Raw genomic sequence first — 48115 nt, forward strand, 5'->3', positions numbered from 1 at the left:
CTACGAGCTACGAGCTACGAGCTACGAGCTACGAGCTACGAGCTACGAGCTTCGAGCTTCGAACGAACAGCGCCAGCGACAATGTCGCTGGCGCTGTTCGTTTCACGGTGATGCTTTTTCGGCTCGCGGCTCGCGGCTCGCGGCTCGCGGCTCGCGGCTCGCGGCTCAGTGGCGGAAGTGACGCATCCCGGTAAAGACCATCGCAATGCCCGCCTCGTTGGCCGCGGCGATCACTTCCTCATCGCGCATCGAGCCGCCGGGCTGAATGACGGCGGTGATACCCGCCGCGGCGGCGTTGTCCAGGCCGTCGCGAAAGGGGAAGAAGGCGTCCGAGGCCATCACCGAGCCGATCACTTCCAGACCGGCCTGCTCGGCCTTGATCGCGGCGATACGCGCGGAATTGATTCGGCTCATCTGACCCGCGCCGACGCCGACTGTCTGACGATTCTTGGCATAGACAATGGCGTTGGACTTGACGAACTTGGCGACTTTCCAGGCGAAGACGAGATCGTGCAGCTCCTGCTCGCTCGGCGCGCGCTGGGTGACGACCTTGAGGTCCTCGGCGTCGATCATGCCGGTATCGCGGCTCTGTACCAGCAGGCCGCCGTTGACGCGCTTGTAGTCCCAGCCGTCCGCGGTCTTCACGGGTAATTCGCCGCACTCCAGCAGGCGTACGTTGGTCTTGCTGGCGACTGCTTCGCGTGCTTCGGCAGAGATGCGCGGGGCGATGATCACCTCGACGAACTGACGGGCGACGATCGCGCTGGCGGTTTCGCCATCCAGCTCGCGGTTGAAGGCGATGATACCGCCGAAGGCGGATTCGCTATCGGTCGCGAAGGCCAGGTCATAGGCTTGACGGATGCCGCCCTCGGCCTCCGGCACTACCGCGACGCCACACGGGTTGGCATGCTTGACGATGACGCACGCCGGCTTGGTGAAGGACTTGACGCACTCCAGCGCCGCATCGGTATCGGCCACGTTGTTGAACGACAATGCCTTGCCCTGCAACTGCTCGGCCGTCGCAATGCTCGCTTCCGGCTTGCCGGGTTCGGCCGTGCCTGATTCAACGTAGAACGCGGCTTTCTGGTGCGGGTTCTCGCCGTAGCGCATGCCCTGTTTCTTGGTGAACTGCAGCGACAGGGTACGGGGGAAGTGGGGTTCGCCGTTGCCGACACGCTGGCCGAAGTAGTTGGCGATGGCCGCGTCGTACGCGGCGGTATGTTCGAACGCCTTGATCGCCAGGTCGAAGCGGGTCTTGTGACTGACGCCCCCGTCGTGACTGTCCATATCCATCAGGATGCGCGAGTAGTCGTCGGCGCTGACCACGATCGTGGTGTGCTCATGATTCTTGGCGCACGAACGCACCATCGTCGGGCCGCCGATGTCGATGTTCTCGACTGCGTCCTCGAGGGTGCAGTCGGGCCTGGCCACCGTCTGTTCGAAGGGATAGAGATTGACCACCACCATGTCGATCGGGTCGATACCGTGCTCCGCCATGACCGCATCGTCCTGACCGCGACGCCCCAGGATGCCGCCATGAATCTTGGGATGCAGCGTCTTGACGCGCCCATCCATGATCTCCGGGAAACCGGTGTGAGCGGAAACTTCGGTCACGGCGATATCGTTTTCCTGGAGCAGACGATAGGTGCCACCGGTCGATAGCAGGTCGACGCCGCGCGATACCAGTTCGCGGGCGAAATCGACCACGCCGTTCTTGTCGGACACGCTGAGCAGGGCGCGGCGCACGGCCCGAGGGGCGCTAGAAGCAGGGTTTTGAGACATGCCAGTCCACTCTTTTTTACGGCGAGACAATTTACGTTCAGGCGGGCTTCGCCAACGCGAAGCCAAGGAGGTTTCAGGCCAGTTCGTATCGTTAGATCAGATCGTACTGTTTGAGCTTCTTGCGAAGCGTGCCGCGATTCAGTCCCAGCAGCTCGGCGGCGCGGGTCTGATTGCCGTCGACGTTGCGCATCACGACGTCGAGAAGCGGCGCTTCGACTTCCGCCAGCACCATGGTGTAGAGATTCGAGACCGACTCTCCCTCCAGATGGGAGAAGTAACGCTCCATGACCCGCTCGACGCACTCTCTGAGCGTGGTATGAGACAGCGCATCGGGCATTTGAAGTGGCTCGACCTCGGTGGGCGATTCTCCCTCGAGGGCTAAAGGCTGCCGGCTATTCATGCTGCGTGGATTCCGTTATCGATCGCGACGGCGTCACCGCGAAAGAGTTCATGGAGAAACTCGAACTGTTGACTGGCCTGCTCCAGGCGATTGAAGCGGGCCCGGCGTTCGCGACCGGGGTCGTGCGACGCCAGATACCAGCCGATATGCTTGCGTGCGACTCGAACACCCAGATACTCGCCGTAATGCTCGTGCAGAGCGCGCAGGTGCCAGCCCATGGTATCGACGAACTCTTCGGTCGTGGGCGGGGCATGCTCACGCCCGGTTGCGAGGTAGTGTTCGATCTCGCGGAACAGCCAGGGATTGCCCTGGGCGCCGCGTCCGATCATTACCGCATCGGCGCCCGTGTAGGCGAGAACGTCGGCGGCGCGCTGAGGCGTCGTGACATCGCCGTTGGCGAAGACCGGGATCGACACCTGCTGCTTGATCGCGGCGATGGTGTCGTACTCCGCCTCGCCGGTGTAGCGCTGCTCGCGGGTTCGGCCATGAACCGCCAACGCCGCGATCCCGGCGTTCTCGGCAAGCTTCGCTACCCGCTCGGCGTTGCGGCTGTCGGCGCACCAGCCGGTCCGAATCTTCAAGGTGACCGGGATCTCGACGGCCGCGACCACGGCCTCCAGAATGTCCGCCACCAGGCGCTCGTCCCGCAGCAGCGCCGATCCTGCCGCCTTGTTGCAGACCTTTTTGGCCGGGCAGCCCATGTTGATGTCGATGATCTCGGCGCCGGACTCGGCGTTGAGTCTCGCTGCCTCGGCGAGCATCTCTGGATCGCCGCCGGCGATCTGCACCGATCGTGGCCCCGGTTCGCCACGGTGGATCATGCGCTGACGAGACTTGCGGGTGTGCCACAGGCGACTGTCGGCGGTGACCATCTCCGAGACCACCAGACCTGCGCCCAGCTCGCGACACAGCTGGCGAAAGGGGCGGTCGGTCACCCCGGCCATGGGGGCCAGAATCACGCGATTGGGTAGCGTGTGCCGGCCGATGCGGGGTAACGGGCGATCGGTCTGCGATGACACGGAATCACGCATCGTTACAGGGCTCAGGCGAAACGGGGAAGCCATGATACCGATCACGCCGACTTTGTTGAAGCGCTGTTTGCCGACGCACGACCTAAGCCGTAGCGGAGCGATCCAGTGCATGAAACACGTTCAGGTGCAGGCCATATGTCATGAATGCCGGCACGAAACGGTGTCAGCGTGATCGGATCCAGGATCACGCCGATCCGCGGCTCCAAACGATTACCGTTGCTGGCCGGGCCGACGACCGGTCAGCAGCATCCAACCCTCTTTTTCCTTGGGTTCGTCCATGATCAGGCCCTGGGCCCGGTAAGCCTCCAGCACCGATTCGGTCTGGGCCTCGAGAATGCCGGAGAGTGCCAGCAACCCATCGGGGCGTACCCGCGCGGCGATCGTGGCGGCCATCTCGATCAGCGGCCCGGCGAGGATATTGGCGACGACCACTTCGAACTGGCCCTGGCCGATTCTCTCCGGATAATCGAGGACCAGGCTCGACTCGTCGATCTGATTGCGCTCGGCGTTGTCGCGGCTGGCCTGCAACGCCTGGGGGTCGATATCGACACCCACGGCGATCTCGGCGCCGAGCTTGAGCGCGGCGATGGCGAGGATGCCGGAGCCGCAGCCGTAATCCAGAATCTGGCGCTGGGCGAGATCCTGGGCGTCGAGCCAGCCCAGGCAGAGTGCGGTGGTGGGGTGGGTGCCGGTACCGAACGCCAGACCGGGGTCGAGCAGCAGATTGACGGCATCGGGATCGGGGGCTTCGTGCCAGCTGGGAACGATCCACAGCCGTTCGCCCATTCGCAGCGGTTCGAAACCATCCATCCACTCGCGCTCCCAGTCGCGATCGGCGAGCAGTTCGTACTCGATCTGCGGCGCCGGTTCGTCGGGAGACTGCTCGGCCCAGGCGCGCTGAACGCGCTCGATCATCGCCTCGACGCCGGCGAGGTCATCGTAGAGCCCGGTCAGCACGGTCTCGCGCCATAGCGGCGTGGTGCCGCGATCAGGCTCGAAGACCGGCTCGTCGTGGGCGTCCTGCAGAGTGATGGCGCTGGCGCCCTCGGCCAACAGCAGCTCTTCCAGCCATTCGGCCTGTTCGGGCGGGATGGATGCCTTGAGTTGTAGCCAGGCCATTGGGGCTCTCTCGTGTCAGTGGGTAAAAGGAATACAACGCGACGGGGCGGTCTATTACAGCACTGAATGCGCAGAATAGACCGCCCCGTCTCGACCGGCTCGATATCCGGGAATCAGCTCAAACCGAGCTTCTTCTCCAGGTAGTGGATATTGACGCCACCGCGCTGGAAGGCGCTGTCACGGACCAGATCCTTTTGCAGATCGATATTGGTCTTGATGCCTTCGACCAGCAGCTCGTCGAGCGCATTGCGCATCCGCACCAGGGCGATTTCGCGGTCCGCGCCCCAGGTGATCAGCTTGCCGATCAAGGAGTCGTAGTGCGGGGGAACGCTGTAACCGGTGTAGATGTGCGAGTCCATGCGCACGCCGAGCCCGCCCGGCGCATGATAGAGGTCGATCTTGCCGGGTGAGGGCATGAACGTGCGAGCGTCTTCGGCGTTGATACGGCACTCGAAGGCGTGGCCGCGGAGCACGACATCTTCCTGGCGAATCGACAGCGGCTGACCGCAGGCGATGCGCAGCTGCTCCTTGACGATGTCGACACCGGTGACCATTTCGGTCACGGGATGCTCGACCTGCACGCGCGTGTTCATCTCGATGAAGAAGAACTCGCCGTCCTCGTACAGGAACTCGAAGGTGCCGGCGCCACGATAGTTGATTTCGATGCAGGCGTCGGTGCAGGACTTGAGCACCTTGGCGCGCGCCTCGGGATCGATATGCGGTGCCGGCGCTTCCTCGAGCACCTTCTGATGGCGGCGCTGCAGCGAGCAGTCACGATCGTAGAGATGAATCGCGTTGCCCTGACCGTCGGCCAGCACCTGGATCTCCACATGGCGCGGGTTCTCGAGGAACTTCTCCATGTAGACGGTGCCGTCGCCGAAGGCCGCTGCGGCCTCGGAGCGCGTGATGCTGGCCGCCTTGGCGACTTCGTCATCATTGCGGACGACGCGCATCCCACGACCACCGCCGCCGGAGGCAGCCTTGATGATCACCGGGTAGCCGATACGCCCGGCGATACGCCGAATCTCGGCATCATCTTCCGGCAGCGGGCCATCGGAGCCGGGCACCGTGGGTACGCCGGCTGCCTTCATGGCGTTGATTGCACTGACCTTGTCGCCCATCAGGCGGATGGTTTCCGCTCGCGGCCCGACGAAGGTGAAGCCGGAACGTTCGACCTGCTCGGCGAAATTGGCGTTCTCGGAAAGAAAGCCGTAACCGGGATGAATGGCGCTGGAATCCGTCACTTCCGCCGCGCTGATCAGGGCGGGAATGTTCAGATAGGATTTGGCCGAAGCCGCAGGGCCGATACATACGGCCTCGTCGGCCAGGCGCACGTGCATCAGTTCCCGGTCGGCCTTGGAATGAACCGCCACGGTCTTGATCCCGAGCTCCTTGCAGGCGCGCAGAATGCGAAGTGCGATCTCGCCACGGTTGGCGATGAGTACCTTGTCCAACATGATGGTTTCGCTCGTGTGGTCTTAGTTGATGATGATCATCGGCTGGTCGAACTCGACCGGCTCGCCATCCTCGACCAGAATCGCTTCGATCACGCCATCCTTGTCGGCTTCGATCTGGTTCATCATCTTCATCGCTTCGACGATACACACGGTATCGCCTTTCTTGATGCTCTGACCGACCTCGACGAATGCCTTGGAACCCGGCGCCGGCGAACGATAGAAGGTGCCGACCATCGGCGAAGTCACCGCATGACCGGCAGGCTGCACGGGGCCCGGCTCGGCGGGATCGGGGGCTTGAGTCTGCTGCGGCGCGCCGTAGTTCGGGCCGGCCTGCGCCATGGATTGCGGCATCATCATCGGCTGCTGGGCGGCACCGAATCCAGCCGGGTGACGGCTGATGCGGACGGACTCTTCACCTTCCTGAATCTCGATCTCGCTGATGTTCGACTCTTCCAGCAGTTCGATGAGCTTCTTGACCTTGCGTATATCCATGGCGATGTCTCGGCTTGATTGAATGTGAATAAAGGCACCACTCTCGACATGCGAACTCTGAACGGGCCAGCGCAATGCGATGAGTATCAGTGCTGTAACTATCAGTGCTGTGACTATCAGTTCTGCGAGTGACAGGACCGGGTTGACAATGCTGCACGCCCGTCGGCGAAAGGACGTGGATCAGCGTGAATCCAACTGCTTGAACGCGGCATCCAGCGCCAGCACATAGCTGTCGGCGCCGAACCCCGCGATAACGCCACGGGCGACGTCGGTGAAATAAGAGTGCGCACGAAATGGCTCGCGAGCATGCACATTGGACAGGTGCAGTTCGATGAACGGGATATTGACCCCGGTCAGCGCATCGCGCAGCGCCACGCTGGTATGCGTGAAGGCGGCCGGGTTGAGCAGGATGAAATCGACGTTCTCCTGCCGTGCCCGATGCACGCGTTCGACCAGTTCGTGCTCCGCGTTGGACTGCAGCCATTCCAGCTGATGGCCGGCGTCGAGGGCGCGCTCGGTCAGCCGAATCCGGATGTCCTCGAGGGTGGTCGTGCCATACACCTCCGGCTCGCGGGTACCGAGCAGATTCAGGTTGGGACCGTTGAGAACCAGCAGTCTAGCCATGACCGTCCTTACGCTGTTAACCCGTTCTTGGAACGCCGAGATCGCGTCACTTTGCTGCAAGATAGCGTCTTCGGCCCACCGTTTTCATGATGTCGAAGTTTGCCGAAAAATATTGAGGGTGTCCACCCTGACTATCGAACGTTGTTCGTTAACGCGACCTGTAGATCGCCACCCTATGAATCGCGAGATGACCGACCCGGCGCTGACACAGTCGCTTTGGCTTCGCTTAGCTGCGCCACTGCGTCGAGATGCTGGATGAGTGCGCGGGCGTCCACTTCGCCTTGAACTCGGGCACGTGGCAACTCCTTTCCGTGAGCGAAAAACAGCAATCCCGGCGGGCCGAACAGGTCGTAATGCTCGAGCAGCCGGCGGCTGGCAGGTGCGTCCCGAGTCACGTCGGCTCGAATCAGCGTGAACCCTGCCAGACGCTGGGCGACGGCTGGCCGAGGAAAGACATCGCGTTCCATGACCTTGCACGAGATGCACCAGTCGGCGCTGACGTCGACCATGGTGGGGCGCCCGGCTCGGTCCGCCGCCGCCAGGGCGGCCTCGAGCTGGTCAAGGTTGCTGACGGTCTCGAAGCGCGGCGCCGCGTCCGGCGACGATGTGGATACGGCGGCCGGCAATGGCCTCAAGGGGTCGCTGCCGCCCTGAGCCGCGCCCCATACCATCGCCACGCCCCACACCAGCAGCACCCACCCCGCCGTCTGACGTATCAGCGACCCGCCGCGGAATCTGCCCGCGGGCGCGGCATCGGGCGCCGAAAAGGATCGTGGCGCGGCATCGGGCGCTGAACTGGACCCTAGCGCGGCATCGGGCGCCGAAAAGAATCGTGGCGCTGGGCGAGGTCGCAGCGGACCCAGCGCCAGCGCGCAGCCCAATGTCAGCATGCCCCACAGCAACAATGCGACCGGCCCCGGCACGATGCGTTCGACCAGCCAGATCGCCACGCCCAGCAGCATCACCCCGAACAGCGCCTTGACGCCAGTCATCCAGCCGCCGGCGCGCGGCAGCCACTGGGCGCCGAACGTACCCGCCGCGACCAGTGGCGCACCCATGCCCAGCCCGAGCGCAAGCAGCGCCATGGCGCCACCCAGGGCGTCTCCGGTCGTCGAGATGAAAACCAGTGCGCCGGCCAGCGGCGCTGATACGCAGGGCGAGACCACCAGCACCGACAGCGCTCCCGCCGAGGCCAAGCCCAGCGGGCCACTGCGCTGTAGTCGGGATTGCCAGGCATCGACGCGCTGGTTGAGGCCATTGGGCAGGCGTAGATCGAAAAGGCCGAACATGGCTGCGGCGAACAGCGCAAACAGCAGCGCGAGCGGGGCCAGTACCCAGGCCGACTGCAGTCGCGCCTGCAGGTTGAGCGAGGCGCCGAACAGACCCATCAGCGTTCCGAGGAGCATGAAGGTCACCGCCATGCCCGTGACGTAGCTCAGCGACAGCGTCAGTGCCCGTCGCCGCCGGGCATTCTGGCCGACGATGATCGAGGTCAGGATTGGCAGCATCGGCAGCACGCAGGGCGTGAACGTCAGCCCCAGGCCGGCGAGAAAGAAGAGCCCCAGCGTGCTCAGATCGATGCCGGCGCGAAGCAGTGACTGAAACTCCCCGTCGGCGCTGGCTGAAGAGAGCGGTTCGACGTCACCCGCCGATGTCATCGAGGGGCTTGTCTTCGAGGCGCTCGGCATCGTCTCGACCGCCTCGGCAGCCGGGTTGGAGAGCGCCTGACTCGTCTCCCGTGTCGAGAAGGGGTCGTTGGCCGCGTCTGCTTTCGACGTGCCGATCGGCGACGCCATGGCTTCACTGCTGGCATCACGATAGGCGGCGGGCGCAGGCCCCGGTCTGGCGGTCAGCCTCCAGTGCTCCGGCGGATAGCACAGACCCGCGTCGGCACAGCCCTGGAAGGATAGCGTGATCGAAATCGGCTGGTTCGGATTCCGCTGTTCCTGCCCGGTCAGCGGCGCGCTGATCTCGACCTGATCGTAGAAGACATGAACATCGCCCAGATATTGATCGTGTTTGAACTGACCGGAGGGGACTTCGAGGGGGCCGAGCGTGATCTCCGACTGATCACTCTCGAGCGCCAGGCGCTGACGGTAGAGGTAGTAGCCGGGTTGGTTGCGGATGCCGATGTAAACGCGCTTGGAATCATGCCAGGCGTAGGCGTGAAAGACCTCGTCGACCGGCAGGAATTCGGCGGCGTTTTCGCTCCGAAACGGAGAGTCGCCAGCGGCGGCAAACACGTCCTCGGCTCGGGCAGGGCCGAGCGCTGCCATCAGGCAGCAACCAAGCGTCAGAATCAACGAGTATAAACGCGACTTCAAAACAGAGATTTCCCGGCGACGATGAAAATACGGATCTGCGGTTGACTGACATTCGCTCTCATGACGACGACCTTGATGCCGCCGCCGTGGCAACGGCCCACTGCTATGAACCTGGAGCCGGGAAAAAGTGCCATGGACGATTCCGTTAGCCCCCTGCAGGGCTACGGCATGCGACGTCACGGCTCGCCACATTGGAGCGGACGGCGAAACGGTGAAAGGCCGAGCTGCAAAAGCCGGCGCTGTGAAGCTCGTCGCTGCGAAACACCGGGCGGCTAAATAAAGCCTTGCAGCGAGAGAGGGTACAGCGAAAGGCGGACTGCGTGTGGCGGCGAGCATGATAGGATAGGCTCATCGTTTTCCCAACTTTGCTTCCTTCGACTCAGGTTCTCTTGACGGGTTACCCACGTCGGCATTCGCAACCTCAGCAATGACAAGGATCGTCCATGGCTCTGTTTCGCAAGAAGGCGCCGCTATCGCGCACCGAGGTCCTCGAAACCCCCCAGTACGGCTGGATCTGGAAGCCACTGGTGGCGCTGGTCGTCATCTATTTGCTGGCCTGTATCGTGCTGGGCATCTGGTGGAGCTGGACGCCGTCGCCGACCGACCCTAAACAGGCGGTCGAGCAGCAGCGGGGTTTCCCGCAGAGCGTGGATACTCGCGGTGGCGATGAGCCGCAGTCGCCGGCGCCCGGCGAAACGCTGCTGGCCAGCAATATCGCGATCATCGATACGCTGCTCGACAAATCGGGCGGATATCTACGTAACGATGTCATGCCGCCTGGGCTGTGGCTCGACAACATGCCCAATTGGGAAAAGGGCGTGACCCAGCAGGTCCGTGATGCGGTAGCGTCACTGGGTTCGGCGCTGGATGTCGGCAGTGCTCCGCTGGGAGAGGCCAACGACGAGCTTTCCGGCGATCTCGACAGTTGGCGCTGGCCGGCTTCAGAAAATGTGCTGCGGTCCGCCCGCAACAATCTCGGCGAGGCCTTCACGGCGCTGGAAAACGCCTCCGGACAGCACGGGGCGAATCAGGGCGCATCGAATCAGGCAACGTCAGGTCAGGGGTCGTCGGATCAGGGCGCATCGGATCAGGGTACGTCGGATCAGGGCGCATCGGATCAGGGTACGTCGGATCAGCGCGCGTCGGATCAGGGTACGTCGGATCAGCGCGCGTCGGGTCAGGATTCGTCGGATCAGGGGGGATCAGGTCAGGATTCATCGGGTCAGGGGGCCGTTGCCGATACGGCATCACCGGACGCGCCCGATGCCTCCGCCCTGCGCGAGTGGCTGGCGCAGGTGGAGAAGCGTCTGCAGACGCAGACCCAACAGCTTGCCGCCAATGTCGGTCAGTCGCCCAGCGGCGATCAGCAGAACGACAGCACGCCCTGGCTGCGGATCGACGACGTGTTCTTCGAAGCGAGAGGGACGACGTGGGCGCTGGCCCAGCTGATGCGGGCGGCCAGGGTCGACTACGCCGATGCGATCGAGGACAGCGGTGCCGGCGGTGATTTCGACCAGTTGATCGCGGAGCTGGAAAGCTCGCAGGGGCGGGTCTGGAGTCCGGTGATTCTGAACGGGTCGGGCTTCGGGCTGTTCGCCAACCACTCATTGATGATGGCGAACTATACGGTGCGGGCATCGCAGCTCGTCGAGAAGATTCGCAACCAGCTCTGATCGTTCCGCGGGCGTCAGACTCCAACTCGGACGACGTCACAACGCCAAACGCCGCCCCGGCTTGTCACCGGGGCGGCGTTTTTACGTGATGCAGCGAGTGATGCTCTACGCTTCGGCGTCATCGTTCTCGTAAGCGGCAACGGCTTTCTCGATCGCCCGACGGGCTGCCTCGGCGCCATCCCACGAGTCGATCTTGACCCATTTGCCTTTCTCGAGATCCTTGTAGTTCTCGAAGAAATGGGCGATCTGCTGACGCAGCAGTTCGGGCAGATCGGTGACCTCGTGCACGTCGTCGTAGAGTGCGGACAGTTTTTCATGGGGAACGCAGACCAGCTTGGCATCTTCGCCCGCTTCGTCCGACATGTTGAGCACGCCGACTGGCCGCGCACGAATCACGCAACCCGGCTGCACCGGGTAGGGAGTCACGACCAGCGCATCCAGCGGATCGCCGTCGTCGGCCAGCGTATTCGGAATGAAACCGTAGTTGGCCGGGTAGAACATCGGCGTGGCCATGAAGCGGTCGACCACCAGCGCGTCCATCTCCTTGTCGATCTCATACTTGATTGGCGCGTGGTTGGCGGGGATTTCGATCGCCACGTACACGTCGTTGGGGAGATCCTTCCCGGCGGGAATCTTGTCGAAACTCATTGTTGAGTCCTTGCGGTTTGCAGGTTGAACGCCAGCGGGCGAAAATCCGGAGAATTATACGAACAGGCTAGTCCGATTACCAATCCGGACGCCGGCCCGATTCCCCGACGACGCCTCGGCATCGACGCCGTCGGGGCTGTGTCCGAGATTGCCTGATGACTCGCCGTTCGTCGATCCATGGGGAGAAAGTCCTTGTCGAAAAGCTCGCTGTCATTGACCTATGGTCAAGCCTTCGTCGCGCCGGATCTACACCGTCATCGCAGTTCGATGTCGGTGCAGATTCCCCAGGGCGAGCAACTGATCTCCAAGGGGGGCTGCGCGCTGATCAGCGACTCCACCTGGCGCAATTCGATCGCCAAGCAGGCCGGCGATCTCAGCGTGCGGGGCTTTTTGGCCGACTACTACTCGACGCCCGACCACTGGGACGTCAAGACGTCGGCGACCCGCGTACTGCGGGCCCTGAACAGTTGGTGCCACAGCCAGAGCGGCTACATCGAAGGGGGCAGTTACATCTGTTCGCTGTCGGCGATGATCTTTCATCAGCACGACGCGCATCTCTTCCATATGGGCGATACCCTGGTCTACCGCATCCGGGGCGCGGAGTTCGAGCAGCTGACGCGGGACCACGTTACCGATCTGGGCGGTTATCGCTACCCCTCGCGGGCGCTGGGAATGGATGGGCACGTCGATATCGACTACTCCAGCTTCGCGCTCAAGCAGGGCGACCTGTTCCTGTTCATGACCCAGGCCGTTCGTGGCACGCTGGTGCCGTCCGAGTACGTGCAGCTGATTCGTGCCGATGTCAGCGATCTCGACGCCGCCTGCGAACGGCTGGCGGAGGCGGCCAATCAACGCGCCATCGAGCGGGGCTACAACGCCAACCAGTTCTGCTTCCAGCTGGTGCGGGTAGACCGCCTCTCAGAAGACGAGACCGACGAGCAGCCCCGCGTCTTCCATCACCTGCCGGTGCCGCCGGAACTCGCCAAGGGCGAGCGCTTCGATGGTCTGGAGGTCGTGAACATATTGTCGCGCACCGCCAAGGCGCGGCTCTATCACGTGCGCGATATTCGCAGCGGTCGCGACATGGTGATGAAGGCGCCGAGCCCGGAACTGTCGACGCGCAACGTCTATCTCGAGCATTTCAGTCTGCAGCAGTGGGTGGTCGAGCGTGTCAACTCGCCGTTCGTGGTCAAGGTGATGGAGCCGGCGCGGACACGCCGTTATCTCTACTACCTGATGAGCTACGTCGATGGCGAGACGTTGACCGAGTGGCTCGGGAAACATCCGCAAGCGAGCCTGGAACAGCGCCTCGAGATCGCGCGTCAGCTGGTCAAGGCGGTACAGGCGCTGCACCGTCACGATGTGCTGCATCAGCATATCCATCCCGACAATATCCTGATCGACCGGCATGGCAGTCTGCTGCTGACGAATTTCGGTGCCTGTCACAAGCGTGAGGGCGACGGTCAGGGCGAAGCCCGCGAGCTGGCGCGGCAGATCGGGCTGACCGAACACAGCGCACCGGAGTATGCGCTGGATACCGAAGTCGGCCGCCGCAGCGATCAGTACTCGTTGGCCTCGACGATCTACTGGATGCTTACCGGTCATCTGCCTTATACCCTGCTGCCGAACCACCTGCGCAGCCATACCGACCTGGAGCAGATGACCTATCGCCGTGCGCAACTCAGCAACTCGGCGATCAGCAGCGATCTCGACGATGCTTTCAGACGCTCGCTCGATCCTCTACGGGCGCTGCGATTTCGGCGTATCTCCGAGTTTGCCTATCATCTGCGTCCGGCGCCCAAGCACGAGGACGAGAGCCCCCGCCCCCCATGGCGAGAGCCGGCTAGCGTGTGGCAGGCGATCGCCACCGTGCTGCTTTTCCTGCTGATTCTGTCGTGGTGGCTGAAGTAGCGCTTCGGCAGCCGGGGATCCCGAAACGAGGAGGGCTGACATGGGTAGGGCGAGTCAGTGAGCACAAATGAAGAGGGCGCCGTAATGGCGCCCTCGAGGGTTATATCCAAGGTTACAGCCAGGGTTACAACCAAGGTTACAACTAGAGTGCAGGGCGATCCTCGTTCTGCGACTACATGCCCAGCCAGTTCGGCAGGCCGAGCGAGATGAAGGGCACGTAGGTCACCAGCAGCAGGAAACTGAGCAGCAGGAACAGCCAGGGCGTTGCCGCACGGATCGTACGCGTCAGCGGCATGCCAGTCACCGCGGAAGCCACGAACAGGTTGAGTCCCACCGGCGGTGTCACCAGGCCGATCTCCATGTTGACCACCATGATGATGCCGAAGTGAATTGGATCGATCCCGAGCTGTGAAGCTACCGGAAACAGGATCGGCGCCAGAATCAGGATGATCGCCGAAGGCTCCATGAACGATCCCGCCACCAGCAGCACGATATTCACCACCAGCAGGAAAGTGATCGGCGAGAAACCCTGCTCGACGACCCACGCCGTGATCGTCTGCGGAATCTGCTCCGTGGTCAGCACGTGGGCGAACAGCATCGCGTTGGCGATGATGAACATCAGCACCACCGACAGCTTGGCCGCATCGAGCAGTACGCCAGGGCACTGCTTGATGGTGATGTCCCGATAGACGAACAGCGCCACGAAGCCGGCGTAAACCGCTGCCACGGCGGCGGCTTCGGTGGGCGTGAAGAAGCCGCCGTAGATGCCGCCCAGCACGATCACGATGGTCAGAAGCCCCCAGATCGCCTTGCGGGCCGTGGCCAGGAACTCACCGACCGAGGGGCGTGGCAGGGCGGGCATCTTCTTGACCCGGGCGATGATGTAGATCGCCACCATCAGGATCAGGCCCAGCAGCAGCCCGGGCACAATACCCGCGACGAAGATCTTGCCGACCGAGCTTTCGGTCACCGTGGCGTAGACCACCATCACGATCGACGGCGGAATCAGGATGCCCAGCGTGCCGGCGTTACAGACGATGCCGGTGGCGAAATCCTTGGTGTAGCCGGATCGCGCCATCCCGGCAATGACGACAGAGCCCACGGCGGCGACCGTCGCCGGAGATGAACCCGAGAGCGCCGCGAACAGCACGCAGGAGAGTACCGAGGCGATCGCCAGACCACCGCGGATATGGCCGACGCAGGCGTTGGCGAAATTGATCAGCCGTCTCGCCACGCCACCGCTGGTCATGAAGGCCCCGGCGAGGATGAAGAACGGGATCGCCAGCAGCGTGTAGTGCTCGGAGGTCTCGAACAGCTTGATCGCCAGCGAGCTCAATGAATCCTGGCTGAACAGCAGAATCGTCAACGAACTGGCGATGCCCAGCGAGAACGCGATCGGCACGTTAAGGAAGAGCAGGCCGAAAAGCACCACGAACAGAAAGGCGATGGTCATGTCGGCTTCTCCTCGTTACCGGCTTCATCCTGAAGCTTCAACGCATCGGTGGATTCATTGCTGAGTTCCATGGTGATCTGCTGACCGCGCAGCATTCGCACCAGGACTTCGATCAGGCGTATCAGCACCAGGGTGAATCCGATCGGCACGATGATCGTGATGTGCCACTGCAGGACGCCGTAACTGTCGAGGTCCTCGGCACCGATACCGGCGCGCATGAGCGCCTGCACCCAGGTGTAGCTGGAGATGGCAAACAGGGCCGTGTAAGCGATACAGATCAGGCACGTCAGAATGCCGACGCCGCGTCGTGCGCGTTCCGGCAGCAGTCTGACGATCAGGTCGACCCCGATATTGGCGCCGATCCGCACGATATAGGCCATGCCCAGGAAGATCAGCCAGGCGAAGCACGCCTTGGTCAAGGCGATGCTCCAGGTCATTTCCTGAGCGAGATCGATGATGAAATCACCGATCGCGAAGAGCGGCGTTTCCGCGAACGGGAACCAGTCCGCCGCATCGTAGAAAACGGTATAGAGGTTGTTGACCATCACGTAGCTGAAGGTCACCAGGGTCATGAGGGCGAGGAGGAAGGCCACCAGGCCCTCCTCCAGATGCGCCCAGGCACGCAGGAAACGTGTCATGGTCGGCTCGGTTACTGAGTGGTTTCGGACTGGCTGGTGTCGGACTCGTTGGCGCTTTCGGCAGCCTTGATCAGGTCTTCGCCGATGTCACCCTGGAACTTCTTCCATACCGGGCGAACCGCTTCGCGCCAGTCTTCACGCTGCTCGGGCGTCAGCTGAATGATCTCGCTGGTGCCGGCATCGATGATCGACTGCTTGGCTTGCTGGTTGAGGTCGTAGGCCTGCTTGTTCACCTTCTGGGTGACGTCGGCGAGAATATCTTCCAGCTGGCTGCGAATATCATCCGGCAGGCCGTTCCAGAACTCGGCGTTGGTGATCACCATATAGTCGATGATGCCGTGGTTGGACTCGGTGATGTACGGCTGCACCTCGTGCATCTTCTGGCTGTAGATGTTCGACCAGGTATTTTCCTGACCGTTGACCACGCCGGTCTGCAACGCCTGATAGACCTCGCCGAAACTCATCTTGCGGGGAACGGCGCGCAGCTCCTTGAACTGTTCGTCGAGTACGTCGGATGCCTGCACGCGGAACTTGAGGCCGCGAGCATCCTTGGGCTCACGCAGCGGCTTGTTGGCAGAGAGCTGCTTCATGCCATTGTGCCAGTAGGCCAGGCCCTGGATGTTGCGATCCTGCATCGAGTCGAGCAGGCCCTGCCCGTCGTCGGAGTGCTGGAAACGGTCGACGGCGTTGATGTCGTCGAACAAAAACGGCAGGTCATAGAGCTGAAGGCTGGGGCTGTACTGCTCGAACTTGGCAAGCGAAGGCGCCAGCATCTGCACGTCGCCCAGCAGCAGCGCTTCCATCTCCTTGCCATCGCCATAGAGCGAGGAATTGGGATAGACCTCCACCTTGACGCGATCGCCCAGCTTCTCTTTCACTTCCTCGGCGAACATTTTCGCGCCCTGGCCCTTGGGCGTGTTTTCGGCCACGACGTGGGAGAACTTGATGACGATGGGATCCTGCGCCTGAGCGCTAGCGACGCCACCCATCAGGATGGCAACCCCGATCGCGCCAACCACTGTTTTTGGATTGATGAGAGACATGGCATTTCACTCCTGGGTTTGTTCTGTCGTCTTGGCGTCTCTGGTGACGCCTTATGGGTAATGCCATGCGGAGTATGCGGAGAATTAGTGGAACTCGTATATTCAACCTTCGGTGGGACTCGAGAGATTGGAGACGGAAGGAGAAGGGTTATATTTTGGTTTAAAAAGTTTAAAAAGTCGGGTCAACGTTGTTCGATAATGTCGAAATAGACGATATTTCGAAATGATAAAAATCAATTAATTCAGTAGCTAAAGAGATTTATGCGGCGGTAATCGGGCGGTTTTGGCAGGGTTTTCGTCGACATAAATCCGATACCAATCGGCGGCAGCGAATCGAGACCTTTCTGCCAGGTTGCATCGACGAGAAGATGCAACGTGACAGAAGTTAACTTTCTTTCCTGGCGCCGACCAGGCGGTTTGGCTCTGTCGATCGGCGGCCGAAGTGGAACGGCCGGACCGGTGCGTCGATGGGAGTCTTCAATCCCGCTTGGCGCTGGCCATCAGCCGACGGGCCCGCGCCATGACCGGCGCGTCGATCATCTGGCCATCGACCTGGCCGGCGCCGGCGTCCTGCTCGGCCGCCTCGATCACCCGCGTCGCCCAGGCCACCTGATCGGCAGTCGGCAGAAAGGTCTGATTGACGACCGCCACCTGACGCGGATGGATGCAGAGCATGCCAGCGAAGCCCATCTCGACCGCACGCCTGGCGGCACGCTCGACCACGCCCATGTCGCGGAATTCGGGATGAACGGTGTCGATCGGGGGGGCAAGTCCGGCCAGACGCGACTGCAGAATGATCTGATAGCGCGCCTGATTCAGCATCCAGTCCCCGCCTTCGCTATTCGGCTCGATGCCCAGATCCAGTCCTAGATCCAGGGCGCCGAAGCTCAGTTGAATGACGCCTGGCGCCTGGGCTAGCTCGGGCAGCGCCTGCAATCCTCTGGCGCTTTCGATCAGCGGCATCAGCGCGACGCCGTCGGCGCCAGCCTCGGCCAGGGCGTCGACATTCTCTGCCTTTGGCACCACGAGGCCGGCGATACCTGCCTGATCCCGGCAAAGCGCCAGGTCCTCGGCAAAATCCTTGGTGTCGGCCGCGTTGATCCGTACCCAGACCGCGCCGTCCGGTGCGCCTTCGAGAAACGCGCTCAGCGCCCGACGTGCCTCGGGTTTGGCCTCCGGCGCCACCGCATCTTCCAGGTCGACGATCACGATGTCGGCCCCGCTGGCCAGCGCCTTGGGAATGCGCTCGGGGCGGTTGGCCGGTACGAACAGCGCGGAGCGGGGCGGCGTGGGGGAAATCATGGGCGCTTTCCTTGCTTGATCGAAGGGGGTGAAGTGGGAATCGAGTCAACGGACACGGTCAAATCGTACCGGCCTGGCGCAGCGTATTCACGTCTTCCTCGGCATAGCCCAGCTGCTTCAGAATGGCATCGCTATGTTCGCCGAGGGCGGGCACGGCATCCATGCGCGGCTCGTACGCCATGTTGCGTCCGGGCGGCAGCGCGGCCGGCACCATTCCGCCGGGCGTTATGACGTCGCGCCAGCGGTCTCGGGCCGCCAACTGCGGGTGGTTCCACACGCCGGCCATGTCGTTGACGTGCGCGTTGGCGATCTGGGCGTTTTCCAGTCGCGCTATCACCTGCTCCGCGGTGAGTTCGGCGAAGACGTCTTCGATCAACGCGCGGAGATCGCCTCGATTTTCGGAGCGCTTGAAGTTGGCATCGAAGCGTTCATCCGTAGCCAGTGCCGGCTGCTCCATGACCTTCTCACAGAACAGCTGCCACTCGCGCTCGTTCTGCAGGCCGAGCATGACCGTACCGCCGCCCCCTGTGGGGAAGGGGCCGTAGGGATAGATCGTGGAGTGGGACGCGCCGGCGCGAGGCGGCGGCGTCGCGCCTTCGAAGGCGTAATACATCGGATAGCCCATCCACTCGACCAGACTCTCCAGCATCGAGACGTCGATATGCGAGCCTTCGCCGGTCCGCCCGCGCAGCAGCAAAGCCGACAGAATATTGCTGTAGGCGTACATCCCGGCGGCGATATCGGCGACCGAGCAGCCCGCCTTGGCCATGGCATCCGGCTCGGGGCCGCCGGTGACGGAAAGAAAACCTGCCTCGCTCTGGATCAGCAGATCGTAGGCTTTCTTGGTCTCGTAGGGTCCGCCTTCGCCGTAGCCGGAGATGTCGCACACGATCAGCTTGGGGAAGCGCGCGTGCAATGTGTCGAAGCCGAGTCCCATGCGAGCGGCGGCGCCCGGTGCCAGGTTCTGCACCAGCACGTCCGCCTCGCCGAGCAAATCGTCGAGAATCGGCGCGGCCGCCTCGTGCTTGAGATTGAGCGTCAGGCTCTCCTTCGAGCGATTGGTCCAGACGAAATGCGAGGAGAGACCGTGGACGCGTTCATCATAGCCACGGGCGAAGTCGCCGACGCCGGGGCGTTCGATCTTGATCACCCTGGCACCCTGATCGGCAAGTTGCCGCGTGCAGAACGGGGCGGCGATGGCATGCTCGAGGCTGACCACGGTAAGGCCATCCAGCGGACGAGGGGCTTGAGCAGTCATGACAGATCCTGTTCGAAAAAATGAGAGGCAACCCGGTATCGCCGCAATGTCACAGCAACGGCTTGAGCCGCGTCACGGCGGGCAGGTCCCAGGCATGGGCGATCAGCTGGCTGACTTCGTCGTCAGTGGCCGCGCCCGAAAACGTGACGAGACGCCGAAACTTCGCTTCCAGCTCGTCCCGGCTCAGGGTATTGCCCGGGTCGCCCTTGGGTTCGTCGATCGCGGCGCTCAACCGCCGGCCGTCGCGGGTCGTGATCTCGACGCGCCCCAGCCAACGCCGGGGATAGGCGGCATCCACTTCTGGATCCAGCACCATCGAGACACGCTGGCGGAAACTTGTCACCGCCTCGTCCTGAAGGGCGTGATCGCGGAAACTGGCCAGGCTCGCATCGCCGTGCACGGCGATCAACCCCAGCACGCTGCCCATCGAGAACTTGGCCTGGTGAATGGTGCGCGGGTGGACGACCGGGCCGAGCACGTCGATCGCCGCCTGGTGGACTTTCGCGGTGACGGTCTCGATGTCGTCGTGGGTCAGCGCTTCTCGCTGCATCAAGGCCAGCAGGGCGTCCGCTGCCGGATGCGTATGGCGACACGAGGCGTGATACTTAAACGAGGTCTCGACCAGCGCCCAACGTTCGCCGAGACGGTCCGTCAACTGGCCAGAATCGGCATCGGTCGACATGCCTGCCGCCATCCCCTGCGGGCCCTCGAGGATATGCTTTGCCCCCGTCAGACCGCTTTGCGTCATGTAGGCGGCAAGAAGACCGTCGGAAGCTGCCTTGGCCGTGTGCAGCTGCTTGGAGTCGGTGGCGTCGCGCAGAAATTCCCATAGCCCCGCAGCCTGGGTGCCGGCATTGCCGAGCAGGTTCACGAAGCCGTCGGTGTCGAGCTCCATCAGTTTGCCTGCGGCCACCGCAGCGGCCAGCGTGCCGGCAGTACCCGTGGTATGAAAGATGCGGTAGTGGGAGCGGCCCAGAAACTCGCCGATCCGTATTCCCGCCTCGTAGCCGGCCACGGCGGCGGTGATCAGCGCCTCGCCGCTGCTGCCCAGATCCTGGGCGGTCGCGAGCGCGGCGGGAAAGACCACGGTGGCCGGATGCAGCACGGAGCTGTTGTGCAGGTCGTCCTGCTCGACCACATGCGAGGCAGCGGCATTGACGAAGGCGGCGAAGTGGGGCGAGGTCATGCGGCGATCGGTCAGCTGCTGACAGCCGCCGTCGCTGGGGCCCATCAGCCGGCTGTAGTGCTCGAACAGCGGAATCGGTGCGTGATTCTTGCCGGCCAGCGTCGAGCCCAGCCAATCGAGATAGAGCGCCTGGCAGCGTTCGACGACGTGTTGAGGGATCTGAGCGTAACTGAGTTCGGCCAGAAAACTTGCCAGTTCACGCGTTCGATCACGGGTTTGATCATGGACCAGTTCATTCATGGCAAACGCTCCTCGAGTCGATTGGCGATCTCGATCAGGTTGTCGTCGGGATCGCGAACATAGACGGAACGGATCGGGCCGGTAGCCCCGGTCCGGTCAACCGGGCCTTCAATGGTCGTGACGCCTGCGGCGGCCAGATCAATGATCACCTGTTCCAGCGGTGTCTCGCTCAGGAAACACAGATCCGCCGAGCCCGGCGTGGGGCGGTCGGCCTTGGGTTCGAATTCACGGCCGTGACGATGCAGGTTGATCTTCTGCTCGCCGAATCCCAGGGCGATCCGACCCTCGCCGAAGACGACGCGCTCCATGCCGAGGGCGCGGACGTAGAAATCACAGGTCACATCGATGTCGGCGACCGTCAGCACCAGATGGTCTAGCTGCGTGATCTTCATGGGCGATCTCAGAACGAGCGTGGCAGATCGAGCAGATGCTCGGCCACGTAGGAGAGAATCAGGTTGGTGGAGATCGGGGCGACCTGATAGAGGCGCGTCTCACGGAACTTGCGCTCGACATCGTACTCGGTGGCGAAGCCAAAGCCGCCGTGGGTCTGCAGGCAGACATTGGCGGCCTCCCACGATGCCTTGGCCGCCAGATACTTGGCCATGTTGGCACTGGCTCCGGCCGGCACACCGGCATCGAACTCCTGGCAGGCGCGCCAGCGCATCAGATCGGCCGCTTCCACCTCGATATGCGCTTCGGCGATGGGGAACTGCACGCCCTGATTCTTGCCTATCGGACGGTCGAAGACGATGCGCTCGTTGGCGTAGCGGCTGGCCTTGTCGATGAACCAGCGACCGTCGCCGATGCACTCCGCCGCGATCAGGGTGCGCTCGGCATTGAGCCCGTCGAGAATGTAACGGAATCCCTTGCCTTCCTCGCCGATCAGGCTCTCTGCCGGCAGTTCGAGATTGTCGAAGAACAGCTCGTTGGTCTCGTGGCCGACCATGTTGGCGATCGGCTGGACCGTCATGCCGTTGTCGATCGCCCGGTGCAGGTCGACCAGGAAGATCGACATCCCCTCGGACTTGCGTTTGACCTCGGCCAGCGGCGTGGTACGAGCGAGCAGAATCATCAGGTCGGAATGCTGGATGCGCGAGATCCACACCTTCTGGCCGTTGATCACATACTTGTCGCCGCGCTTGACCGCCGTGGTCTTGATCTTGGTGGTGTCGGTGCCGGTGGTGGGTTCGGTGACGCCCATCGACTGCAGACGCAGTTCGCCGCTGGCAAGTTTGGGTAGTATCTCGGCTTTTTGCGCCTCGCTACCGTGCTTGAGCAGCGTCGCCATGTTGTACATCTGGCCGTGAACGAAGCCGGCGTTGCCGCCGCAACGATTGACCTCCTCGAGGATCACGCTGGCCTCGGTCAACCCCAGGCCTGAGCCACCGAACGCTTCGGGGATCATCGCGCCGAGCCAGCCGGCTTCGGTCAGTTCGGTAACGAATTTTTCGGGAAAGCCTCGAGTTTCATCGATATGGCGCCAGTATTCGCCATCGTACTGCTGGCACAGGCTGCGAACGCCGTCACGGATCGCTTCCAGCGCCTCTTGGTCGACAGGGGCTTGGTTGATAGGGGCTTGGTTGATAGAGGCGAGACTCATGATCGAGACTCCTGATCTTCGCTGTTATTGAATTCCACCGTGGCGCGATGGGCCGGCCCGTCCTGATTACCGGCGGTCAATTCGGCCGTATCGGCGCCAGTAATGCGCCCGGTGGTCTGGAAGGGCTGATTGGCGATCAGCGGGCGCAGGCCGCGGTACTGAATACGGGTAGGCGGCGTCCGAGGATTGGCCTCGCAGAAAGCCTGCAGCTGGAGCGTCGCGATCAGCGGCCCGTGCACTACCAGACCCGGATACCCCTCGGTTTCGGTGACGTAGGGATGATCGTAATGAATCCGGTGACCGTTGAACGTGACCGCCGAATAGCGAAACAGCAGGACCGGATCGGGATCGATGGTCTGCGACCAGTCGGCTTCCGGCATCGGCTCGTCGAGCGAGAGCTTGGGCGGTGCCGGCTGGCGATAGACGATGTCCTGTGCTTCGCGGATGGCGAGCTCGCCGGCCTGGTGATACTCGTGTTGCACGGTCACGAACAGCAGCGAGCCGGTTCGGCCCTGCTTTTCCTGAATATCGGTCACCGTCGAGACGCGTTCGGCCTCGATGCCCACTCTCAACGGTCTCAGAAACTCGACGTGTCCGCCGGCCCACATGCGATTGCGGTCGTCTGCCGGGGGCAGAAAACCGCCTCGAGTCGGATGACCGTCGCCGCCCAGCTGCGCGCCGGGAAGGGGATGCTGGAAAAACGCCCAGTGCCAGAGCGGTGGCAGGGGCTCACCCGAAGCCGGGCACGGTTTGCCGAAGGTGGCGGCGACCCGGGCAACCAGCGCACGGTCGAGATGGTCCGTGCTCTGTTCCCGCTTGCCGATCCAGCTTTCGAGCGCGTCGTTGCCGTCGGGCACATATTCGGACGCATAGTCAGACATCAGGCGATCCACCAGTCTCGGAAGGTCTCGCCAGCATGGCCCGACTCGATGTCGGAGGACATCTATCTTTCGTGGCAGGGGGCTTTGGTTTCGCTGAATACGACTTTGGTGGTGGCGCGGGGCTCGAACCACTCTCTTGAGCCTGAGCCCTTGAACAAAAGCCCTTGAACAAAAGCCCTCGAACGGCAAACGCCCCTGACGGCGGTTTGCCGCCAGAGGCGTTCTTGAGTGGCCGTGTTATAGACTACTCAACTCAGCGCGTAAGCGAACTCGCCCCGATCATCGAGGCTGACGGCTAGCTTCTCGATCGCTTCGCCGTTGGCCATCTTGTCCAGCACCTGGGCGGCAATCGTGGGCATCAGGCTGCCGGAGAGGATGTTGTCGATGTTGCGCGCGCCGCTGTCACTGTCAGTACAGCGCTCGGCGACGGCTTCGACGATGGCCGGATCGTACTCGAACTCGGCACGGTGATTGTGCTCGAAGCGGTTTTTGATACGGTCCAGTTTGAGTCGCACGATGTTGTGCAGGATCTCTTTCTGCACTGGGTAGTAGGGGATGATGTTCAACCGACCGAGGAATGCTGGCTTGAACACGTCGTTGAGTTGATCGCGCAGGCTCTCGACGATGGCATCCGGGGCGGGCAGGGACTCGACGCCGAGGCACTGCTGCATGATGTCGTCGGTGCCGACGTTGGAGGTCAGTAGAATCACGGTGTTGCGGAAGTTGATCTCGCGACCTTCGCCGTCGTCCAGCACTCCCTTGTCGAAAACCTGGAAGAATAGCTCCAGCACGTCCGGGTGCGCTTTCTCGACTTCGTCCAGCAGCACCACGCTGTAAGGCTTGCGGCGCACCGCTTCGGTCAGCACGCCGCCTTCGCCGTAGCCGACGTAGCCGGGAGGCGAGCCCTTGAGGCTGGAGACGGTATGCGCTTCCTGATACTCGGACATGTTGATGGTGATCACGTTGCGCTCGCCACCGTAGAGCGTGTCGGCCAGCGATAGCGCCGTTTCGGTTTTGCCCACGCCGCTGGGGCCGAGCAACAGGAACACGCCGATCGGCTTGTTGGGATCTTCCATCCGCGCCCGCGAGATCGCGATGCGTTTGCCGATCTCGGCCAGCGCATGATCCTGGCCCAGCACGCGCTCGCCGAGCAGTTCGGGCAGGCGCTGCACGGTGGTGATCTCGTCGCGCATCATCTTGCCCAGCGGAATGCCGGTCCAGTTGGAGATGACTTCCGCAATTACATTGCCATCGACGTGGCCATGGACCAGCGAGTGCTCACCCTGGACCTCGGCGAGTTCGCGCCGAACGTCGCCGATCTGCCGGCTCAGTGTGTCGGCATCGCCATCCTGCTTGCCGGCCTCGACGGCTTCCCGTTCGCACTCCAGAGACTTGAGCCGGGTCACGATTTCCTGTTCGCGCTCCCAACGCGTGGTCAGGTCGTCGATCTCGGCTTGGGTAGTCTCGAGCTGCTCGTTGAGCGAGGCCAGCGTCTCGGCATGATCGCTACCCTCGCGTTGCTCACGCTCCAGCACAGCGATCTCGCTTTGGAAGTTGTCGATGCGGCGGTGGGCATCTTCCAGTGCTGCCGGTTGTGATGACTGGGCCAGTGCCACTCGTGCGCACGCGGTGTCGAGTACGCTGACGGCCTTGTCCGGCAGCTGGCGCCCGGTGATATAGCGGTGCGACAGACGCACGGCCTGGACGATGGCATCGTCGAGAATGGTCACCTTGTGGTGATCCTGCATGCGCTCGTTGAGGCCCCGCAGCATATTGATCGCGACCGGTTCGGCCGGCTCTTCGACCTTGACCACCTGGAAGCGTCGCGCCAGTGCAGCGTCCTTCTCGAAGTACTTCTTGTACTCCGCCCAAGTGGTGGCGGCGATGGTGCGTAGTTCACCCCGAGCCAGCGCCGGCTTGAGCAGATTGGCGGCGTCGCCCTGGCCGGCCTGGCCGCCGCTGCCGATCAGCGTGTGGGCCTCGTCGATGAACAGGATGATCGGATGCAGACTGCGTTTGGTCTCCTCGATCACATTCTTGAGTCGGCTCTCGAATTCGCCCTTGACCCCGGCACCGGCCTGCAGTAACCCGAGATCGAGCGTTCGCAGTTCGACGTTCTTGAGCGGCGGCGGGACGTCGCCGTTGACGATGCGCAGGGCCAGGCCTTCGACGACGGCGGTCTTGCCGACACCCGCTTCGCCGGTAAGGATCGGATTGTTCTGACGCCGGCGGGTCAGAATATCCACCATCTGGCGGACTTCTTCTTCACGACCGAGTACCGGGTCGATACGCCCGGCACGGGCATTGCCAGTCAGATCGATGGTGTATTGATCCAGCGCTGGTGTCTTCGACTTGCCCTGGCGTTCGGCGCTCGCGGGTTGCTGTGCAGGCCGGCTTTCGCCGCCGGTGCCTTCATCTAGCGCGCGAACATGCTGATCCTCGCTGCTGCCGCCGATCAGGTCGTTGATATGTGCCTTCAGGTCGTCGACGTTGATGTGCTCGAGTTCGCGGGCGCCGTCGATGACCACGCGTCGCAGTTCCTCGTCCTTCAGCAGCGCCAGCAGCAAATGGCCGCCGCGAATCTGCGCTTCGCCCTGGTCGATCGAGGCGATGACCCAGGCGCGCTCGATCAGCTTGGTGATTCGAGGCGACAGCGCAGGCGTACGGGTGTTGCCGGTCTTGAAGGTCGAGACCGTCTCTTCGAGCTGCGAGGCCAGGCGGTCGAGTGACACGTCATAATGGCGGGCGATACGCAGCAAGTCGTTGTCGTCGCTGTCGAGCAGCTTGAGCAGCAGGTGCTCGATGTCGACATCGTACTGGCGCTCGGCCAGACACAGCGCCGCGGCGCCTTCGGTGGCCTCGCGGCAGGGATCGTTGAGTTTGTCGAAGAGAGATTTGAGACTCACGCCGTGGCTCCATCAAAGGGGATGTCGAAGAGTGCATGGCCGTGGGAGTCGGCCGGTCGGTCGGTAGGTTTAAGCCAGCCGAGCCGCCCCAGTTTGAGACTGTCGCCCGCGCCCAGCTGCGGGGCGGGGATGCTGTGTTTGTCCAGGATCAGTTCAATCTCGAAATCGAGCTCGATACCGGCATAGAAGCGCAGCAGTTTCACCAGTTTCTGGTGGGCGGCGGTATCCGGCAGCAGGGAGCGGTACGCTTCCAGGCTCAGGGGGCCGAATGCAACCCGAAACGCTGACTGGTAATCGCGCACTCTCGTGCCGGCGACAGCGCTCTGGCCGAGTCGGGCGTTGGCCTGGCCGAGCCGTGTGTACTGTTCCGGCGCCAGACGCACCCAGCGGCCGGCGAAGGGCATGACACGGCAAGGGAGCTGGAAGGTGTATTCCAGAATCGATTGCAGGTTGCTTGGGTTACGCGGGCGTTGGCTCCACAACCCGGAAAACCAGCTGAACAAGTCCCGACGAAGCGTACCTGGGTCATCGTCGCGATCCAGCGTTTGCTCCAGCGTGGTCGGGGTAAAACCGACCAGATGCAGCAGCCAGTCTTCGAAATCGGCGCTGCCCTTGCGCTCGTATTCGATATGGAACCGATACTTCTGCCACGCTTCATAGAACAGCGCCGTCATGCGGTGGGAGAAAAAGTCCATGAAGGCGTGGGCGGCGTTGTCACGTTTCTCGATATGACGATTGATCAGCAGTTCGGTGTAGGGGCGCGGCAGCACGCCGGAAGGCCCCACCAATCCCATGAACGTCACCTGAATCTCGCTCAGCGGATCGCCGCTGGCGGAGCGAACCTTATCGCTCTCGAAGGTTAGATCGCTGATCTCGCTGGGCGGAAAGTTGAGCGACAGCAGAGAGCGAAAGCGCAGCGGGTCCTGATGCGGTCGATTCTCCGGGTCGATGCGTCCGTTGCGGCTGTAGTGCAGCCGCAACAGACGCACGAGCTGGAAGAACCCGAATCGCCAGGGCTCCGCTCGCGCCTGGTCGATCAGACCAGGGGCTGAGTACCGGTTCTCGGCTGCCATTGGGCGACTCGCTGTTCGCGCTGACGAGAGCGCAGGGTGAGTTGAGTAAAACTGTTGAGGCTGCAGTACTGGCCGAAGAAGTGATCCAAGACCATACCGAACAGATAGATGCCGCTACCGGTGAACTGGCTTTCGTCGAGTTCCAGCGTGATACCGGTCCCGCGAACGAATGCCGGACGCGGATGGCCGATGCGGGTCATCACCGGTTCGCTCGTGATCGAGGAAATGCCGTTGATCTGCTTGCGGATCGCCGAGGCCTGGCGATAGTTGTAGAGCGTCAGAAGCTCCATCAGTGCCTCGCGACCGTCCGAAACCAGCGAGAGATGGTTGAGCGAAAGATGTGATACCAGGCGCCAGATCAGCCCTTTGCCCATCGGCGGGCGCACCGGCGCTGTCGGCTTGCGCAGGCAGCGGATCTGTTGCACGACCTGCTCGCGTTCCAGTGTAAAGTCGCCCTGTGGATGGCCGAAGCTCATCAGCTGAGGTAGGTCGCGGTTGCTGCAGGTGAGCTTGAGACTGAGTGTGTCGCTGCTGCCATCCAGCATTTCGAGCTCGCGATCGACCACGCGCAGGCGCATCTCGGTGCCGGGGTCGCGGGCATTCTCGGAGGCCACTCGCCGTGCTATCCAGTAACTCTGATGCGCCTGCTTCTCGCTATCTCGGGGTTCGAAGAAGGGCAGACAGGGCGCGACTTCGTCCTGAGTGGCGGTGCGGATGACCCGAGTCACCTCGTCGATCGAGACGATTTCGGTCGAACGTGCATGGCGCACGTCGGGGACTACCGGATACTCGTGGCGCGTGTGGCTCAGCTTGATAGGCTCCGCCTGTTGCGGGAACAAGTTGACCACCGGGGTGCAGCCGAGTCGGAAGTTATGGCGGCTGACGGTCTGCGCCAGTCTTGCCAGCCGTTCGTGCTGGTCGTAGTCGCGGAACAGAAAATGTATCTGAATCTGCGTCACGGGTTTGCCGGCGAGCGGCCGCGCCAGGCCGTTCAGGTCGAAAAAGAGAAACTTTTCAGGGAAGGTAAAGTATTCGTGCAGCAGCCGATAACCCAAAAATGAGCGCTCGGAGTAGTCGATCAATCCCTCGTCATGACCGAAGCCGACCGGTGTAATAGCATCCGGCGCCAGCCCGATCTCCCTTCGCTGGCCAGCCTCGACGAAGCTCACCGAGATCCTTGCCACATTGTTGAACAGCAGCTCGTACAGCGGGTGCATCAAACTGCCTTCACCATCGAGAAACAGTCGCAGGCGGTCCATCCCCAGTTTGCCGAAATCGGTATTGCCGAGGCTCTCCAGTGACAGTGTCAGCTTGGCGACGTTGTCGTTGCCGTGAGTGTTGAACGAGGAGCGTTCGAGTCGCGTCAGTTCGGCGCCGCTCAGCGCCACCGGCCAGATCTCCACCGCGTAGCAGGTACGAAAACGACAGAAGGAGTCCTCCACCGGACGCGAATGCAGCGCGGTGTGGCGCGGCAGGTGATAGGCCCCGGTCAAGGAGGTCTGCGCGCCGGGGTCGAATTGGACAATGGATAGCGCTGGCGTCGGGCGCAGATAGTGCGGATAGAGCACGTCGAGAAACGCCTCGACGATCTCGGGGAAATCGTCGTCGAGTTTCTTGTGTACACGGGCGCTGAGAAAGGCGAACGACTCAATCATGCGCTCGGCGTGAGGGTCCTCACAGTAATCCCCCTCGAGCAGCAGCCGCGAGGCAATCTTGGGATAGCGCTGAGCGAACTCCTGGCCCAGGAAGCGCAGGTGCGAGAGTTCCTTCTCGTAGTAGGGCAGTAGGTCGTCGAGCATTAGATCAGGTTCTGCACCTTGTATTGGCGGGTATTGACTTGCAGTACGGCATCGAAGGCCACGCGCTGGCTGGCTTCACTCAGCGACAGCACCGCTTCGATGCGGAACTGGAGTATGCGGTCATGACTATCCTGGTTGAGCAGTTGCACGCGTACGCTGCTGAAACGCTTGTCGCCCTGCTCGATGGTGCGTTCCAGTTGACGCTGGATCAGCCGGCGATCTTCCGTGCTGCGGATGCCACGGCTGACGAAATCCGGCAGACCGTAGTCGAGCAGCGTTCCCTGTAGCGTCGGCCAGCCGTCCAGCTCACCGGCGACCAGTTCACGCCGGGTATTGACCAACTGCTCCAGGTCTCGCACCACAGATTTCTTGTAGTCCGCGATGGAACAGCGATGACCGGGCTGAGCCTCGGTCGAATGCTGAGGCTCGTCGTCGAGTAGACGATCGAACAACGTCGGCACCATTTGCAGCGTTTCACTCATTTCGTACCTCGACATTCTTTGGCACTTCGATATCTACCCCTGCGGGATCGGGTAGCAGTCGATGCCTTGGTCAGGGCTGGCGTCACGATGACGCAGGCGCCCGCCATTGGGCCGGTGCCTGCGATAAGTGCGTCTCGATCAGGAGCCGCGTGTCGATTGCGGCAACTCGGAGACCAGACGCAGCGACGCGGTCAGCTCGTCGAGCTGGTAATGCGGACGCAAGAACGTCACTGCCTTGTAGGCACCGGGCTTGCCGGGCACTTCCGCGACTTCGACGCGCGCTTCGCGCAGCGGATACTTGGCCTTGGCTTCCTGACCGGCGTTGTCGTCCAGCAACACGTACTGGGACAGCCACTCGTTGAGGTAATCCTCGACGTTCTGGCGGGAAGCGAAGCTACCCACCTTGTCGCGCATGATCGCTTTCATGAAGTGAGCGATCCGCGAGGTGGCAAAGATGTACTGCAACTGTGACGACAGGCGCGCGTTGGCATTGGCCACGTCGGTGTTGTACTGCTTCGGCAACTGGGCGGATTGGGTTCCGAAGAACGCGGCATAGTCGGTGCCCTTGCAATGCACCAGCGGAATGAAACCCAGATCGGACAGTTCTTTTTCGCGACGGTCGGTGATCGAGATTTCAGTCGGGCACTTGAGTGCCACTTCGCCATCGTCGGTCTGGAAAGTGTGCGTCGGCAGGTCTTCGACCAGCCCGCCACCTTCGACGCCGCGGATCGCCACGCACCAGCCATATTTGGAGAACGCATCGGTGACGCGAGCCCCCATGGTGTAGGCGGCATTCATCCACAGGTACTTATTGTGGTCGCGGCCGTCGACGCTCTCGGTGAAGTTGAATTCTTCTACCGGTGTGGTCTCTTCGCCGTAGGGCAGGCGACCCAGCACGTGGGGCAGTGTCAGGCCGACGTAGCGGGCGTCTTCCGAGTTGCGGAAGGACTTCCACTTGGCGTATTCGACCGTGTCGAAGATCTTGGAGAGATCGCGCGGCCCGGTCATGTCGGTGAACGAATCCCAACCGAACAGCTCCGGCGAGGCCGAGGAGATGAACGGCGCATGCGCGGCAGCCGCGACATGGGAAACCTGCTCCAGCAGGTACATGTCCTGCGGATGACGGCCGAACTCGTAGTCGCCGATCATCATGCCGAAAGGCGCGCCGCCGAAAGTACCGTACTCTTCCTCGTAGACCTTCTTGAATAGCGCACTCTGGTCGAACTCGGAGGCCGACTTGAGATCCTTGACCAGGTCCTTCTTGGACGCGTTCAACATGTGGATCTTCATGTTGGTGCTGGTCTCTGACTGGTCGGTCAGATACTTGAGGCCACGCCAGGAGGCCTCCAGCTGCTGGAATTCGCTGGCATGCATGACCTCGTTCAATTGATCCGAGAGCAGCGAGTCGATTTCGGCAATGCGCGAATCGAGCACCGCGATCAGATCTTTGCTGGGCGTGACTTCGCCTTCTAGGACCTGATTGACCAGTTCGTCGATCAGATCACGAGTGCGGGTGCGCTCGGTTTCCGAGCGAGCCACACGGCTTTCGGAGATGATGCTGTCCAGCAGCGAGGTCTCCGGGGCGAAGACTTCCTGCGTTTCACTCTGCGAGGTGTTGTCGGTCTGATTCTCGGCCATGGGAGACTCCTGTTATTCCTTGTCTTGCTGCGGTTTGGCAGCGGCTTCGCGTCCCAGCTCTTCGCCCAGCGTCTGAAGCTTGTCGGTATTCTGCAATACGTCCATCAGCAGCTCTTCGAGCTTGTCGTTGCCGCCCATCTTGTTGCGCAGGTCGGCCAGCTTGTTGCGCACCTCGAGCAGCTTGCGCAGCGGCTCGACCTGGCGCACGACTTCCTGTGGCTCGAAGTCTTCCATGCGCTTGAAGTTGAGTTCCACCGGCAGCTGAGAACCGTCGTTGGCCAGCGTGTTGTCGACGCGATAGCTCAACCGTGGTTTGACGCCTTTCATCACGCTATCGAAGTTGTCGCGATCGACGTTGACGAATTTGCGATCCTTCAGCCGGGGCAGCGGCTCGAGCGGATTGCCTGCGTAGTCGCCCATGACGCCGACGACGAACGGCAGCTCTTTCTTCTCGATGCTATCGCCGATCTCGACGTCGTAGGTCAGATGCACACGGGGCGCGCGGACGCGCGACAGCTTGTGTTGAGTACTTTCGTTCTTGGCCATGACAATGTCCTCTCTCGAGATAGCGAGTGCGTTGTGGTTTCTAAGTTCTCATCCGTGTTCAGGCGGATGGCGATGCGTTGACCGCCTTGATCAGCTGCTCGCGCAGGTTGTCCTGCATGGCATTGATTGCGTCTTCGGAGATCAGCTCCTCGAAGCTACGGCTGCCTGAAATCTCGGTGCTATGCCGAATGACCTCGTCGGATGGCAAGGTCGATGCAACGGGAGAGCTGATCACGCAGAAGGGGAGTTCACCGAAATCGTCGAGCTGCTGGAATCCAACCGGGAATCGCAGTCCTTGGAATAGGCGGCCCAGGCCGCCGGCTCGGCTGAAGCAGTGAAACAGCATCAGATAGTGCACGACGAAGCGATGAAGCTCCGAGCCGCTGCGATTGGGATCGCGAATCACCTGGCGAAAGCGGCTCAGATCGAATGACGAATAGCCCACCACCCAGCGTGCCGGGCTGGTTACGCGAACGGTATTGCCACCGGGAAGGGCATGGTCGTACTCCAGCGGAAACAGCTCGGGAGTCGAGTTGATGATGTTGAGCGGCACTTCCAGCTCATTCATCAGATTGAAAGGGCGTAGCGCCGCATGCTTGTCGAACAGCGTGCGGAACTCCTTGAAGTGGTGCTGGGTTTCGCGGCCACTGCCGCGAGGCGCGCCCTGCAGGTATTCGCCGAACAATGGTTGAGGCCGCACCAGTGGCGCCAAGGTCGTCAGGTAGTCTGCCGCCTGTGCCTTGAGCAAATCCGATACCACTCGCGTCTGCTTGCGCGAGCGAATGAAGCTATCAACATCGAAGGACTGCGTCATGATTGATTCCCGGTGCGACTTCGCGTCATCGAAGTGTAATTCGGCTAAAGTCGATCTGTTCCAATTCGTGCCTGCTCGCGATTCGTTATTTGAAACTCACTGTGACTCGGTGCTCATTGTGCCGTGCTCGGCGAAAGACTCAACACATTAACGTTCAGCGAACTTGAGCCTTATCATGAATTGAAAAGTATTGTATCGGAGAGTCGTTACAATATGGTTAGGCGATTTCCCATTAGAGCTGTAAGCGATCTCTTACATCGTTTGTAAAAATCTGTTCCAGATGCTTCAGTGCCTTTGATGCCTCAACTGCTCTTGTCTGAGTCTGTCGGCATCGACAGGCTTGGCGTGAGCAATTGCAGGGTGACGCTCTCACCCTCTTCGTCAATGGCTGGCTCACCCTGCTCCGTTAGCGGTTGCAGACTGCTGTTGTCTAGCCTGATATATGTCCGGGTTTCGCCGACTTCGGGGCGAAGCACGTAGAGCTGACGCTTGAAGTCATTAATATATTGATTTTTATGCCAATTACCCCAGATTGTGTTGACGCGTTCCCCGCCCGGCGCATCGATTTTGATCTCATGCAGGTAGAACCCGCCGGGGGCACCGGTGATGGCGTCACGCTGCAATACCAGGTCTGTATCGATGCCGTTGCAGTTGCTGCAAGGGAGGGTCCCCTCGAAGCGCTCGGTCGCTTTGACATAGTTGACCTGTGTATTGGGTCCGGAAGCGCAGGCACTCAACAATAGGCAAGCCGTCAGTGGAGCCAGTTTAACGAGTCGTGCTTTCATGTGTCGGTCTCAAGCTTTTTGTAAATAAATGTTTCTAGGTAAGCTAATGTTAAATCTGTCGCTTATTATAGCCACTAAATCTGGTACGGTGTGCATCGCGTGAGATAATTTACCCTCAAATCGTCTCCCGGTGATTCAGTATCCGCGACTTCCTTACGACTTAATAAAAGAGTGGGTGAGACGGCGATGATGGCGTCCGTACGCATTTTGGGAATGGGTTTGCTGGTCGCGCTGCTGGCCGGTTGTGGTGTGGCAGATCGTGTCGGTAATCGCCTGGGAGATACCTGGGCGGGCGATCTGCTCGGCAATCAGGAGCGCGTGCGCGTCACCATCGATAGCGATGAATCGGTCAATCCGGATGCCGACGGCAAGCCGTTGTCGGTCGTCGTCAGGATTTACCAGTTGACCGAGCAGCCTTCGTTTGCCACCGCTTCGACGCGTCAGTTGTGGCGCGATGAGGAGGCGGTCCTGGGTAAGAGTTTATTGTCACAGCGCGAGGTGACGCTGCTGCCGGGCGAGGAGAAGGTGGATACGGCAGCGCTGGACTCCAGTACGCAGTATGTCGGTGTCGCTGCTTTCTTCCGCAACACCGTCAGCGATGACTGGCACGTGGTCTTCGATGCCGAAGAGCTGAGAAATGACGGTCTGCTGAGCGCTTCGGAAGGATTGAAGCTGCACCTCGTCGGAGATCGCATCGAAGTGGCGCGCGGCCACGATCTGCTCGGCAATTGATTCTTCCAGCGATGGATTCGGCCAAAGACCATCACGAGATGGCGGCCAGTAGCCCATCGATCACCGCGGGCATCAGTATTCAGAGGCACGGGACAGGGACGTGAGTAAACAAAACCGCATCATGTGGTCGGAGGGCATGTTCCTTCTGCCCCAGCACTTTCAGTATCAAGATGAATTTCACCAACGCCAGTTGGTCGAAGCGCGTCAGGCTCAGCATCCGTTTCATTGGGGTGTGCAGGAGATCGCCTTCGATGAAGGGGCGCTGGAGCAGGGCACGCTATGTTTGACCCGGCTAAAGCTCGTGTTTCCGGACGGTTCGCTGATCGATGCGCCTCAACATGATCCATTGCCGCCGGGCCGCAGCCTGGAAGAGTTGGCACGCAATGGCGAGGTCAAGATCTACGCAGCCCTGCGCACGCTGGAACCCTGGTCCCCCAGTTATCTCGATCAGGACACGCCGCGCCACGGAGGCCGTCGCTTCGTGCAGCACTTCGAGACGCGCCCCGACCTCAATGAAGGGTCTCTGGAGAATGAGCTGGGGACGCTCGAACTCAATGCCACGCTGCTGATGGAGGGTGACAGTCTCGATGGTTTCACGCATTGCCCGATTGCCTTGCTCAAGCGCAATGCCGCCGGTGGCTTCAGTCTCGACGGTGAGCGTTTCATGCCGCCGGTGCTGCATATCGATTCTGTCTCTTTGCCGTTCGATATCGCCAATCGGCTGATCGGTATGCTGCAGGCCCGCAGTGAAGCGCTTTCCGGCCGCCGTCGCGAGCGTGCCGACCAGGTAGCGGAATTCGGCTCCAGTGACGTGACGCTGTTCTGGCTGCTTTACACCATCAACCGTGCGTACCCGCAGTTGGCGCACTTGTTAGCCAATCCGCGGCTGCATCCCGAGACGCTCTACCGTTTTCTCGCCGAGCTCGCCGCCAGCCTGATGACGTTCTCGATGTCCCACAAGCTGGGAGACATCCCCGAATACGATCATCGAGATCCGGCACCGGGGCTGCTGAGATTGGAGGGGATCGTGCGCGAACTGCTCGAAATCGTCGTGCCCAATCAGTACATCCCGATTCCGCTCGAGCAGACACGCCCTTCCTACTATGTGGGGCGGCTCAATGATGCTCGCCTCAAGGATGCCGACTTCTACATCAGTGTTCACGCCGATATGCCGGGTGCGCAGATCCTCGAACTGGTCCCGCGGGCGTTCAAGGTCGGCTCGCCGGAAGACATCGAAGTGGTGGTCAACACCGCCATGCCCGGCGGCACCCTGAGCCACGCTTCGCGAATGCCCAGCGCAATTCCGGTTCGCCTGGACAATCACTACTTCGCGCTCGAACCCCATGGCGCCGTTTACGAACGAATGATGGACGCGCAGGCGATCGCCTTTTACGTCCCCAGCGGATTCAAGAATCTCAGCATTGAATTGATGGCGGTAATGAAATGACCCAAGCCCTAGCTCACCCCTCCGATATCGCCGAGCCGCGCACGCTCAAGACGCTGTCGCGCGATTTCATCTCCATGGTGCTGATGGTGCGTCGCGGCCAGCAGGCTGAAAGTGTCGAGCGCTTTCTCGAGCGGGTCGATCAGTGGCTGCGCGAATTCGAGGAGAAGGCCAGGGCGGAAAACTACAGCGCCGAAGCCGTGAAAGATGCGCAGTACGCCCTCTGTGCGTTTCTCGACGAGAGCGTGCTCAAAGGTGGTATTGGCAATATCCGCGAGCATGTCGAGCTGCACCCCTTTCAGTACCGCTATTTCGGTGTGCACCTTGCCGGGGAAGGCTTCTACGATCGGCTCGACAGTCTGCGTTCGGATGTGCGCGCCAATCTGGATGTGCTGGAGGTGTATCACCTGTGTCTGGCGCTTGGCTTCGAAGGTAAATACAGCCTCGAGAATCGCGACCAGTTGCGCTATATCGCCAACACCCTTGGACAGGATATCGCGCGTTATCGCCAGCAGGGCGACGAGCGCAGCGAGAGCTGGAAGTTGCCGGACCAGGTTGGGCAAATGCTGCGTTACGAGATTCCACTATGGGTCTATCTGCTCGGCATCGTGGTGATTTGTCTGGTCGTCTACGGCGGGCTGCGCTGGTGGCTGGGTAGCGAGACCGATTCGCTGATCGAACAGATTCAGCAGCTTTTCCATTCCACCCGCTGACGAGCGAGCCCGTACGATGCGTTTTCTTCGATTCCTGCGCTCGCTGAAAGGCTTCTGGCCGCTCTCCATCGTGTTGTGGTTGATGGGGCTGGCATTATGCGTCGTGCTGCTGCCCATGGTGACTCAAGAGCGCGAGCTGATCTTCATTGCCATGGCGTTGGTGACGGCGGTATGGCTGCTGATAGTGGTGATGCGCCAGTACCACCGTATTCGTGCGGAAAGAAATATCGAAAACCTGGTGGAGCTGGAAGTCCACCGTGACGCTGCCGAAAGTGAGTCCGGTGACTACCAGGTGCTGAGCGAGCGTCTCAAGCACGCCATGGCGATGCAGCGCGCCGCGCGTTCCGTCGACGGCGGCAAGGCGTCTCTCTACGAACTGCCGTGGTACCTGGTTATCGGCATGGCCGCCTCCGGCAAGACGTCACTGCTGACCCGCTCCTCGCTTTCCGCGACCATGGCGGGCGGCAGCAATCTGTCATCTATCAGCGGCACGCAACACTGCGACTGGTACTTCAGTCGCGAGGCAGTAATGGTCGATACCGCCGGACGTTATCTGGTCGAAGATCGCCCCGCAGGAGAGTTTGCCGACTTTCTCAAGACGCTGCGCAAACAGCGTCGCAAACCCGCCATCAACGGCCTGGTAATGGTGGTCAGCCTGCCTGAGCTGCTCGAAAAGTCCCGCCAGGAAGCGCATGCGCTGGCCGAGAAACTGGTTGCCCGCGTGGCCGAATATCGCCAATGCCTGGGTATCAATCCGCCGGTCTATCTGTTCTTCAGCAAGGCCGATCTGCTGCCCGGTTTCACACGGACCTTCGAGGCGCTGGATGCCACCGAGCGGCAGCAGCCCTGGGGCCTGACGTTTTCGTTAGATGAGTTGCGTCGTGACGGCGTAACCGGCGCATTTCAGCAGCGTTTTCCGACACTAGTGGCAGCTCTTCGTCAGCGTGTCGATCGGCGCATGATCGAGGAGGGTAGCGATGCCGACAGCGAGCTGCTGCGCTTCCCGGATTATTTCGCTGAACTCTCCGGCGTGCTCAGCGATTTTCTCGAACAGTTCGACATTCAGCAGCAGGGTGAGCGGGCGCCAGTCTTGCGCGGCCTATATTTCACTAGTGCGTTGCAGACCGGTCCGACACTACCGCCGTTGCTGGATGAGCAGACACGCTCCGAGTTCGCTCTCGAACCGGGCCCAGTCTCGGCGCCGACGAAGCGAACCGGCGAGAAGAGCTATTTCATCACCGACACCTTCCGCAACGTGGTTTTTCCCGACCGCAACCTGAGCCTCTACTACTCTCAGCGCGGCGATCGACGCGCGTTTCCTGCGTTCATGATCGGTGCTGTTGGCGTGCTTGGTGTCGCGGCGATCGCCGCCCAGGGCTGGTCCGCCTACAACAACAAGCTGTGGATCGATCATATTCAGCAGAACCTCGACGACGTCACGGCTGGCAACAGCACCGGCAGGCTCAAGCAGCACGAGCGTCGGGCGATGCTCGATGACCTGGAACAGCAGTTGGCGGCCATCGAACGGCATCGCGAGAGCGGCGTGCCGCTCAAGTTGGACCTGGGGCTCTATCAGGGGGAGGCGCTGCGCGATCCGCTCAAACAGGCATGGGCCACACTGATGCGGGAAGACGTCCTGGCGCCGCTGGCGAACCGGCTGGCACGTCAGTTGCGTTCGCTGGGCAGCTTTGCGACGGCGGGCGGAGAAATCGATACCGACGCGGCGAGCGACGATGCCACGGCGCGTTCATCGAATGGTGACGGCGCTGCCGCCGTCGACAACAGCGCTCAGGCGGTGGGAAACAGCGGTCAGGCGGTGGGAAACAGCGGTCAGGCGATCGGCCAGGGCGCGTTGGATCGTCTGCAGGAGCGCTCGACGTCGCGCCCGACGTTGGGCAGCGTACCGACGAGCGCGTCAGAGCTGAGCAGTCGTGCTCGTGGTGAGTTGCGTTCGAGAACCACCGACAGTGCACGTGATGCCTGGTACTCGGCGCGTAGCAATGCCGAGACCGAGCTCGAAGAAGGTCTGCGCAGCCGGACCAGTGAGCTGGGCAGCGTCGTCGGCGACAGCAACGGTGACGAATCGACGCTGACGCTCTCCGGTGAGCAGGGCCCGTCGCTCTCCGAAGAGATGCTGACCCAACTGAGTCAGGAGGACGTCGAGCAGCTGATCGGAAGCTACTCCTCACTCAAGCTTTATCTCGTCCTCACCGATCCGGCTTCGCATCAGGACCAAGGGGATTTCGTCGCCGCCGCGCTGCCTCGGTTGTGGCAGGACTCGGTTCGCCGGCGAGGACTTTCCCGATCGCGTGACAGCATCGTGGATAACGCCGCTCTCTACGTGCATTACCTGCAGCAGGGGACGGCGCCCGCGCTCGAGCGCGACGACAATCTGGTCGCCGATAGTCGCGAACGGCTCAACGCGTTCCTGATCGATAGCAGTCTGGTCGATCGCGAATACCTGCGCTACCAGCTGGATGTCGAGGAGCGCTACGATCCGCTCACGCTATCCAGAATGGCCCCTGACATGCCTGGCCGGCTTTTCTATTCCAGTCGGGCCGTCCCCGCTTTCTACACCCGACAGGTATGGGACGAGTACCTGCGCCCGGCGATTATCGAAACGGTATCCGGCGATCTGCAGCGCGAGTCCGACTGGGTGCTGGACGACGAGAGCGTCGATGACGCCGTGCAATCCAAGGCGCGCTTCGTCAGCCAGTTGATGACGCGCTACAAACGCGACTACGCGATCGCTTGGGAACGCTTCCTCGGTAACACTCACGTCTCCCATTTCGACACCCTCGATCAGGCCAGCGTAAGACTGGCGGAGCTGAGCGATCTGCAGGGTTCACCGCTGCGCCAGGTGCTGGAAGCGGTCAAGGCCAATACCGGCTGGGACGATCCGCAGGCCAATGACGTGGACGGGGACGCCAGCGGCAAAACGCAGGACAAGAGCTTCTGGGGGCGTGCCATGAGCGTCTTCGACAGTGGCGATGGCGGTGCCACGGTGGATCTGGCGACACTGCCGAAGATCAACGATGGGGCGCTAACTCGTCACTTCCGCCCGGTGGCGCGAATGCTCGCTGCCGATGAGGCCACCGGCAGCGACAATTCCGTGCTCAATCAGTATCTGCTCGATCTGCGTCAGCTCAAGGTGCGAGTCGACAATGTCCGTAGCGCCCAGGACGTCGGCCGCAGCAGTAAATCACTGATTATGGCGACGCTTTCGGGGCGGCCGACCGAGATCAACGGGCTGCGCAATTTTGTAGCATCCCGTGTGGATACTTCCCGTGCACCGCTGGTCAAGGCGCTCGAGCCGTTGTTCCGAGTCCCCGTCGAGGACACCTGGAAGGCGCTCAACGATCCCGCCAAGAACCAGCTCAATGCGGCCTGGGACGACAAGATCGTCACACCCTGGGACCAGATGGTCGCCGGGCGCTACCCGGTCAGCGATTCGGTCAACGAAGCTTCGGTTCGCGACCTGGAGTATTTCATCGACCCGGACCAGGGGGCGCTGTCTCAGTTCCGTCAGGAGGAAATTGGCGACCTCGCCGGTTCCGGCAGCGGCCAACGCTCGCCGATGGTCGACCCACGCATGCTCTCCAGCATCGATGATGCCACCGCGCTTGGACAGGTCATAGATAGTCTTTCCGATCTACGCAATGGCTTCGAGCTGCAGATGAATCCGACCGCGGGGCTGACCGACATCATTCTGACCATCGACGGTCAGCGCCTGCATTATCGTAACAACACCCAATCCTGGGAGCGGTTGATCTGGCCGGGCGACGGCGAATCCTTCGGTGCGCGCATGGATATCGTCAATCGGAACGGGCAGCGCCACACCGTATTCGATTATCCCAACCGGTGGGGATTTCTGCGCATGATCGAGAGTGCTCGTATCACGCCAATCGACAGCGCTCGGCAGCGATTCAGCTGGCGCACCTATATGGGCACGGTGAGCTTCGATGTGCGCAATTTCGGCGGGGTGAAAATATCGGATCTGCGTCGAATCAAGTCGCTGAGCATCCCAACGATGAGTCGATGACGGTAGCAACAGGGCGTTGGAAATAGCGCGAAAGCCATAGGCCCGGGATGCAGGACGCGGGTCGGTAACGATGCAACGGGATAGGCGATGAGAAGGAAGTCTGCATGATCGGCTGCTTTGGCAAGATTCCCGCGAAAGCCGATTTCGTGGGGGTGAACGCCGCCGGTACGGTGATTCAGGAACTCGATCAGTGGTTGCAGAGCGCGCTGGTGCAATTTCTTGATCATGAGGACTGGATGCATCGGTTCGATGCGCTGCCGGTCTGTTTCTTCCATTATCACGCTCGCAACGGTAGCGACGTGATGGGCGCGATGATCAGCTCGGGCGATGCCTCCGGTCGCCGCTATCCGTTCTTCATTTTCCAGATGTTGAAAACGGAAGGGCGGCAGTCGGTGCTGCCTTACCTGCATACGCTGGGCGAAATCTTTGCCGGCCAGGCTCGAGACATCCTGACCGATTCCGTACACGGCTCGGTGCCGATTGACCCGACCGTAGCGATCGAGGATCTACGACGTTGGACCGATCAGGACTTGACGCTCTACCAGCGCATTCACGAGCGGTTTCTGCAGGATTACAGCTTCGACGACATCTCGCGGGCGCTGGAGTGGGGCTGGCCGGAATTCATCGGCAACGCCAGTTTGCACCGCTTGTACTACGCCCTGGAAAGCTGGCGGGCCGGCAGCACGCTCGCGGTGCTGCTTCCATTGCCGGCGGAGCGAGGCCTGAAGAGGCCGGTTGCAGACCTTTGGCAGCAATGGCTTGGTAGCGCCTGCCATGGCGGTGCTCCGGTCATGAGTTTGTTGATCGATGATTTCATGCGCCCTCGTTTGTTGCTGATGCCGGTGTGGCGCAGCGCCGAGGCGTTTTTTGAAGTGCTGTCGAATCCCGGTGACCGCCGGCTTTGTATCGACGTGCTGGCGCCGTTCGCTGATGGCGAGCCGCATCCCGGGACCTTGTCGTTACCGGATACCCGACTGAGCCTGGCCGATTTCATGTCCCAATTTCCGCGCAGCCGTCAGGCGTCGTGAATGGGCAACAGTGAGCAGATGGACTGATGAAACGTTTGAAATTCGCTTATCTGAAATACGCTTTCTTCAAGTATCAGCCCTACATTCTGGGGTTGTTGTTCTTCGCGGCCATTTTTCTGGTATGGCGGCTCGGGGTGGCGCTCGGCTTTTCGTCGCTTGCCAGCTTGCTGACCGGCATCGTTGCATTCCTGCTCGCCTCGGCACTCTATGTGCTGCTGCTCTACCGGGGAGTAGGGCAAAAGCGCAACCTCGAGCATTTACTGATGGACGACGCCGATGCGGCAGTTCTCGAGGCCAGCCCTCAGGATCGTGAAGAGATCAGCCTGCTCCGCGAGCGGCTGTTGACGACGATCGAGCGCTTGAAAAAAAGCGGCAAGGGTAAGGGGAAGCGGGGCAGGGACGCGCTCTACGCGCTGCCGTGGTACATGATCGTCGGCCAGCCGGCGGCCGGCAAAAGCACCATGGTTTATCAGTCCGGTCTCAATTTTCCCTTCGCCGAGAGAGAGAACGCTCGGGTCGCCGGAATGGGCGGTACGCGACACTGCGACTGGTTTTTCAGCTCGGACGCGATCCTGCTGGATACTGCGGGTCGATACATGAACAGCGAGGAGGAGGCCGGTAAGTGGAAGGGCTTTCTGTCTTTGCTCAAGCAGCATCGGCGAGACTGTCCGCTCAATGGCTTGATCGTCGCGGTCAATATCAGTGATGTAGTCCAGGCCAGTGATACTCAGCGCAACAATCTGGCACGGCGTCTGCGTGAGCGGATTCAGGAGGCTCGCGAGCATCTGGAGGCGCGCCTGCCGATCTATCTGGTCTTCACCAAGTGCGACCTGATCGAGGGTTTCACCACTTTCTTCGAACGTCTCGACCCGCAGCGCCAAAGCGACGTGCTCGGGCACACCTTTGCGCACCGGCAACCTGGCGATGTGAACTGGAGCCAACAGTTCGATACCGCACTGGAAAAGCTTTGCCAGCATTGGCTGCAGATGGGTGATGACGAAATCGTGCAGCGCGATGTCGTCGATACGCGTCGAGAGGTCGCTGCCTTTCGTTTCCCGCTCGAACTGGCTGCCTTGCGCGAACCGCTGACTCGCTTCGTCGAGGCGTTGACCAACGCCAATCCCTACCAGAGCGCGCCTTTGCTGCGAGGCTTCTATTTCGTCAGCGCGCTGCAGGAAGGCGACGCCATCGAGGGGGAGCATGCCGGTCGCATCGGTCGTCATTTCTCTCTGGCCAAGCCGGAATCGTTGACCGGCGAGCGCACCAATCATCCGTTCTTTATCGCCAACCTGTTTCGTCAGGTCATCATTGCCGATCAGCATCTCGCAGCCCTCTACTCGAGTGACGTGCGTGGTCGGCGTCGCAAGCTGCGCTGGACACTGGCGGCAGGCATTTTCGGCGCTATCTGCTGCGCGCTCTGGATCACCTCCGCGGTGCGCAATCATGGCGAGATCGCTGCCATGTCCGTGACCTTTGCCGATGCCGTAGAACAGGATGATCAACATCCCGAACGGTATGCACGCTGGTCGAGCCTGGATGCGCTGCGGGATTGGGGAAGCCACTACTATCAGCGTCGGCAGGGCGATGGGGTGCCGTGGTCGATGGGATGGGGGCTATATCAGGGAGACAGAATCGAGCCGGCAATCCGTGAGCGCTATTTCGATCAGCTGCAACCGGTGATGTTGGAGCCAGTCGAGCAGAACCTGACTCGTTCGCTGTTCACGCTGACCACCATTGATGTCTACCGGCGGAACAGCGATGAACTGCATGCCGTCGAAGGGCCGGAAACTGTCGCTCCTTACGCGCGACCTCGCGATAACAGCGCGGATTCGCTAGCCAAATTCGGGCGTTCCACGCTGGATACCTATCTGATGATGTCCGATCTCGATCGCGCCGACATCGATTCTGACGTACTGCGCGCTCAGCTTCCGGCTTTCTGGTATCCCGATATTCAGCACCGAACCGGCACCACGATCGACGAGAATCAGGTCGACTATCGTTATGCGGGTCGTCAGATCGATTTCTACAGCGCTCAGGTGCAGGAAAACGATGCCCCGAGAATCTCCGCCAATGCCTTCCTGATATCCAGCAGCCGCAATTACATCGACAGCCTGCTGGAGCAGACTCTGACCAGCTCGGAAACCATCGTTCTGGAGTCCGACACGTTGTTTGCCTTCGGGCGCGGCGACTATTCGGGGCTGCAGGCAGCAGGGCAGAAGGAACTGGATGAGCTGGCCGAGCGCCTGCTCAATACCCAGGATCTCGGCCAGATTCTGATCACCGGTCATGCCGACCCAATTGGTAATGAGCGGGCCAACCAGCAGCTCTCGCTCCAGCGTGCCATGACCATCCGTCAGTACCTCATCGGTAAGGGCGTGCCTGCAGGGTTGATCGAGGCGAAAGGAGCTGGCAGCGAACGCCCGCTAGTGACCTGTGATCGCGGTCAATCGCGTGCGGCGTTGATCGATTGTCTGGCGCCCAATCGGCGGGTAGAGATCGAGGTCAGAAAGCAGGAATGAGTAGGCGATCGGTTAACGATAAATCGCAATGTGTAACGAAATATATAAAATGTAGTTAAGTGTGTTAATCGGCTTTAAAAGTAAAAATAGGGCTATATAATCTGGGTTAAGTGAGGATTTGTGAAAAACTGCACACGGAGATGTCATTCTGAAACAGTTCAGGCTGTGTAGGAAATTGGATATATATGGCATGGCCAATTTCCTAACATCCGACGTTCTGGATGACGCTATTTCGCTGTAATGGGCGATTGTTATTTGAGTGATGCTGTTTTTTACTTTTAAAAAACAACTGTTTGTTTGACCGCTACGTTTTCATCGCCGATGAATTGGTGATGTCAGGTTGGCAAAGAGATGCTGCTCATGGGGTCGGGCTCAGGCTTCCATTCATGAGGGCGTCATCCCGTAGGTAGGAAACTAGGAGAACTGAGAAAATGGCTTTTGATGCTTACCTCAAAATCGATGGCATTCCCGGTGAGAGTCTGGATGACAAGCACACGGATTGGATCGAACTTAAGAGCTTCGACTTTGGTGCTAGCCAAGCAACTTCCGCAACGGCCAGTTCCTCTGGGGGCGCCTCTGCCGAACGTGTCAATCTGAGTGAATTCCGCATTCAGAAGTTCGTCGACAAGGCTTCTGCCAAGTTGTTCGAGTCCTGCTGTAAAGGTCAGCACATCAAGGAAGTCGTGCTCCACGTCAACCGCGCCGGTGGTGACAAAGTGCGTTACATGGAAGTGAAGCTGGAAGAAGTCATCGTTTCCTCCACGGAAATGGAAGGGACTTCTACGTCTACCGGTTTCGAGCAGAACGATAGCGAAGACCGCCATGATCTGCCGTACGAAACCGTCAAGTTCAACTACGCGCGGATCAAGATCACTTACACCCAGCAGAAGCGTTCCGATGGCCAGGGCGGCGGCAACGTCGCAGGCGGTTGGGATCGCACTCGCAACAAGGTCTACGCCTAAGTTGCTTCGCCGCTCTTCGGAGCGGCTATCGACATGCTCACCGGTCATGGCGGCGAACGGTGAGCATGTTCTTGATTGGTTTTGCTATTCGTCCTGCCGTGCAGGTAAGAAGCTCGATGAATGGCCATCGTTGATTGACCCAGGCAGGCCGCAGGGGCTTTCGGGCCCATGCCACAGCGCTCCGGCAGGAACCGATGCGTGTCCCGTTTGGCTGCTGCCTTTCTGCGTGAATCAATGCCGCCGCTGGTCGGACGACGCCGTAGTCCGCCACGGCCTTCAATGCGTGTGAGGTCGAAGATATGGAGCAACTCGGCGAGCTTTCCATCGATGCGCTTCTCGCGCCCATCGAGGGCGGTAGCCATGGTGGTAGCGGGGAGGATCTGACATTTTCGATACTGTTCGATCAGATCAAGGAGGCGCGTCGAGCCGACCCGACCTACCTGCCCCAAGGCGAGTGGCAGACGGAGCTCAAACAGTCTGACTGGGGCCAGGTGGTTAATCTGACCAGCGAGGCGTTAGCGGAGCAGAGCAAGGACCTGCAACTGGCCGGCTGGCTTTGCGAGGGGCTGGTACATCGAGAAGGCTTCGATGGGATCCGGTTTGGCTTGGCCCTGACAACACGTCTTATCGACGAGTACTGGGAATCGCTCTATCCCGAAATCGACGAAGATGATCTCGATGAGCGCGCCGCGCGGCTGGGATGGCTGGTCGATACCCTGGTCAACGTTGTGCGCACACTGCCGCTGGTCGCCGGCGACGGCTATAGCCTGGCCGACTACGACGAATCCCGTCAGGTAGAGAACCAGGCCCGTAACGACCCGGATGCGATGGATCGGGCGCTGGGCGAGGGCAAGATCAACGACGAGATCTTTCAGCGTTCCGTCGTTCTCAGCAGTACGGCATTTCTACAGGAGCGGCACGCTGCTATCGCTGCGTCACTGGTATCGCTGGCGCAATTGGATGGAGTCAGCGACCAGCGTTTCGGCCGCGATGCCCCGAGTTTTTCCTCCCTCGAAAAAGTGTTGGTCCAGTGCCGCGATCTCACCGAGAAGCTGCTGCGTGAGCGTGGTGCCGGTATCGCGGTGGAGGATGAAGCTGCGGCTATCGCCGAGGCGGAAGCCGAAGCGCCGGGACGCCTCGAGCCCAGTTTTACGGCGCCCGCTACCGAGCCCGGCGGTGAGCTGCGGACCAAACCCAAGAGCCGCGACGAAGCCTTCGAAATGCTCAATGGTGTGGCACGCTACTTCAAGGAGCGCGAGCCCCACAGTCCGGTGCCGTATCTGATCGAGCGTGCCGTGAAGTGGGGCCGCATGCCGCTGGAAGAGTGGCTCAAGGATGTGATCAAGGACAACGGTGTCATCGATAACATTCGCGACACGCTGGGCACGCAGTCCAAGGATGACGACTACTGACCATGTCTCGCGCCTCGATTTTTGATCTGCTTCATCAGCGCCAGCAGCCCATCGAGCCAGTCGAAGAGCCGAGTTCGGCGCGGAACGATTATGACGCCGGTAGGCTCCGACTCCTCGATGGCGTGGCGTTGACCGCGTCTGGGTTCGTCGGCGCTGGCGCCGTGCCGGAGGCGCAATCGCCGGCACTCTCTTCTTCCCTCCATGGCCCGGACGGTTTTCGGCTGCTGGTTCATCGGATCGCTGATGTCATGCCGGTTCAGGAGCTTCGGCTAGGGCGTTTCGAAGCCAAGGCATTGAGGCTCCATGAGCTGGTTCAGACGATCGTGATCGAAGCGCTGATGATGCTCGAGTCGCTGCCGGAAGATACCGCCTTCGATGTCGTGCTGACTGCGCCAATGCGCTCGCCGGAGGCGGCTGCCATCGTCGTCGAGCACCTACGAGCCGCCATCGTCGAAACACAATACGCTTCGGCGTTGGGGGAGATTCACCGCACCTCGCAAGATGGCGACCCGCATACCGTGTTGGGCGTCGGCGATAGCGGTGGAATGCCTCACGTGCTGTGGATCAGCGCGGATTCGCTGCTCAACGACGAAGACGTCGCGTCGATGCAGCATCGTCGCCTACTGGGGCGCTCCTCGAATAGCGCAGGCCTGTATGTGGGAGAGGCCGTCATTGCGCTCCTGGTACAGCGACTACTGCCCGAAGACGATGGCTTCGACACCGGTTGGCAAATCGAGAAAGGCGTGACCCACGATCATCCGGCTCGGGCGACGCGGCGCGATCATGCCAAACGCCAGGCCTTGATCGAGCTGTTATCGGACGCCTGGCCCTTGGCCGCGACGACTTCGGCAGCTGGGTTCGGTGATGCCGAAACATCGGATGCTTCTGCCGACGAGGTCGGCGCAAGCACTTCGCCGGCACGGGTCGTCATCGATGCGATGGGCCTACCCGGCAGAGCGGTGGAAATCGGTAGTGCGCTGATCGAGCGTTGGCCCGAGATCGACATGATCGATGACGGCATCGGCATCGATCAATTCTGTGGATGGCCGGGCGAGGCGGTGACGGCGCTGGCCTTGGCGCTGGCGATCGCACCGCTATCGCCAGTGGAAAGCGCGTTGGTTCTCAGTGTGGAAGGCGAAACCCGTTCGACGGCCTGGCGCTTACAATCCTGCGCGGCCTTGGCCGCGCAGTCAGGCAATCACTCGTGACCGCTGTCGCCGTTGTGTGACGAGATCAGCGAGGCGCCGCAAGCGGTCTTATGGCCATGCAGTGCCACCGGCTTGCCGTTGATTTTCATGGTCGGATGACCTTCGACGATGGCATTGGTGCTGCCGTGACCGTCCTTTGGGCAGGTGACCTTGTCGCCAACACAGGCAACCGGTTTGCCGTCGATCAGGTAATTGCTCTGCGCGGTAATGACTTTGCCGCCGTGGCTGGTGGCGTCACCGAGTACAACGATGCCTTTCATCGATCCGGGCTTCCTGGCAAGTGTGAGAGGTCGAGCCCGGCCAAGCGGACTCATCAACGAGCGTTAATTTAGCCATCGACACCGTGGCGGTACAAGCAGCGGGTGGTGGGATGGCGGAGAGGCCAAGATGGCAGAGACGATGCTGGATAGTTTGCTCGACACCTTCGATATCGGGCTGTCGCAGTCCCAGCGGCTGCTGACGCTGGAGATCGCCGGGGCTTCGTTGCTGCCGCATCGGCTGGTTGGCGAAGAGCGGGTGAGCGAACCGTTCACCTACACCCTCGACTGCATCTCCCAGCAGGGTGACATCGAACTCAAGACGTTGATGGCGCAGCCGGCCAACCTGTCGATTCTGCAGGCCGACGGCAGCTATCGCCGCCTGCACGGCCTGGTTTCCGAGGCAGCACTGCTGGGCGAAGACGGCGGCGTCACCTACTACCAGCTCACGCTGGTGCCGTGGCTTTCGATGCTGAAGCTCGGCCGCGACAGCCGGATCTTCCAGGACCGCTCGGTGGTCGAGGTGCTGACCCAGGTGTTCGACGGCCATGCGCTGGCCAAGGGCCGCTACCGCTTCGACCTGCGTCGCGACTATCCCGCGCGCAGCTACTGCGTGCAGTACCGAGAGAGCGACTTCAACTTCATCAGTCGCCTCTGCGAGGAAGAAGGCCTCTTTTACTATTCAGAGTTTGC

At 61.2% G+C, this 48115-nt stretch carries 40 protein-coding genes; 12 read left to right on the forward strand and 28 right to left on the reverse strand.

The genetic code is table 11. The annotated features are described in order from the left end of the window. Window positions 1–165 precede the first annotated feature (165 nt). From purH to BTW08_RS19125, 9 genes are all read right to left on the reverse strand, one after another. Window positions 166–1782 (reverse strand): bifunctional phosphoribosylaminoimidazolecarboxamide formyltransferase/IMP cyclohydrolase, encoded by a 1617-nt coding sequence (gene purH, locus BTW08_RS08600; protein ID WP_075562116.1) that lies wholly within the window; start codon window positions 1780–1782, stop codon window positions 166–168. A gap of 91 nt (window positions 1783–1873) precedes the next feature. Further along, window positions 1874–2119: a DNA-binding transcriptional regulator Fis gene (fis, locus tag BTW08_RS08605; protein ID WP_083627770.1), complete on the reverse strand. Its 246-nt coding sequence runs from the start codon at window positions 2117–2119 to the stop codon at window positions 1874–1876. A gap of 59 nt (window positions 2120–2178) precedes the next feature. Beyond that, window positions 2179–3213, reverse strand: a complete 1035-nt coding sequence (dusB, locus tag BTW08_RS08610; RefSeq protein ID WP_075562150.1) for a tRNA dihydrouridine synthase DusB — start codon at window positions 3211–3213, stop codon at window positions 2179–2181. 210 nt (window positions 3214–3423) lie between these two features. Beyond that, the gene (prmA, locus tag BTW08_RS08615) at window positions 3424–4332 is read right to left on the reverse strand and encodes a 50S ribosomal protein L11 methyltransferase (protein ID WP_075562118.1); all 909 of its coding nucleotides are present in this window, start codon (window positions 4330–4332) and stop codon (window positions 3424–3426) included. 113 nt (window positions 4333–4445) lie between these two features. Continuing rightward, window positions 4446–5789 (reverse strand): acetyl-CoA carboxylase biotin carboxylase subunit, encoded by a 1344-nt coding sequence (gene accC, locus BTW08_RS08620; protein WP_075562119.1) that lies wholly within the window; start codon window positions 5787–5789, stop codon window positions 4446–4448. A gap of 21 nt (window positions 5790–5810) precedes the next feature. Then, the gene (accB, locus tag BTW08_RS08625; protein WP_075562120.1) at window positions 5811–6281 is read right to left on the reverse strand and encodes an acetyl-CoA carboxylase biotin carboxyl carrier protein; all 471 of its coding nucleotides are present in this window, start codon (window positions 6279–6281) and stop codon (window positions 5811–5813) included. 180 nt (window positions 6282–6461) lie between these two features. Continuing rightward, on the reverse strand, window positions 6462–6905 hold the full coding sequence (gene aroQ / locus BTW08_RS08630; protein ID WP_075562121.1) for a type II 3-dehydroquinate dehydratase: 444 nt from the start codon (window positions 6903–6905) through the stop codon (window positions 6462–6464). 173 nt (window positions 6906–7078) lie between these two features. Beyond that, on the reverse strand, window positions 7079–9229 hold the full coding sequence (gene dsbD / locus BTW08_RS08635; protein WP_246837679.1) for a protein-disulfide reductase DsbD: 2151 nt from the start codon (window positions 9227–9229) through the stop codon (window positions 7079–7081). Further along, window positions 9226–9363: a hypothetical protein gene (locus tag BTW08_RS19125; RefSeq protein ID WP_168170647.1), complete on the reverse strand. Its 138-nt coding sequence runs from the start codon at window positions 9361–9363 to the stop codon at window positions 9226–9228. Before BTW08_RS19125 ends, dsbD begins: the two co-directional genes overlap by 4 nt. Window positions 9364–9672: 309 nt before the next feature. Between BTW08_RS19125 and BTW08_RS19350 the strand changes: the two genes are divergently transcribed. Then, complete coding sequence (locus tag BTW08_RS19350; RefSeq protein ID WP_075562122.1) at window positions 9673–10902, forward strand: DUF2333 family protein; 1230 nt, start codon at window positions 9673–9675, stop codon at window positions 10900–10902. 105 nt (window positions 10903–11007) lie between these two features. On the opposite strand, the gene ppa is transcribed toward BTW08_RS19350, so the two are convergent. Then, window positions 11008–11550, reverse strand: coding sequence for an inorganic diphosphatase (gene ppa / locus BTW08_RS08645; RefSeq protein ID WP_075562123.1), 543 nt, complete (start codon window positions 11548–11550; stop codon window positions 11008–11010). 192 nt (window positions 11551–11742) lie between these two features. Between ppa and BTW08_RS08650 the strand changes: the two genes are divergently transcribed. Beyond that, a complete protein-coding gene (locus tag BTW08_RS08650; protein ID WP_075562124.1) occupies window positions 11743–13461 on the forward strand; it encodes a bifunctional protein-serine/threonine kinase/phosphatase in 1719 nt (572 codons plus the stop codon). Between the two features lie 172 nt (window positions 13462–13633). On the opposite strand, the gene BTW08_RS08655 is transcribed toward BTW08_RS08650, so the two are convergent. From BTW08_RS08655 to BTW08_RS08735, 17 genes are all read right to left on the reverse strand, one after another. Then, window positions 13634–14914, reverse strand: a complete 1281-nt coding sequence (locus tag BTW08_RS08655) for a TRAP transporter large permease (RefSeq protein ID WP_075562125.1) — start codon at window positions 14912–14914, stop codon at window positions 13634–13636. Further along, window positions 14911–15552: a TRAP transporter small permease gene (locus tag BTW08_RS08660; protein ID WP_075562126.1), complete on the reverse strand. Its 642-nt coding sequence runs from the start codon at window positions 15550–15552 to the stop codon at window positions 14911–14913. Before BTW08_RS08660 ends, BTW08_RS08655 begins: the two co-directional genes overlap by 4 nt. An 11-nt stretch (window positions 15553–15563) precedes the next feature. After that, window positions 15564–16541, reverse strand: coding sequence for a TRAP transporter substrate-binding protein (locus BTW08_RS08665; protein WP_075562152.1), 978 nt, complete (start codon window positions 16539–16541; stop codon window positions 15564–15566). Between the two features lie 531 nt (window positions 16542–17072). Continuing rightward, on the reverse strand, window positions 17073–17897 hold the full coding sequence (locus tag BTW08_RS08670; protein ID WP_210403226.1) for a CoA ester lyase: 825 nt from the start codon (window positions 17895–17897) through the stop codon (window positions 17073–17075). 58 nt (window positions 17898–17955) lie between these two features. Then, on the reverse strand, window positions 17956–19155 hold the full coding sequence (locus BTW08_RS08675; protein ID WP_075562127.1) for a CaiB/BaiF CoA-transferase family protein: 1200 nt from the start codon (window positions 19153–19155) through the stop codon (window positions 17956–17958). A gap of 49 nt (window positions 19156–19204) precedes the next feature. Beyond that, complete coding sequence (locus BTW08_RS08680; protein ID WP_075562128.1) at window positions 19205–20581, reverse strand: MmgE/PrpD family protein; 1377 nt, start codon at window positions 20579–20581, stop codon at window positions 19205–19207. Continuing rightward, window positions 20578–20973 (reverse strand): VOC family protein, encoded by a 396-nt coding sequence (locus tag BTW08_RS08685; protein WP_075562129.1) that lies wholly within the window; start codon window positions 20971–20973, stop codon window positions 20578–20580. The genes BTW08_RS08680 and BTW08_RS08685 overlap by 4 nt, the downstream gene beginning before the upstream one ends. 8 nt (window positions 20974–20981) lie before the next feature. Continuing rightward, window positions 20982–22181 (reverse strand): acyl-CoA dehydrogenase family protein, encoded by a 1200-nt coding sequence (locus tag BTW08_RS08690; protein WP_075562130.1) that lies wholly within the window; start codon window positions 22179–22181, stop codon window positions 20982–20984. Further along, the gene (locus BTW08_RS08695; protein WP_075562131.1) at window positions 22178–23062 is read right to left on the reverse strand and encodes a MaoC family dehydratase N-terminal domain-containing protein; all 885 of its coding nucleotides are present in this window, start codon (window positions 23060–23062) and stop codon (window positions 22178–22180) included. The genes BTW08_RS08690 and BTW08_RS08695 overlap by 4 nt, the downstream gene beginning before the upstream one ends. Window positions 23063–23310: 248 nt before the next feature. Next, window positions 23311–25968: a type VI secretion system ATPase TssH gene (tssH, locus tag BTW08_RS08700; RefSeq protein ID WP_075562132.1), complete on the reverse strand. Its 2658-nt coding sequence runs from the start codon at window positions 25966–25968 to the stop codon at window positions 23311–23313. Next, window positions 25965–27041 (reverse strand): type VI secretion system baseplate subunit TssG, encoded by a 1077-nt coding sequence (gene tssG, locus BTW08_RS08705; protein ID WP_075562133.1) that lies wholly within the window; start codon window positions 27039–27041, stop codon window positions 25965–25967. Before tssG ends, tssH begins: the two co-directional genes overlap by 4 nt. Continuing rightward, on the reverse strand, window positions 27005–28840 hold the full coding sequence (gene tssF, locus BTW08_RS08710; RefSeq protein WP_075562134.1) for a type VI secretion system baseplate subunit TssF: 1836 nt from the start codon (window positions 28838–28840) through the stop codon (window positions 27005–27007). The genes tssG and tssF overlap by 37 nt, the downstream gene beginning before the upstream one ends. Next, on the reverse strand, window positions 28840–29322 hold the full coding sequence (tssE, locus tag BTW08_RS08715; RefSeq protein ID WP_075562135.1) for a type VI secretion system baseplate subunit TssE: 483 nt from the start codon (window positions 29320–29322) through the stop codon (window positions 28840–28842). Before tssE ends, tssF begins: the two co-directional genes overlap by 1 nt. Window positions 29323–29460: 138 nt before the next feature. Beyond that, entirely contained in the window at window positions 29461–30960 is a 1500-nt protein-coding gene (tssC, locus tag BTW08_RS08720) for a type VI secretion system contractile sheath large subunit (RefSeq protein ID WP_075562136.1), read from the reverse strand. Window positions 30961–30972: 12 nt separating this feature from the next. Then, window positions 30973–31506, reverse strand: a complete 534-nt coding sequence (gene tssB, locus BTW08_RS08725; protein WP_075562137.1) for a type VI secretion system contractile sheath small subunit — start codon at window positions 31504–31506, stop codon at window positions 30973–30975. A 58-nt stretch (window positions 31507–31564) separates the two neighbouring features. Next, on the reverse strand, window positions 31565–32320 hold the full coding sequence (locus tag BTW08_RS08730) for a hypothetical protein (protein WP_075562138.1): 756 nt from the start codon (window positions 32318–32320) through the stop codon (window positions 31565–31567). A gap of 302 nt (window positions 32321–32622) precedes the next feature. Further along, on the reverse strand, window positions 32623–33105 hold the full coding sequence (locus BTW08_RS08735) for a copper resistance protein NlpE N-terminal domain-containing protein (RefSeq protein ID WP_075562139.1): 483 nt from the start codon (window positions 33103–33105) through the stop codon (window positions 32623–32625). A 186-nt stretch (window positions 33106–33291) separates the two neighbouring features. Between BTW08_RS08735 and tssJ the strand changes: the two genes are divergently transcribed. The 9 genes from tssJ to BTW08_RS08780 all read left to right on the forward strand — a co-directional run bounded on the left by tssJ (window position 33292) and on the right by BTW08_RS08780 (window position 47165). Then, window positions 33292–33837, forward strand: a complete 546-nt coding sequence (gene tssJ, locus BTW08_RS08740; protein WP_075562140.1) for a type VI secretion system lipoprotein TssJ — start codon at window positions 33292–33294, stop codon at window positions 33835–33837. Between the two features lie 100 nt (window positions 33838–33937). Continuing rightward, window positions 33938–35284: a type VI secretion system baseplate subunit TssK gene (tssK, locus tag BTW08_RS08745; protein WP_075562141.1), complete on the forward strand. Its 1347-nt coding sequence runs from the start codon at window positions 33938–33940 to the stop codon at window positions 35282–35284. Then, window positions 35281–35994, forward strand: coding sequence for a type IVB secretion system protein IcmH/DotU (gene icmH / locus BTW08_RS08750; protein WP_075562142.1), 714 nt, complete (start codon window positions 35281–35283; stop codon window positions 35992–35994). The genes tssK and icmH overlap by 4 nt, the downstream gene beginning before the upstream one ends. Before the next feature lie 16 nt (window positions 35995–36010). Further along, window positions 36011–40036: a type VI secretion protein IcmF/TssM N-terminal domain-containing protein gene (locus BTW08_RS08755; RefSeq protein WP_075562143.1), complete on the forward strand. Its 4026-nt coding sequence runs from the start codon at window positions 36011–36013 to the stop codon at window positions 40034–40036. A gap of 104 nt (window positions 40037–40140) precedes the next feature. Further along, window positions 40141–41064 (forward strand): type VI secretion system-associated protein TagF, encoded by a 924-nt coding sequence (gene tagF, locus BTW08_RS08760; protein ID WP_075562144.1) that lies wholly within the window; start codon window positions 40141–40143, stop codon window positions 41062–41064. A 26-nt stretch (window positions 41065–41090) separates the two neighbouring features. After that, a complete protein-coding gene (gene tssM, locus BTW08_RS08765; protein WP_075562145.1) occupies window positions 41091–43583 on the forward strand; it encodes a type VI secretion system membrane subunit TssM in 2493 nt (830 codons plus the stop codon). Window positions 43584–44014: 431 nt separating this feature from the next. After that, window positions 44015–44545, forward strand: a complete 531-nt coding sequence (locus tag BTW08_RS08770; RefSeq protein WP_075562146.1) for a type VI secretion system tube protein Hcp — start codon at window positions 44015–44017, stop codon at window positions 44543–44545. Between the two features lie 299 nt (window positions 44546–44844). Beyond that, window positions 44845–45957 (forward strand): type VI secretion system protein TssA, encoded by a 1113-nt coding sequence (gene tssA, locus BTW08_RS08775; RefSeq protein ID WP_075562147.1) that lies wholly within the window; start codon window positions 44845–44847, stop codon window positions 45955–45957. 2 nt (window positions 45958–45959) lie between these two features. Further along, complete coding sequence (locus tag BTW08_RS08780; protein WP_075562148.1) at window positions 45960–47165, forward strand: hypothetical protein; 1206 nt, start codon at window positions 45960–45962, stop codon at window positions 47163–47165. On the opposite strand, the gene BTW08_RS08785 is transcribed toward BTW08_RS08780, so the two are convergent. Further along, window positions 47156–47425 (reverse strand): PAAR domain-containing protein, encoded by a 270-nt coding sequence (locus tag BTW08_RS08785; RefSeq protein ID WP_075562149.1) that lies wholly within the window; start codon window positions 47423–47425, stop codon window positions 47156–47158. The genes BTW08_RS08780 and BTW08_RS08785 overlap by 10 nt on opposite strands. A gap of 127 nt (window positions 47426–47552) precedes the next feature. On the opposite strand from BTW08_RS08785, the gene vgrG reads away from it, so the two are divergent. Next, on the forward strand, window positions 47553–48115 hold a 563-nt coding region (gene vgrG, locus BTW08_RS08790; protein ID WP_139313604.1), incomplete at its 3' end, for a type VI secretion system tip protein VgrG.

It is taken from the genome of Salinicola sp. MH3R3-1 (assembly GCF_001937155.1).
GTDB classification, from domain to species: Bacteria; Pseudomonadota; Gammaproteobacteria; order Pseudomonadales; family Halomonadaceae; genus Salinicola; species Salinicola halophyticus.

What these genes read in the sequence shown, in the direction of transcription:
- BTW08_RS08670 (WP_210403226.1), bottom strand. Translation starts at nt 17,897, where the DNA reads ATGATTTCCCCCACGCCGCCCCGCTCCGCGCTGTTCGTACCGGCCAAC.
- BTW08_RS19125 (WP_168170647.1), bottom strand. Translation starts at nt 9,363, where the DNA reads ATGGCACTTTTTCCCGGCTCCAGGTTCATAGCAGTGGGCCGTTGCCAC.
- BTW08_RS08655 (WP_075562125.1), bottom strand. Translation starts at nt 14,914, where the DNA reads ATGACCATCGCCTTTCTGTTCGTGGTGCTTTTCGGCCTGCTCTTCCTT.
- icmH (WP_075562142.1), top strand. Translation starts at nt 35,281, where the DNA reads ATGACCCAAGCCCTAGCTCACCCCTCCGATATCGCCGAGCCGCGCACG.
- BTW08_RS08785 (WP_075562149.1), bottom strand. Translation starts at nt 47,425, where the DNA reads ATGAAAGGCATCGTTGTACTCGGTGACGCCACCAGCCACGGCGGCAAA.
- BTW08_RS08675 (WP_075562127.1), bottom strand. Translation starts at nt 19,155, where the DNA reads ATGACTGCTCAAGCCCCTCGTCCGCTGGATGGCCTTACCGTGGTCAGC.
- BTW08_RS08660 (WP_075562126.1), bottom strand. Translation starts at nt 15,552, where the DNA reads ATGACACGTTTCCTGCGTGCCTGGGCGCATCTGGAGGAGGGCCTGGTG.
- aroQ (WP_075562121.1), bottom strand. Translation starts at nt 6,905, where the DNA reads ATGGCTAGACTGCTGGTTCTCAACGGTCCCAACCTGAATCTGCTCGGT.
- BTW08_RS08780 (WP_075562148.1), top strand. Translation starts at nt 45,960, where the DNA reads ATGTCTCGCGCCTCGATTTTTGATCTGCTTCATCAGCGCCAGCAGCCC.
- tagF (WP_075562144.1), top strand. Translation starts at nt 40,141, where the DNA reads ATGATCGGCTGCTTTGGCAAGATTCCCGCGAAAGCCGATTTCGTGGGG.
- dusB (WP_075562150.1), bottom strand. Translation starts at nt 3,213, where the DNA reads ATGCGTGATTCCGTGTCATCGCAGACCGATCGCCCGTTACCCCGCATC.
- BTW08_RS19350 (WP_075562122.1), top strand. Translation starts at nt 9,673, where the DNA reads ATGGCTCTGTTTCGCAAGAAGGCGCCGCTATCGCGCACCGAGGTCCTC.
- accB (WP_075562120.1), bottom strand. Translation starts at nt 6,281, where the DNA reads ATGGATATACGCAAGGTCAAGAAGCTCATCGAACTGCTGGAAGAGTCG.
- BTW08_RS08735 (WP_075562139.1), bottom strand. Translation starts at nt 33,105, where the DNA reads ATGAAAGCACGACTCGTTAAACTGGCTCCACTGACGGCTTGCCTATTG.
- BTW08_RS08695 (WP_075562131.1), bottom strand. Translation starts at nt 23,062, where the DNA reads ATGTCTGACTATGCGTCCGAATATGTGCCCGACGGCAACGACGCGCTC.
- accC (WP_075562119.1), bottom strand. Translation starts at nt 5,789, where the DNA reads ATGTTGGACAAGGTACTCATCGCCAACCGTGGCGAGATCGCACTTCGC.
- fis (WP_083627770.1), bottom strand. Translation starts at nt 2,119, where the DNA reads ATGCCCGATGCGCTGTCTCATACCACGCTCAGAGAGTGCGTCGAGCGG.
- BTW08_RS08690 (WP_075562130.1), bottom strand. Translation starts at nt 22,181, where the DNA reads ATGAGTCTCGCCTCTATCAACCAAGCCCCTATCAACCAAGCCCCTGTC.
- tssE (WP_075562135.1), bottom strand. Translation starts at nt 29,322, where the DNA reads ATGAGTGAAACGCTGCAAATGGTGCCGACGTTGTTCGATCGTCTACTC.
- tssF (WP_075562134.1), bottom strand. Translation starts at nt 28,840, where the DNA reads ATGCTCGACGACCTACTGCCCTACTACGAGAAGGAACTCTCGCACCTG.
- BTW08_RS08665 (WP_075562152.1), bottom strand. Translation starts at nt 16,541, where the DNA reads ATGGGTGGCGTCGCTAGCGCTCAGGCGCAGGATCCCATCGTCATCAAG.
- tssM (WP_075562145.1), top strand. Translation starts at nt 41,091, where the DNA reads ATGAAACGTTTGAAATTCGCTTATCTGAAATACGCTTTCTTCAAGTAT.
- tssA (WP_075562147.1), top strand. Translation starts at nt 44,845, where the DNA reads ATGGAGCAACTCGGCGAGCTTTCCATCGATGCGCTTCTCGCGCCCATC.
- BTW08_RS08730 (WP_075562138.1), bottom strand. Translation starts at nt 32,320, where the DNA reads ATGACGCAGTCCTTCGATGTTGATAGCTTCATTCGCTCGCGCAAGCAG.
- BTW08_RS08770 (WP_075562146.1), top strand. Translation starts at nt 44,015, where the DNA reads ATGGCTTTTGATGCTTACCTCAAAATCGATGGCATTCCCGGTGAGAGT.
- tssC (WP_075562136.1), bottom strand. Translation starts at nt 30,960, where the DNA reads ATGGCCGAGAATCAGACCGACAACACCTCGCAGAGTGAAACGCAGGAA.
- tssB (WP_075562137.1), bottom strand. Translation starts at nt 31,506, where the DNA reads ATGGCCAAGAACGAAAGTACTCAACACAAGCTGTCGCGCGTCCGCGCG.
- purH (WP_075562116.1), bottom strand. Translation starts at nt 1,782, where the DNA reads ATGTCTCAAAACCCTGCTTCTAGCGCCCCTCGGGCCGTGCGCCGCGCC.
- tssG (WP_075562133.1), bottom strand. Translation starts at nt 27,041, where the DNA reads ATGGCAGCCGAGAACCGGTACTCAGCCCCTGGTCTGATCGACCAGGCG.
- BTW08_RS08685 (WP_075562129.1), bottom strand. Translation starts at nt 20,973, where the DNA reads ATGAAGATCACGCAGCTAGACCATCTGGTGCTGACGGTCGCCGACATC.
- ppa (WP_075562123.1), bottom strand. Translation starts at nt 11,550, where the DNA reads ATGAGTTTCGACAAGATTCCCGCCGGGAAGGATCTCCCCAACGACGTG.
- BTW08_RS08680 (WP_075562128.1), bottom strand. Translation starts at nt 20,581, where the DNA reads ATGAATGAACTGGTCCATGATCAAACCCGTGATCGAACGCGTGAACTG.
- tssJ (WP_075562140.1), top strand. Translation starts at nt 33,292, where the DNA reads ATGATGGCGTCCGTACGCATTTTGGGAATGGGTTTGCTGGTCGCGCTG.
- prmA (WP_075562118.1), bottom strand. Translation starts at nt 4,332, where the DNA reads ATGGCCTGGCTACAACTCAAGGCATCCATCCCGCCCGAACAGGCCGAA.
- BTW08_RS08755 (WP_075562143.1), top strand. Translation starts at nt 36,011, where the DNA reads ATGCGTTTTCTTCGATTCCTGCGCTCGCTGAAAGGCTTCTGGCCGCTC.